This is a genomic window from Streptomyces hirsutus, from assembly GCF_001418415.1.
In the GTDB taxonomy this organism is placed as follows: Bacteria; Actinomycetota; Actinomycetes; order Streptomycetales; family Streptomycetaceae; genus Streptomyces; species Streptomyces hirsutus.
In genome coordinates, this window is sequence record NZ_LIQT01000046.1 from 1 (window position 1) to 47,940 (window position 47,940).

General features: G+C 71.0%; 48 protein-coding genes and 1 pseudogene. 29 read left to right on the top strand and 20 right to left on the bottom strand.

Going from position 1 to position 47,940, the window contains the following annotated elements:
* The 8 genes from AOK11_RS03915 to era all read left to right on the top strand — a co-directional run.
* Positions 1-675 (top strand): carbohydrate kinase family protein (locus AOK11_RS03915; RefSeq protein WP_240497214.1); only part of this gene is annotated, 675 nt, incomplete at its 5' end.
* Positions 676-911: 236 nt separating this feature from the next.
* Positions 912-1,982, top strand: a complete 1,071-nt coding sequence (locus AOK11_RS03920) for a PhoH family protein (RefSeq protein ID WP_055592210.1) — start codon at positions 912-914, stop codon at positions 1,980-1,982.
* A 12-nt stretch (positions 1,983-1,994) separates the two neighbouring features.
* A complete protein-coding gene (gene ybeY / locus AOK11_RS03925) occupies positions 1,995-2,492 on the top strand; it encodes an rRNA maturation RNase YbeY (protein ID WP_055592211.1) in 498 nt (165 codons plus the stop codon).
* Positions 2,489-3,832, top strand: coding sequence for a hemolysin family protein (locus AOK11_RS03930; RefSeq protein ID WP_055592212.1), 1,344 nt, complete (start codon positions 2,489-2,491; stop codon positions 3,830-3,832). Before ybeY ends, AOK11_RS03930 begins: the two co-directional genes overlap by 4 nt.
* On the top strand, positions 3,829-4,188 hold the full coding sequence (locus AOK11_RS03935) for an MmcQ/YjbR family DNA-binding protein (protein ID WP_055592213.1): 360 nt from the start codon (positions 3,829-3,831) through the stop codon (positions 4,186-4,188). Before AOK11_RS03930 ends, AOK11_RS03935 begins: the two co-directional genes overlap by 4 nt.
* Before the next feature lie 120 nt (positions 4,189-4,308).
* Positions 4,309-4,662 carry a hypothetical protein gene (locus tag AOK11_RS03940; protein WP_055592246.1) on the top strand — a complete coding sequence of 118 codons (354 nt, stop codon included), beginning with the start codon at positions 4,309-4,311 and terminating at the stop codon, positions 4,660-4,662.
* A gap of 249 nt (positions 4,663-4,911) precedes the next feature.
* Complete coding sequence (locus AOK11_RS03945) at positions 4,912-5,388, top strand: hypothetical protein (RefSeq protein WP_055592214.1); 477 nt, start codon at positions 4,912-4,914, stop codon at positions 5,386-5,388.
* A gap of 160 nt (positions 5,389-5,548) precedes the next feature.
* Complete coding sequence (gene era / locus AOK11_RS03950) at positions 5,549-6,502, top strand: GTPase Era (RefSeq protein ID WP_055592215.1); 954 nt, start codon at positions 5,549-5,551, stop codon at positions 6,500-6,502.
* A 263-nt stretch (positions 6,503-6,765) separates the two neighbouring features.
* Here era and AOK11_RS03955 read toward each other — a convergent pair whose 3' ends face one another.
* From AOK11_RS03955 to AOK11_RS03965, 3 genes are all read right to left on the bottom strand, one after another.
* Positions 6,766-8,097: a GH1 family beta-glucosidase gene (locus AOK11_RS03955; RefSeq protein ID WP_055592216.1), complete on the bottom strand. Its 1,332-nt coding sequence runs from the start codon at positions 8,095-8,097 to the stop codon at positions 6,766-6,768.
* Between the two features lie 109 nt (positions 8,098-8,206).
* Entirely contained in the window at positions 8,207-8,473 is a 267-nt protein-coding gene (locus AOK11_RS03960; protein ID WP_055592217.1) for a protealysin inhibitor emfourin, read from the bottom strand.
* A gap of 86 nt (positions 8,474-8,559) precedes the next feature.
* A complete protein-coding gene (locus tag AOK11_RS03965) occupies positions 8,560-9,630 on the bottom strand; it encodes a M4 family metallopeptidase (protein WP_055592247.1) in 1,071 nt (356 codons plus the stop codon).
* 352 nt (positions 9,631-9,982) lie between these two features.
* Between AOK11_RS03965 and leuA the strand changes: the two genes are divergently transcribed.
* Both leuA and AOK11_RS03975 read left to right on the top strand, forming a co-directional pair.
* Positions 9,983-11,704 (top strand): 2-isopropylmalate synthase, encoded by a 1,722-nt coding sequence (gene leuA / locus AOK11_RS03970; protein WP_055592218.1) that lies wholly within the window; start codon positions 9,983-9,985, stop codon positions 11,702-11,704.
* 183 nt (positions 11,705-11,887) lie between these two features.
* The gene (locus AOK11_RS03975) at positions 11,888-12,589 is read left to right on the top strand and encodes a TerB family tellurite resistance protein (RefSeq protein WP_055592248.1); all 702 of its coding nucleotides are present in this window, start codon (positions 11,888-11,890) and stop codon (positions 12,587-12,589) included.
* A gap of 31 nt (positions 12,590-12,620) precedes the next feature.
* On the opposite strand, the gene AOK11_RS03980 is transcribed toward AOK11_RS03975, so the two are convergent.
* Positions 12,621-13,169 (bottom strand): GNAT family N-acetyltransferase, encoded by a 549-nt coding sequence (locus AOK11_RS03980; protein ID WP_055592219.1) that lies wholly within the window; start codon positions 13,167-13,169, stop codon positions 12,621-12,623.
* 390 nt (positions 13,170-13,559) lie between these two features.
* On the opposite strand from AOK11_RS03980, the gene AOK11_RS03985 reads away from it, so the two are divergent.
* The 9 genes and pseudogenes from AOK11_RS03985 to AOK11_RS04020 all read left to right on the top strand — a co-directional run bounded on the left by AOK11_RS03985 (position 13,560) and on the right by AOK11_RS04020 (position 21,717).
* Complete coding sequence (locus AOK11_RS03985; RefSeq protein ID WP_055592220.1) at positions 13,560-14,312, top strand: SCO2525 family SAM-dependent methyltransferase; 753 nt, start codon at positions 13,560-13,562, stop codon at positions 14,310-14,312.
* A 55-nt stretch (positions 14,313-14,367) separates the two neighbouring features.
* Complete coding sequence (locus tag AOK11_RS03990; RefSeq protein WP_055592221.1) at positions 14,368-16,209, top strand: SCO2524 family protein; 1,842 nt, start codon at positions 14,368-14,370, stop codon at positions 16,207-16,209.
* 3 nt (positions 16,210-16,212) lie between these two features.
* Positions 16,213-17,130 (top strand): SCO2523 family variant P-loop protein, encoded by a 918-nt coding sequence (locus tag AOK11_RS03995; protein WP_055592222.1) that lies wholly within the window; start codon positions 16,213-16,215, stop codon positions 17,128-17,130.
* Positions 17,127-18,092: an SCO2522 family protein gene (locus AOK11_RS04000; protein WP_055592223.1), complete on the top strand. Its 966-nt coding sequence runs from the start codon at positions 17,127-17,129 to the stop codon at positions 18,090-18,092. The genes AOK11_RS03995 and AOK11_RS04000 overlap by 4 nt, the downstream gene beginning before the upstream one ends.
* A gap of 1 nt (position 18,093) precedes the next feature.
* Complete coding sequence (locus AOK11_RS04005) at positions 18,094-19,128, top strand: SCO2521 family protein (RefSeq protein ID WP_055592224.1); 1,035 nt, start codon at positions 18,094-18,096, stop codon at positions 19,126-19,128.
* Positions 19,129-19,214: 86 nt separating this feature from the next.
* Positions 19,215-20,501 (top strand): hypothetical protein, encoded by a 1,287-nt coding sequence (locus AOK11_RS04010; RefSeq protein ID WP_055592225.1) that lies wholly within the window; start codon positions 19,215-19,217, stop codon positions 20,499-20,501.
* Between the two features lie 68 nt (positions 20,502-20,569).
* Positions 20,570-20,740 carry a hypothetical protein gene (locus AOK11_RS42670; RefSeq protein ID WP_157869279.1) on the top strand — a complete coding sequence of 57 codons (171 nt, stop codon included), beginning with the start codon at positions 20,570-20,572 and terminating at the stop codon, positions 20,738-20,740.
* Positions 20,691-20,978: pseudogene (locus AOK11_RS04015) on the top strand (response regulator transcription factor); the annotation flags it as partial. The gene AOK11_RS42670 and the pseudogene AOK11_RS04015, both read left to right, overlap by 50 nt.
* A gap of 253 nt (positions 20,979-21,231) precedes the next feature.
* Positions 21,232-21,717 (top strand): hypothetical protein, encoded by a 486-nt coding sequence (locus tag AOK11_RS04020; RefSeq protein ID WP_240497215.1) that lies wholly within the window; start codon positions 21,232-21,234, stop codon positions 21,715-21,717.
* Between the two features lie 100 nt (positions 21,718-21,817).
* On the opposite strand, the gene AOK11_RS04025 is transcribed toward AOK11_RS04020, so the two are convergent.
* From AOK11_RS04025 to AOK11_RS04035, 3 genes are all read right to left on the bottom strand, one after another.
* A complete protein-coding gene (locus tag AOK11_RS04025) occupies positions 21,818-22,102 on the bottom strand; it encodes a hypothetical protein (protein WP_055592250.1) in 285 nt (94 codons plus the stop codon).
* 324 nt (positions 22,103-22,426) lie between these two features.
* Entirely contained in the window at positions 22,427-22,720 is a 294-nt protein-coding gene (locus AOK11_RS04030; RefSeq protein WP_055592226.1) for a DUF397 domain-containing protein, read from the bottom strand.
* Positions 22,702-23,535: a helix-turn-helix domain-containing protein gene (locus AOK11_RS04035; RefSeq protein ID WP_055592227.1), complete on the bottom strand. Its 834-nt coding sequence runs from the start codon at positions 23,533-23,535 to the stop codon at positions 22,702-22,704. The genes AOK11_RS04030 and AOK11_RS04035 overlap by 19 nt, the downstream gene beginning before the upstream one ends.
* A gap of 126 nt (positions 23,536-23,661) precedes the next feature.
* Between AOK11_RS04035 and AOK11_RS39085 the strand changes: the two genes are divergently transcribed.
* The 4 genes from AOK11_RS39085 (at position 23,662) to AOK11_RS04050 (ending at position 27,534) form a co-directional block, all read left to right on the top strand.
* The gene (locus AOK11_RS39085) at positions 23,662-23,880 is read left to right on the top strand and encodes a hypothetical protein (protein WP_079034620.1); all 219 of its coding nucleotides are present in this window, start codon (positions 23,662-23,664) and stop codon (positions 23,878-23,880) included.
* Complete coding sequence (locus AOK11_RS04040; RefSeq protein ID WP_055592228.1) at positions 23,877-24,092, top strand: hypothetical protein; 216 nt, start codon at positions 23,877-23,879, stop codon at positions 24,090-24,092. The genes AOK11_RS39085 and AOK11_RS04040 overlap by 4 nt, the downstream gene beginning before the upstream one ends.
* A gap of 268 nt (positions 24,093-24,360) precedes the next feature.
* Positions 24,361-25,365 (top strand): LacI family DNA-binding transcriptional regulator, encoded by a 1,005-nt coding sequence (locus AOK11_RS04045; protein ID WP_055592229.1) that lies wholly within the window; start codon positions 24,361-24,363, stop codon positions 25,363-25,365.
* 96 nt (positions 25,366-25,461) lie between these two features.
* Positions 25,462-27,534: a glycoside hydrolase family 3 protein gene (locus AOK11_RS04050; RefSeq protein WP_055592230.1), complete on the top strand. Its 2,073-nt coding sequence runs from the start codon at positions 25,462-25,464 to the stop codon at positions 27,532-27,534.
* Between the two features lie 106 nt (positions 27,535-27,640).
* On the opposite strand, the gene AOK11_RS04055 is transcribed toward AOK11_RS04050, so the two are convergent.
* The 7 genes from AOK11_RS04055 to AOK11_RS04085 form a co-directional block, all read right to left on the bottom strand.
* Positions 27,641-29,155: an FGGY-family carbohydrate kinase gene (locus AOK11_RS04055; protein WP_055592231.1), complete on the bottom strand. Its 1,515-nt coding sequence runs from the start codon at positions 29,153-29,155 to the stop codon at positions 27,641-27,643.
* Positions 29,152-30,807 (bottom strand): glycerol-3-phosphate dehydrogenase/oxidase, encoded by a 1,656-nt coding sequence (locus AOK11_RS04060; protein ID WP_055592232.1) that lies wholly within the window; start codon positions 30,805-30,807, stop codon positions 29,152-29,154. Before AOK11_RS04060 ends, AOK11_RS04055 begins: the two co-directional genes overlap by 4 nt.
* Positions 30,808-30,871: 64 nt before the next feature.
* On the bottom strand, positions 30,872-31,753 hold the full coding sequence (lsrF, locus tag AOK11_RS04065) for a 3-hydroxy-5-phosphonooxypentane-2,4-dione thiolase (RefSeq protein ID WP_055592233.1): 882 nt from the start codon (positions 31,751-31,753) through the stop codon (positions 30,872-30,874).
* Positions 31,746-32,771: an ABC transporter permease gene (locus AOK11_RS04070; protein WP_055592234.1), complete on the bottom strand. Its 1,026-nt coding sequence runs from the start codon at positions 32,769-32,771 to the stop codon at positions 31,746-31,748. The genes lsrF and AOK11_RS04070 overlap by 8 nt, the downstream gene beginning before the upstream one ends.
* Positions 32,768-33,727 (bottom strand): ABC transporter permease, encoded by a 960-nt coding sequence (locus AOK11_RS04075; RefSeq protein WP_055592235.1) that lies wholly within the window; start codon positions 33,725-33,727, stop codon positions 32,768-32,770. Before AOK11_RS04075 ends, AOK11_RS04070 begins: the two co-directional genes overlap by 4 nt.
* On the bottom strand, positions 33,720-35,366 hold the full coding sequence (locus AOK11_RS04080) for a sugar ABC transporter ATP-binding protein (protein WP_079034618.1): 1,647 nt from the start codon (positions 35,364-35,366) through the stop codon (positions 33,720-33,722). The genes AOK11_RS04075 and AOK11_RS04080 overlap by 8 nt, the downstream gene beginning before the upstream one ends.
* A 29-nt stretch (positions 35,367-35,395) precedes the next feature.
* Positions 35,396-36,508, bottom strand: coding sequence for an ABC transporter substrate-binding protein (locus tag AOK11_RS04085; protein WP_055592236.1), 1,113 nt, complete (start codon positions 36,506-36,508; stop codon positions 35,396-35,398).
* 286 nt (positions 36,509-36,794) lie between these two features.
* Between AOK11_RS04085 and AOK11_RS04090 the strand changes: the two genes are divergently transcribed.
* The 4 genes from AOK11_RS04090 to AOK11_RS04100 all read left to right on the top strand — a co-directional run bounded on the left by AOK11_RS04090 (position 36,795) and on the right by AOK11_RS04100 (position 39,836).
* A complete protein-coding gene (locus AOK11_RS04090; protein WP_055592237.1) occupies positions 36,795-37,532 on the top strand; it encodes a GntR family transcriptional regulator in 738 nt (245 codons plus the stop codon).
* Positions 37,533-37,752: 220 nt separating this feature from the next.
* Positions 37,753-38,271 (top strand): hypothetical protein, encoded by a 519-nt coding sequence (locus tag AOK11_RS42675; RefSeq protein ID WP_157869280.1) that lies wholly within the window; start codon positions 37,753-37,755, stop codon positions 38,269-38,271.
* Positions 38,219-38,965, top strand: coding sequence for a DNA repair protein RecO (recO, locus tag AOK11_RS04095; RefSeq protein ID WP_055592238.1), 747 nt, complete (start codon positions 38,219-38,221; stop codon positions 38,963-38,965). Before AOK11_RS42675 ends, recO begins: the two co-directional genes overlap by 53 nt.
* 34 nt (positions 38,966-38,999) lie before the next feature.
* On the top strand, positions 39,000-39,836 hold the full coding sequence (locus tag AOK11_RS04100) for an isoprenyl transferase (RefSeq protein ID WP_055592239.1): 837 nt from the start codon (positions 39,000-39,002) through the stop codon (positions 39,834-39,836).
* Positions 39,837-39,903: 67 nt separating this feature from the next.
* Here the strand turns inward: AOK11_RS04100 and AOK11_RS04105 are convergent, their stop codons facing one another.
* The 4 genes from AOK11_RS04105 to AOK11_RS04120 all read right to left on the bottom strand — a co-directional run bounded on the left by AOK11_RS04105 (position 39,904) and on the right by AOK11_RS04120 (position 43,148).
* Complete coding sequence (locus tag AOK11_RS04105) at positions 39,904-40,326, bottom strand: Fur family transcriptional regulator (RefSeq protein WP_055592240.1); 423 nt, start codon at positions 40,324-40,326, stop codon at positions 39,904-39,906.
* 64 nt (positions 40,327-40,390) lie between these two features.
* Positions 40,391-41,293 (bottom strand): metal ABC transporter permease, encoded by a 903-nt coding sequence (locus AOK11_RS04110; protein WP_055592251.1) that lies wholly within the window; start codon positions 41,291-41,293, stop codon positions 40,391-40,393.
* 6 nt (positions 41,294-41,299) lie between these two features.
* The gene (locus AOK11_RS04115; protein ID WP_055592241.1) at positions 41,300-42,103 is read right to left on the bottom strand and encodes a metal ABC transporter ATP-binding protein; all 804 of its coding nucleotides are present in this window, start codon (positions 42,101-42,103) and stop codon (positions 41,300-41,302) included.
* A 55-nt stretch (positions 42,104-42,158) separates the two neighbouring features.
* Positions 42,159-43,148, bottom strand: coding sequence for a metal ABC transporter substrate-binding protein (locus AOK11_RS04120; protein WP_055592242.1), 990 nt, complete (start codon positions 43,146-43,148; stop codon positions 42,159-42,161).
* A gap of 184 nt (positions 43,149-43,332) precedes the next feature.
* Here AOK11_RS04120 and AOK11_RS04125 point away from each other — a divergent pair, with 184 nt between their 5' ends.
* Entirely contained in the window at positions 43,333-44,715 is a 1,383-nt protein-coding gene (locus AOK11_RS04125; RefSeq protein ID WP_055592243.1) for a glycine--tRNA ligase, read from the top strand.
* 100 nt (positions 44,716-44,815) lie between these two features.
* Here AOK11_RS04125 and AOK11_RS04130 read toward each other — a convergent pair whose 3' ends face one another.
* Together AOK11_RS04130 and AOK11_RS04135 are read right to left on the bottom strand one after the other, a co-directional pair.
* On the bottom strand, positions 44,816-45,022 hold the full coding sequence (locus AOK11_RS04130; protein ID WP_055592244.1) for a hypothetical protein: 207 nt from the start codon (positions 45,020-45,022) through the stop codon (positions 44,816-44,818).
* 186 nt (positions 45,023-45,208) lie between these two features.
* Positions 45,209-46,654 carry an MFS transporter gene (locus AOK11_RS04135; RefSeq protein WP_055592252.1) on the bottom strand — a complete coding sequence of 482 codons (1,446 nt, stop codon included), beginning with the start codon at positions 46,652-46,654 and terminating at the stop codon, positions 45,209-45,211.
* A 78-nt stretch (positions 46,655-46,732) separates the two neighbouring features.
* Here AOK11_RS04135 and dusB point away from each other — a divergent pair, with 78 nt between their 5' ends.
* Complete coding sequence (dusB, locus tag AOK11_RS04140; protein ID WP_055592245.1) at positions 46,733-47,923, top strand: tRNA dihydrouridine synthase DusB; 1,191 nt, start codon at positions 46,733-46,735, stop codon at positions 47,921-47,923.
* Positions 47,924-47,940 lie beyond the last annotated feature (17 nt).

The following is a 47,940-nucleotide window of genomic DNA, read 5'->3' on the forward strand; positions in this document are numbered from 1 at the left end:
CTGCCGCCCTGCCCGCCGCGCGCGCGTGCCGCCGTCGCCTCCCTCACCCCGGGCCGCAGCGACGCCTGGATCGCCCGCGCCGCCGCACAGGGCACCCGCGTCTTCGGCGACGTCGGCTGGGACGACACCGGCGCCTGGGACCTGACCGCGCTGCCCGACCTGCGGTACTGCGAGGCCTTCCTGCCCAACGCCGAGGAGGCCATGCGCTACACCGGCACCCCCAGCCCCCGCGCCGCCGCGCACGCCCTCACCGAGCATGTGCCCGTCGCCGTCGTCACCCTCGGCGCGGACGGGGCGTACGCCGTGGACCGGCGCACGGGTGAGAGCGCCGAGGTGCCCGCCATCGCCGTCGAGGCGCTCGACCCGACCGGCGCCGGGGACGTCTTCGTCGCCGGCTTCGTCACCGGCAGCCTGGCCGGCTGGCCGCTCGCCGACCGCCTCGCCTTCGCCGGCCTGACCGCGGCCCTCTCCGTCCAGGAGTTCGGCGGCTCCCTGTCGGCACCCGGCTGGTCGGAGATCGCCGCCTGGTGGCGCGAGGTCCAGTCCGTACGGGGCCAGGACCCGGCCGCCCTGAGACGGTACGCGTTCCTGGCGGACCTGGTCCCCGACGACCTGATCCGCCCCTGGCCCCTGCGCCGGGCGGTCCCGACGATCGGCTTCGGCCGGTCGGTCTGACCGGGCGACGGTTCTTCCGCGGCCCTGCCCCCTGCGGCCGTCACCACGGCCGCAGGCCGCCGCCCCCGGCGCCTTTGAAAGCCCCTCCGTCACTCCTCGCGCACCGGCCCGCAACCACCCCGCTGTGAAAAGGCCTACGGGGTTGTCACCCCCGCGTCGTACCCTGGGAGTCGCGAGGCCGCCCCTCAGCTGCGCGGCCCTGACGAGGAGGAATCGCAGGCCTTCAGCGCCGGCCCATGACTCAGACACCCACAGCTCACACCCCCGCGCAGGAACAGGCGAGAGTGCAACTCACCGTTCCGGCCCAGCACCCCATGGTGACCGTGCTGGGTTCCGGCGACTCCCTGCTCCGCGTGATCGAGAAGGCCTTCCCGGGGGCCGACATCCATGTCCGGGGCAATGAGATCAGCGCGGTCGGCGATGCCACGGAAGTCGCCCTCGTCTCGCGGATGTTCGACGAGATGATGCTGGTGCTCCGCACCGGGCAGCCGATGACGGAGGATGCGGTGGAACGTTCGATCGCGATGCTGAAGGCGAGCGAGAACGGGGAGAGCGACGGCCAGGAGACCCCGGCCCAGGTGCTCACCCAGAACATCCTGTCCTCGCGAGGCCGCACGATCCGCCCCAAGACGCTCAACCAGAAGCGCTATGTGGACGCGATCGACAAGCACACCATCGTCTTCGGCATAGGCCCCGCCGGCACCGGCAAGACCTACCTCGCCATGGCCAAGGCGGTGCAGGCCCTGCAGTCCAAGCAGGTCAACCGCATCATCCTGACCCGTCCCGCGGTCGAGGCCGGAGAGCGCCTGGGCTTCCTGCCCGGCACCCTCTACGAGAAGATCGACCCGTACCTGCGTCCGCTCTACGACGCCCTGCACGACATGCTCGACCCCGACTCCATCCCCCGCCTGATGGCGGCCGGGACCATCGAGGTCGCGCCGCTGGCCTACATGCGCGGCCGGACGCTCAACGACGCCTTCATCATCCTGGACGAGGCGCAGAACACCAGCGCCGAGCAGATGAAGATGTTCCTCACCCGGCTCGGATTCGACTCGAAGATCGTCATCACGGGTGACGTCACCCAGGTCGACCTGCCGAGCGGCACCAAGTCCGGTCTGCGGCAGGTGCAGGACATCCTGGAGGGCCTCGAGGACGTCCACTTCTCCCGGCTGTCGTCGCAGGACGTGGTACGCCACCGGCTGGTGGGCCGTATCGTCGACGCGTACGAGCAGTACGACAGCGAGCACGGCACCGATAACGGCACGCACAAGAGCGGCCGGGGCAGGTCCGGGCACAAGGGGAAGTAGACCGAGCAGCAGATGTCGATCGACGTCAACAACGAGTCCGGAACCGAGGTCGACGAGCAGGCGGTCCTCGACATCGCCCGCTACGCGCTCGCGCGGATGCGCATCCACCCGCTCTCCGAGCTCTCGGTGATCGTGGTGGACGCCGCCGCCATGGAAGAGCTCCACATCCAGTGGATGGACCTGCCGGGGCCGACGGACGTCATGTCGTTCCCGATGGACGAGCTGCGGCCGCCCACGAAGGACGAGGCCGAACCCCCGCAGGGGCTGCTCGGCGACATCGTGCTGTGCCCCGAGGTCGCCGCCAGGCAGGGCGCCGAGGCGCAGACGCAGCACACCATGGACGAGGAGCTCCAGCTGCTCACCGTCCACGGTGTGCTGCACCTGCTGGGCTTCGACCACGAGGAGCCCGACGAGAAGGCCGAGATGTTCGGCCTCCAGGCCGCCATCGTCGACGGCTGGCGCGCGGAGAAGGGCATCAGCGGCCCGTCCCCCGCCCCGACCGTGTCATGAGTCCGCACCTCGTCCTCGGCGCGATCGCCCTGGTCGTCGTCGCCTGGCTGTTCGCCTGCGCGGAGGCGGGCATAGCCAGGATCTCCACCTTCCGGGCCGAGGAGGCCGTGCGCTCCGACCGCCGGGGCAGCGCACGGCTGGCCAGGATCGCCGCCGACCCCACCCGCTACCTCAACGTGGCGCTGCTGGTCCGCGTCGGCTGCGAGATGGCCGCCGCCGCGCTGGTCACCTACGCCTGCCTGCGCCAGTTCGACGGCACCGTCGAGGCCCTGCTGATCGCCATCGCGGTCATGGTCCTCGTCTCCTACGTCGCCGTCGGCGTCTCACCGCGCACCATCGGCCGCCAGCACCCCATGAACACGGCCACGGCCGCGGCGTACGTCCTGCTGCCGCTCGCCCGGATCATGGGCCCGATCCCGAGTCTGCTGATCCTCATCGGCAACGCGCTCACCCCCGGCAAGGGCTTCCGGCGCGGCCCCTTCGCCTCGGAGGCGGAACTGCGCGCGCTGGTCGACCTCGCCGAACAGGAGTCCCTGATCGAGGACGAGGAGCGCCGCATGGTGCACTCCGTCTTCGAACTGGGCGACACCCTCGTCCGGGAGGTCATGGTCCCGCGCACGGACCTCGTGGTGATCGAGCGCTACAAGACCATCCGGCAGACCCTCACCCTCGCCCTGCGCTCCGGTTTCTCCCGGATGCCGGTGACCGGCGAGAACGAGGACGACGTGGTCGGCATCGTGTACCTGAAGGACCTGGCCCGCAAGACGCACATCAACCGGGACGCGGAGAGCGAGCTGGTGTCCACGGCGATGCGGCCCGCGTACTTCGTGCCCGACACCAAGAACGTCGGTGACCTGCTGCGCGAGATGCAGAAGGAACACAACCACGTCGCCGTCGTCATCGACGAGTACGGCGGTACCGCCGGCATCGTCACCATCGAGGACATCCTCGAGGAGATCGTCGGCGAGATCACCGACGAGTACGACCGTGAGATCGCGCCGGTGGAGGAACTGGACGAGGACCGCTACCGGGTCACCGCCCGCCTCGACATCACCGACCTCGGCGAGCTGTACGGCCTGGAGGAGTACGACGACGAGGACGTGGAGACCGTCGGTGGACTGCTCGCCAAGCGGCTCGGCCGGGTGCCGATCGCGGGCGCGTCCGCGGTGGTCGACCTTCCCGACGAGCGCCGGCTGCGGCTGACGGCGGAGGCGGCGGCCGGCCGTCGGAACAAGATCGTCACCGTGCTGGTGGAGCCGGTCGGCCCCGAGGACCCGGGGGAGTCGAACGACCCGTCCCGGGACGAGGCGGAGGAGAAAGCGCAGGAGCGGTCGGCATGACCCCGGTGGAGCTGCGCGCCCTCTGCCTCTCCTTCGAGGCGGTTGTGGAGGACTTCCCGTTCAACCCGGAGACCTCGGTCTTCAAGGTCCGGGGCAAGCTCTTCGCCCTGACGAACCTGGACGCACGGCCCCTGAAGGCCAACCTCAAGTGCGATCCGCAGGACGCGGTCCGGCTCCGCGCCGGGCATCCCGGGCTGATCGTCCCCGGCTGGCACATGAACAAACGGCACTGGAACACGGTGACCGTCGACGGCGGCCTCCCGGACCGGCTGGTCCGGGAACTGGTCGAGGACTCCTACGACCTGGTCGTCGCCGGCCTGCCGCGCGCCGAACGCCTCCGTCTCGACCGTCCGTGAGGCGTTGAAGCGCGCTCCCTGGGCACGGCGCCGCGACCCCGGCCCCGGCCCCGGCGTTGCGCGGCGCCGCGAGCGGCCCTGGGGCAGGCTCGCGGGCCCGCGCTCCGTATGCTCGGGGCCATGACCGACAGCAGCGCGCTCGACCCCGAGGACCTCAAGATCGTCACCCTGGCCCGTTCCGCGCGGGCCCGCAACGGTGTGCCCGAGGGGGCCGCCGTACGGGACGAGAACGGCCGGACCTATGTCGCCGGGACCGTGGCCCTGGACTCCCTGAAGCTGACCGCCCTGCAGACGGCGGTGGCGATGGCGGTGGCGTCCGGGGCGAAGTCGCTGGAGGCGGCGGCCGTGGTGACGGACGCCGGTTCGGTGCCGGACACGGACCGCGCGGCGGTACGGGACCTCGGCGGCCCCGGGACCCCGGTGCTCCTGGCCGCCCCGGACGGAACGGTCCTGGAGACGTCGCCCGCGGGGTGACCCCCGAGAGCCCTCCGACAGATCTCTCGAGAACCGCCGGGAACCGTCGAGAGCCGTCGAGAACCCCCGGATGTTACCGAGGGTAAATGGGCCGGAATTCCACCTTGCCGCCCCCTGCCTCCCGCGCATCAATGGAACCGTTGTTCCCGACGGACCGTCAGACGCGGTCCGTCGCTCCCCTGACCCGCGCAGCGTGAGGACCGCTCTCCCTGCCGGGCGTTTCCCCCCACGGAAAGGGAACCGGACTCCATGAGAGGTACACGAATCGGCACCGGCGCGTCCCTGGTCGCCGCCGTGGCGGCCTGCGGGCTCGCCTTCGCCCCCTCCGCCGCCGCCGTCGCCCCCGGGGCGGCGACCGTCAACGCCGACTGCGGAAGCTGGGGCGGTGGCGACGCCACCCTCACGGCCACCCAGAGCGGCACGTCCGCCACCATCACCATCAACACCTCCGCGGTCACCGCGCCCCTCGCGATCAGCAAGGACTCGCTCGTCTCGCAGCTCACCCTGGTCAAGGCCGGCGGCGGCACCACCGTCTTCAAGGGCACCAAGAACCCGGCCATGGCGACCGGGGACGCCCTCGAGGTCGGCCCGCTCTCCGGGACCGTGGCGTCCGGCGACAGCCTGGAGGCGTTCGGCGGCACGCTGAAGGTGACCGCGTTCGGCTTCATCACCATCACATGCACGGCGCAGGGCCCGCAGTCCCCGGGCCCGTTCGTCTTCGACTGATCCAGGCCTCGCCCCCCACTCGAGGCCTGGACGGCCACGGCTCGATCGCTGCTTGATCCTGCTGTCTCCCGGGCCGGGCATCTCACGGGGTGCCCGGCCCTCGGGCCCGGCGCGGGCGGGTGGTACGGCGGGACTCCGGGGATCAGGGAGAATGGGCGGCATGAGTGTTCGTACCCAGTCATCCGAGCAGCCCGCCGAAGCAGTCCACCGGGCCGGCTTCGCCTGCTTCGTGGGCCGCCCCAATGCGGGCAAGTCCACCCTCACGAACGCTCTGGTCGGGCAGAAGGTGGCGATCACCTCCAACCGGCCGCAGACGACCCGGCACACCGTGCGCGGCATCGTCCACCGTCCCGAGGCGCAGCTGATCCTCGTCGACACCCCCGGCCTGCACAAGCCGCGCACGCTGCTCGGCGAGCGGCTGAACGACGTGGTCCGCACCACCTGGGCCGAGGTCGACGCGATCGGCTTCTGCATCCCCGCGGACCAGAAGATCGGCCCCGGCGACCGCTTCATCGCCAAGGAACTGGCCGGGATCAAGAAGACCCCGAAGGTCGCCATCGTCACCAAGACCGACCTGGTGGACGGCAAGGCGCTCGCCGAGCAGCTGATCGCCGTCGATCTGCTGGGCAAGGAGCTCGGGATCACCTGGGCGGAGATCGTCCCGGTGTCGGCGACCGCGAACCAGCAGGTCGACCTGCTGGCCGACCTCCTCGTCCCGCTGATGCCCGAGGGCCCCGCCCTCTACCCCGAGGGCGACCTGACCGACGAGCCCGAGCTGGTCATGGTGGCCGAGCTGATCCGCGAGGCCGCCCTGGAGGGTGTCCGCGACGAACTGCCGCACTCCATCGCCGTGGTCGTGGAGGAGATGCTCCCCCGCGAGGACCGCCCCGCCGACAAGCCTCTCCTCGACATCCACGCCAACCTCTACATCGAGCGCACCAGCCAGAAGGGCATCGTCATCGGCCCCAAGGGCAAGCGCCTGAAGGACGTCGGCATCAAGTCGCGCAAGCAGATCGAGGCCCTGCTCGGCACCCCCGTCTTCCTCGACCTCCACGTCAAGGTCGCCAAGGACTGGCAGCGGGACCCGAAGCAGCTGCGGAAGCTGGGGTTCTGACGCGCGGCGGTAGCCGCATGTCGATGCGGCCTCGGCCTCCGCGTCAAGGCCTCCGCGTCAAGGTCGCCAAGGACTGGCAGCGGGACCCGAAGCAGCTGCGGAAGCTGGGGTTCTGACGCGCGGCGGTAGCCGCATGTCGATGCGGCCTCGGCCTCCGCGTCAAGGCCTCCGCGTCAAGGCCGCCGAGGACTGGCAGCGGGACCCGAAGCAGCTGCGCCGCCCGGGCCCCTGAAGCCGTCCCGGGTGCGGGGACCGGGGCGGCTTCAGGTGCCGGACGGGTTCCGGCGCCGGTGCTGCTCGGCCAGCACCTCGCGCAGCCAGCCGTAGGACGACTTCGGTGTGCGCCGCCGGGTCTCGAAGTCCACGTGGACCAGGCCGAAGCGGCGGGCGTACCCCTCCGCCCACTCGAAGTTGTCCATCAGGGACCACACGAAGTAGCCGCGTACGTCCACGCCCGCCTCCATCGCCCGGTGCAGGGCCCGGATGTGGCCGTCGAGGTAGGTGATGCGGGCCCGGTCGTCGACGCCCTCGTAGGAGCAGCCGTTCTCGGTGATGACGACCGGGGGGAGCCGGTCGCCGTAGCGGGCGTGGAAGGCGGTGAGGAGTTCGGTCAGGGCCCCGGGGACCACCGGCCAGCCGAAGTCCGTCACCGGGTACCCCTCGATCTCCCTTACTGAGAAGGGGAGTTCGGCCGGCATCCGGACACCGCCGAAGTCGATCTCCGTACCCTGGGGGGCGCCCACCCGGGTCGGCGCGTAGTAGTTGACGCCGTACCAGTCGACCGGTTCCGCGATGATCCTCAGGTCCGCCTCGACATCGCCCGGCATCAGGTCGCCGAGGCCGTCCGGGTAGCGGCCGAGCAGCACGGGGTCGGCGAACAGGCGGTTCAGGAGCGTGTCGTAGAAGTCCGCCGCCGCCACGTCCGCCGGGTCGGGGGAGGCCGGCCAGGTCGGACCGTGGGAGTTGGCGATCCCGATGCCACCGGCACCGGCCGCGCGCAGGGCGCGTACCGCCAGCCCGTGCGCGAGGAGCTGGTGGTGCGCCACCGGCAACGCGTCGAAGAGCAGCCGCCGGCCGGGGGCGTGGACGCCCAGCGCGTGGCCCAGCAGGGTGTGCTCGGCGGGTTCGTTGAGGGTGATCCAACGCTCCACGCGGTCGCCGAGCCGGCCGGCGACCTCACCGACGTACTCCGCGAACCGCTCCGCGGTGCCGCGTTCCAGCCAGTCCAGACCGGCCGGCAGATCCCAGTGGAACAGCGTCGGCACCGGCCGTACGCCCGCCGCGCACAGCTCGTCGACCAAACGGTCGTAGAAGTCCAGCCCGCCCCGCGCGCGCACCCGGGGCCAGGAGACGGAGAAGCGGTACGCGTCCACGCCCAGTCCGGCCAGGAGTGCCACGTCCTCGCGGTACCGGTGCACGTGGTCGCAGGCCACCGCCGCCGTCGAACCGTCCCGCACCCGGCCCGGTTCGGCCGTGAACACGTCCCACACGGACGGTTCGCGTGCGTCCACCGCGCCCTCGATCTGGTGCGCCGAGGTCGACACGCCCCACAGGAAGCCGTCCGGGAAGCGGGGGATCGGGTTCGTCGTCGCCATGGGGTGGATCATCCGCACCGGCGGCGAGGGAAGTCAACGCCCGCGCGGGGCCGGGACCGCCGGTGCCCGTGCGGGCACCGGCGGCCAACAGCCCTACGGGAAAGGGAGGTTACGCCCCCTCCTTGAGCACTCTGCTGATCAGCGCGCGCTGTTCCTCGGTCAGCCGGGGGTCGGCGCAGTACACCGACCTCCCGTCCACCGTGATCCGGTAACTGAAGCCGTCCGGGACCCCGGCGGGCGGTGTGCCCCGGCCGGCGGTGACGGCCCGTTCGGCCAGGGCGTGCCACTCGCCGGCGTCGGCCCGGCCCGAGGTGTCCACCTCGGCCTGCCGCTCGATCCCCGCGAAGCCGCCCGTACGCCGCACCTGAATTCGCATGGTTCCTGTCTAGTACGGGAACGGGCCCGCAGCCCACCCCGGCGCTGCCGCGGGCCGCCCCGGCGCTCCTCCGGTCCCTGCCGGCGTCACAGGGTCGGCACCCCCACCCGCTCCCACGCCTTCGACACCGCCAGCAGCTCCTCGCCCTCGCCGAACCGCTCCCGCGCCGCCTTCACCGTCAGCGTCGCGAAGTCCGTGAACTGCGCGTCCTCCACCAGTCCGCCGCCGGTCAGCACGTCGTACCAGACCTGCCCCGCCCGCTCCCAGGCGTTTCCGCCGAGGGCGGTGGCCGCCAGGTAGAAGGCGTGGTTGGGGATGCCGGAGTTGATGTGGACGCCGCCGTTGTCCCGGCCGGTGTGGACGTAGTCGTCCATCGTGGCGGGCTGCGGGTCCTTGCCCAGGACGTCGTCGTCGTACGCGGTGCCCGGCTCCTTCATCGAGCGCAGCGCCACCCCCGTCACCCGCGGGGCGAGCAGCCCGGCGCCGATCAGCCAGTCGGCGTCGGCGGCGGTCTGGCCCAGCGTGTACTGCTTGATGAGGGAGCCGAAGACGTCCGACACCGACTCGTTGAGCGCGCCGGACTGGCCGAAGTAGGCCAGGTTGGCGGTGTACTGCGTGACACCGTGCGCGAGTTCGTGGCCGATGACGTCGACGGGGATCGTGAAGTCGAGGAAGATCTCGCCGTCCCCGTCGCCGAACACCATCTGCTCGCCGTTCCAGAAGGCGTTGTTGTAGTCGCGGTCGTAGTGCACGGTCGCGATCAGCGGCAGGCCCGAGCCGTCGATCGAGTCGCGGGAGAAGGCCTCGAGGAACAGCTCGAAGGTGGCGCCGAGGCCCGCGTAGGCGCGGTTGACGGTGGCGTCCTTGCCGGGCTCCTGGCCCTCCCCGCGGACCTTCGCCCCCGGCAGCGCGGTGCGGTGCCGGGCGTCGTGGATCGTCCGGTGCGGCTTGCCGGACTCGGCCCCGGCGAGGGGCGCGACGGGCGCGGCGCCGACCACCGTGGTCAGGCGGCGCTGGGTGCGCTCGTAGGCGTCGCGCTGGAGGGTCCGGCGGGCGGGGCCGGCGAGCGCGGGGTCGTCGGCCTGCGCGAGCCGGTCCAGGACGTGCGGCGGGACGATGGTGCAGAAGACGGGCTCGAAGCCCCCGTTGGTCGTCATGCCCCGCACCATCGCACTGCGTCACGCGAATGTCACTATCAGCGACCGGATCCCCGGTCGCGACGGGTGAAATGTGCCACCAATCCCCGCGTAGGGACGCCTCCGAGTGGTATACGGCACTTTTTGTCCTCTTTCTCCCTCTGGTCCCGCATACTGATACGGACCCTCCCGCGAGAGTGCGTCTCGGTTAAGCTGCGCAGCATCATGCGTTTCGGGCTGCTTCTCCTTAGCTGCCGCGGCGAGGGCCTGTAGTCGAGGCCGACCCCCTCCCCGCGGAGTTTGGCGCTGCGCCGTCGGCCGTCCCTTCCGGATCCCACCGGATGACCGCGGACCATCGAGGAGCCCACGCATCATGGCGAACCGCCAGCAGCCCAGCCCCATGCCGATCCACAAGTACGGCCGCTACGAGCAGGTCGACATCCCCGACCGCACCTGGCCGGAAAAGCGGATCACCACCGCTCCCCGCTGGCTCTCCACCGATCTGCGCGACGGCAACCAGTCCCTGATCGACCCCATGTCGCCCGCCCGCAAGCGCGCGATGTTCGACCTGCTGGTCACGATGGGCTACAAGGAGATCGAGGTCGGCTTCCCGGCCTCCGGCCAGACCGACTTCGACTTCGTGCGCTCGATCATCGAGGAAGAGGGCGCGATCCCCGAGGACGTCACGATCTCCGTACTGACCCAGGCCCGCGAGGACCTGATCGAGCGGACCGTCGAGTCCCTGAAGGGCGCCCACCGCGCCACCGTCCACCTGTACAACGCGACCGCGCCGGTCTTCCGCCGGGTCGTCTTCCGCGGTTCCAGGGACGACATCAAGCAGATCGCCGTCGACGGCACCCGCCTGGTCGTGGAGTACGCGGAGAAGCTGCTGGGCCCCGAGACGCACTTCGGCTACCAGTACAGCCCCGAGATCTTCACCGACACCGAGCTGGACTTCGCGCTGGAGGTCTGCGAGGCGGTGATGGACGTCTACCAGCCGGGCCCGGGCCGCGAGATCATCCTGAACCTGCCGGCCACGGTGGAGCGCTCCACGCCGTCCACGCACGCCGACCGCTTCGAGTGGATGGGCCGCAACCTGTCCCGCCGCGAGCACGTCTGCCTGTCCATCCACCCGCACAACGACCGCGGTACGGCCGTGGCCGCCGCCGAGCTGTCCCTGATGGCCGGCGCCGACCGCGTCGAGGGCTGCCTGTTCGGGCAGGGCGAACGCACCGGCAACGTCGACCTGGTCACCCTGGGCATGAACCTGTTCTCCCAGGGCGTCGACCCGCAGATCGACTTCTCCGACATCGACGAGATCCGTCGTACGTGGGAGTACTGCAACCAGATGGACGTCCACCCGCGCCACCCGTACGTGGGCGACCTGGTCTACACGTCCTTCTCCGGCTCCCACCAGGACGCCATCAAGAAGGGCTTCGACGCCATGGAGGCCGACGCGAAGGCCAAGGGCGTCACCGTCGACGACATCGAGTGGGCGGTGCCGTACCTGCCCATCGACCCCAAGGACGTCGGCCGCTCCTACGAGGCCGTCATCCGGGTCAACTCGCAGTCCGGCAAGGGCGGCATCGCCTACGTCCTGAAGAACGACCACAAGCTGGACCTGCCCCGCCGGATGCAGATCGAGTTCTCGAAGATCATCCAGGCCAAGACGGACGCCGAGGGCGGCGAGGTCACCCCGGCCGACATCTGGTCGGTGTTCCAGGACGAGTACCTGCCCAACCCGGGCAACCCCTGGGGCCGCATCCAGGTCAAGAACGGCCAGTCCACCACCGACCGGGACGGCGTCGACACGCTCACCGTCGAGGCCGCCGTGGACGGCGTCGACACCGTGCTGACCGGCAGTGGCAACGGACCGATCTCCGCGTTCTTCGACGCCCTGCAGTCCATCGGCATCGACGTACGCCTGCTCGACTACCAGGAGCACACGATGAGCGAGGGCGCCTCCGCGCAGGCCGCCTCGTACATCGAGTGCGCCATCGGCGACAAGGTTCTGTGGGGCATCGGAATCGACGCGAACACCACGCGCGCCTCGCTGAAGGCGGTCGTCTCGGCCGTCAACCGGGCGGCCCGCTGAACAGCCGCTTCGAGGGGTTCGACGGCCCCGCCCGCCACTTCCGGCGGGCGGGGCCCCGTCGTTTACCGGCCACATCGGGTGGAGATCACGGAAAGGTCTCGTCCGAGGTGCTGACTCAACCTCACCCATGTGGCTAACATCACGGGGCACGGCGATGAGGCCGGGGCGATGCGGAGGTGCGACGTGCTGCCAGGACGGGGACCCGACGGCCGTGCCGCCGTCACCAGACTTTCGCGCCTGCTGGGCACCCGGACCGCGTGGACGGCCGTCGGCGACGGCGAGTTCTTCTGCCCCGGCTGCGGCGGCGACCGCAACTACCAGCGGCTGACCGGACAGCGCCGTTTCGCCCTCCTGGGCGTACCCCTGCTGCCCCGCGGCGCGACCGGCCCGGTCGTCGAATGCGCCGCCTGCCGCTGCCACTTCGGCACCGACGTCCTGGACCACCCCACCACCACCCGCTTCTCCGCGATGCTCCGCGACGCCGTGCACACCGTCGCCCTCGCGGTGCTGGCCGCGGGCGGCACCTGCGCGCGCGGTCCCCTGGAGACCGCCGTGACCGCCGTCCGCGCGGCCGGCTTCGACGACTGCACCCAGGACCAGCTGGCGGCCCTCGTCGAGGCGCTGGCCGCCGACACCGGCCGCTTCACCGGCGAGCCCTGCGCGGCGGGCCTCGCCATCGAACTGCACGAGGCCCTGGACCCGCTGGCCCCGCACCTCGCCGCCGCGGGCCGCGAATCGATCTTCCTCCAGGGTGCCCGCATCGCCCTCGCCGACGGCCCCTACACCCCCGCCGAACGCGACACGCTGTCCACCATCGGCACCGCCCTCACCATCTGCGCGACCGACGTGACCCGCCTGCTGACGGCGGCACGGACACCGTCCTGACCCTCCCCCGGGGGCCGGACCGGCTCCCGGCTCAGTGGAATCCGGTGAGTCCGAGGTGCATGATCAGGCGGTCCTGACCGGGACCGAAGTAGTCCCGGCGCAGCCCCCCGCCGGGCTGCTCGGGACGAAAGCCCAGGGACCGGTAGAGCAGGACGGCCGCGCGGTTGGCGGGTTCCACCGTCAGACGGACCTGTTCGATGCCGCTGTCGCGCAGCCGTGCCAGGACCGCCACCATCAGCTCCCGGCCCAGTCCGTGGCGGCGGCGCTCCTCGGCCACGCACAGGCCGAGGATCCAGCTCTCCCGGCTGAGCGCGGTGGTCGCGGCCAGGACGTAGCCGCGCAGGTGTCCCTCGCCGTCGTCGAGGACCAGGAGGTGCTCGGCGTACATGTCGTAGAGCTGACGGAACAGGAACGCGGGGTACGCGACCTCCTGGAAGACCGCCTCGTCGAGCCGCCGGAGCTCGGGCAGGTCGGATTCCTGTGCCGTCCGCAGGACCAGGGGCCGCGGGTCGGGGAACGGGTCCGGTTCCCTGAGGTACCCACGGCGGTCCAGGGCGTGCTCCAGCGGTTCGGCGGTCATGCAACCCCCAGTCGGGACGTGCGGAACGTTCGGATGCGCGGACATGCGGACGGCATGCGAACACGCAGCCGTCAATACCGGCAGCCCTGCGGATGCTCACCCGTGAGGATGAGGGACCCGGTGGCGGCCGGTTACTCCAACTCGCTACAGTGAGCGTCCAACTCACTGCGAGCAAGGGCGAGTTAAGGTTTGCCTGCGAAGTGCTGACGTGCGCCCGTCGTGCGCCTCTTCGTCCACGGCTGGCCGGTTCCCGGCTCTCCAGGTGTTCTGTACCGGTTTACCGTGCGAATACCGGCAGACTCTGCTCCACCTGCCGATGTCCGCGAGGACAGGCATACAGAGCGCAGGGTTTTGTCCGGTATTGACGGGAACAGGGAACACGACAGGGTGATGATGGATCGCAACGCCGACGCGCCGTGGGCGCAGTTCGATCCCGAGGTCTACGTCGACCTCAACTACCGCGTCCCGCTCGAAGTCGACCTGCTGATCGTGCGGTTGATGCGCGACTACTTCGGCAAGTGCTTCGCCGGAGGCGTCCCGGACCCGATGCGAGGTGTCGACGTCGGAGCCGGCGCGAACCTCTATCCGGGCCTGTCCATGCTCCCGTGGTGCGAGAAGATCGTCCTGCTCGAGTACGCGCAGCCGAACGTCGAGTACCTGGAGCGGCAGACGTCCCCCCAGGGCTACGACGAGGCCTGGGACGCGTTCTGGAACGAGCTGGGCGAGGCCCCCGCCTACGCCGCCGTCGAACCGAGGACCCGGTTCAGCGAGATCGTCCGCGTGGAGCGGGCCAACCTGCTCGACCTCGACGGACAGCGCCGCTGGGACATCGGGACGATGTTCTTCGTCGCGGACTCGATGTCCGAGTGCCCCGACGAATTCCGGCGGGGCGTACGGTGCTTCATGGACGCGCTGACCGAAGGAGCCCCCTTCGCCGCCGCGTTCATGAAGGAGTCGGTCGGCTACCAGGTCGGTGAACACCGGTATCCGGCCTACCGGGTGAACGAGGACCGGGTCCGGGAGAGCCTGGAGCCCTTCACCTCCGAGCTGGAAATCCACGATCTGCACCACATGGTGCGGCCGGGACACGAGGGAATCATCCTTGCCCTGGGACGGCGCAATTCGGAGATTGCGGTTCCCTAGGAACGGGGACCATGTCTGAACACAGGGCAACCAGATCTGTACGAGGGGTGCGGGGATGCAGATCAAGCCACGGCAGCATCTGCTGGACATCTGGCGGGCCGCGGCCCGCCATTCGTTCGACGACGGAAAGCTCGTCTGGGGGGACACCGACGGGCTGAGTTCCGTCGCGGACGCGGAGCGGCTGCTCTGCCTGCTGTACCCCGCCACCGAGGTCCCCGCGTTCCGTCTCGACCAACCGGACACCACCGAGCGGGACGTCCTGCGCGCGCTGGAGCGGGTCGGCAGCCGGCTCGAGATCCCGCCCAACCTGATCACCGTCCTGTCCCAGTTCATGCGCACCCACACCGGGCCGGACGACAGCCCCACCTTCTCCGGCGGGCACTACTTCAGGCCGACCGACCCGAAGCAGAAACTCACCCACGAACAAACCCAGTTGGGCGTCGTCGACGCCTACTCCATGTCCGTCACGCTGTGCCTGGCCACCCTGGGGTTCCTCAAGGTCTACGAGGAGAACACCACCCGGCCCGAGGTGCGCAGGTCGCTCGGCGAACTGAGAGAGGCCACCAACACCCGGCTCACCGCCGCGATGGTCAGCCTGCTGCGCTCCTTCACCGTCAACGTCTTCGACGCCGAGTCCGAACAGGGCCGGCGGCTGATCCAGGTCATCGGGCAGAACAAGCAGTCCGACCGGGCCGTGCTCCAGCAGTTCTCCCGCAAATTCCGCCCGCTGCGCGCCACGATCATCGAAAGCCTCAGCCGCGGCATCGAGGTCGACGAGAGCATCCGGGACGAGAGCCAGCTCTTCGAGTGCGGCTGGGCCTGGGGCGTGGTGAAGGACGCGCCGACCGTCGTCGACCTGGACGTCCCGGTCCCGGGCCAGCCCGACGGCATCGCCGACCGGCTGCCCTACGTGTACTTCACCGTCGTCGCCCTGGACGGCATCCAGGACCTGTTCTCCGAGCGCACCCTCACCCTGGGACTGCTCGACGAGGACCAGCAGAAGCTCGCCGAGGCGTTACGTCTGCGCTGGGAACTCAGCCAGCAGTACTGGTCGGCCATCGCCCGCTTCGGCACCGAGCGCTGGCCCCTGGAGGACCTCCCCTGGCAGACCACCGGTCTGCGGCTGGAGTCGGAGTACTTCTCCCTCACCGTGGCGGCCATCCTCGTCCACGACCTGATCCGCCGGAAGGCGACCGACGACGACCTCACCCGCACCGTCGCCATCATGGAACGCCTCGCCGACCGAGGCCGCGTCACCAGCCGGATGACCAGGAACGACCCCACCGTCCGGCTGCACCACCCGGGGGTCACCATGCCGCTCGCCGGGTCCGAGCGGTCCGGCGCGCCGCTGGAGTGGCGGATGACCGACTTCTCCGCCCAGCTGCTCAAGCGGATCATCCAGCTCGCGGCGCTCTCCCGGAACATCGAGGCGCAGGACCGCCTGATCCGCCTGGGCGAGCAGGCTTTCGAGCACCTGTGGAACCGGCGGATCGAGGGCGGCGAGGGAGCCGGCCTCTGGGACAACGCGGCGGCCGTCTTCCCGGACGCGGCCCTCGGCCGGCGCCTCTCCTGGAGCATCACCGAGCGCATCACCGAGTGCCTGGTCGCCGCCCGCAGCCTGTACGAGCAGCAGCCCATCCGCAGCCCCGAACTCGCCGAGCTGGCCCGCGAACTGCTCAGCGAGGCCGCCCACCTGTTCGGCAAGGAACAGCTGGAGGCCTCCGTCACCGCCGACGGCAGCCGGGGCCGGGCCATGCGCAGCATCGAGAGCCGCCTGGACCGCGCCCGCGACCTGGTCGACGAGCGGCCCGCCACCGCGTTCGCCCTCGCCCTGCCCGTGCTCCAGGAGCTCGACACCCTGGCCCAGGCCCGCGGCGCCGCCGCAGAGGAGATGTGAGCCGTGCTCGTCTTCGCCGCCTCCGACAAGGGAGGCACGGGCCGTTCGGTCACCAGCGCCAACCTGGCCTATCAGCGCGCCCTCACCGGTGACCACGTGGCCTACGTGGACTTCGACTTCGGCTCGCCCACGGCCGCCGCCGTCTTCGACGTACCGGGCGCGATGCGCGGCATCGCGGAACGGGGCCTGCACTCCTACCTGGAGGGCGAGGTCCCGGAACCGGCCAGGATCGACATCTGGCGGCAGACCGAGCACCCCCTGCTGCACGCCCGGCCGAACCAGTCCGGCCGCCTCGCCCTGCTCCCCGGCGACGCCGGCGGCGGCGAGTTCGTCACCGGCGAGGAGACCCTCGACCGGTGCGTCGACCTCCTGCTCAGGCTGAACGGCGAGTTCGACCTGACCATCGTGGACCTCAGCGCCGGGCGCAGCTACGCCGTGGACATGGTCCTGGCGGCGACCGCCCACCCCCGGATGCGCTACGTCCCCTTCCGCTGGCTCGTCTTCCACCGCTGGACCCGGCAGCACGTGATCGCCGCCGCCGGGCTGGTCCACAAGGAACACGGCATCATCAGGGGCGGCGTCGACCGCGGGCACGACGAGGAGGCCCTGCGCGGCGCCATCCGGTTCGTACGGGCCGCCGTGCCCGACCCCGACTCGCCGCTGTGGGCCCAGGGTTCGCCCGCCCAGGCCGCCTGGATGCAGGCCTGCGACGACGCCCTGCGCCGGCTCGCCGCGGAGCACCGCATCGGCGACAGCGTGGTGCTCGGCGCCGTACCGCTGGAACCCGTCCTGCAGTGGCGCGAGCAGCTGATCACCGAAGAGGACGTGCTCTCCACCCAGATCGCCAACAAGGAGACGCTCGAGGCGTTGGAGGAGATCGCGCGACGCCTGACCGACGACTCCTGCTGGGGGCGGCCATGACGGACGCAGTGTTCCGCGAGACCACCGCCGAACCGCGCACCCAGGCGGTGCCGCTGTCCCACCTCTCCCTGGAGCTGGGCCACCTCTACATGGAGGACTTCGAGGCCGGTCCGGAGCACCTGCGGCGGCACTTCGCGCAGGTACGGCCCTGGGCGGACGCGGCACGGGCCGCGGCGGCCGACCGGACGGGCGGCAAACGCCCCCGGATCAGCACCTGCTTCCTGATCGACGACTACTTCACCCGCTTCTCCAGCCCCGCCGAACTCGTCCCGCTACTGCTGGCGGAGGCGGACCGGGCCGGGCTGGCCGTCGACTACCTGGCACGCGAGTCCGGCTGCGCGGTCGCCGGCAAGGTGCCGGTCGCGGAAGCGGTGGCCGGCCGGCTCGTCGAGGAACCCCCGCCCGGCAGCTACGGCCTGCGCCCGCCGGCCGCGCAGACCGGCTGGCTGGCCAACGGGGAGCGCAGCCCCGTCGCGCGCGCCCCGCAGGCGATGAGGGAGGCCGCCGTCTGGCAGCCGCCCAAGGAGACCGCGTCCCGCCGCCACTCCGTCTTCCTGGACGTCGAACTCTGGAGCGACGCACCCGACGGGCAGCGCACCTGGTCCTGCCCCTTCCTCGCCGCGGTGTGGCAGCTCGCCCGCCTCGGGCTGCTGCGCACCGAGGGCGAGGCCGTCCTCGAACCCCAGCCGCACACCGCCGACGGCTTCCCCGAGGACTGGGACGAACTGCCCCCGCTGCTCCGGCTCAACCCCCGGGCGGACCCGTTCGCCGCGTACCGCACCTGCTCGGTGGTGCCCAACCGGTTCCTGCCCGTCGAGCACGCCGTCCGCGTCATCCTCGACCAGACCGAGGTGGACCCCGAGGCGCTGGGCCAGGCCGCCCGCCGGTCCGCCGGCGAGAAGGTGGCCGTCCCCGACTCGGTCGCCGACCGCGTCTCCTACGTCTTCTACGCGGGGCCGTGACATGGGGCCGGCGAAGACCGCACCGCGCGTCGTGCTCGCCTGCGGCGAGGTCCGCACCTCGCTGCTGCCGGCCCTCCAGGCCCTCGACAGCCGGGCCGCCGCCCAACTCCTCGGACTGCGCGCCGACGAACGCGTCCTGCTCTCCGAGCGCCCCAACCTCTACGGGCGCTCGCCCGACACCCTCACCGGCGTCGACTGCCCCCTGCCCAGCGCCAACGGCGCCCGGGTCCGCGTCGTCGGCACGGTCGCCGCACGGGCCGCGCTCACCGAGGGACGCCTGCTCCAGGCCTCCGCCTACTTCATGGTGCCCGCCACCGGCCCCGACCACCGGCGGCCGTGGGGCCACTACCTGGTACGGCCCGGCGTGGTCGAGCCGCTCGGGAAGCTGCCCCACGAGGCGGTGGCCGAGGGCGTGCTGAACGGCGGACGGCACGGCGATCTCGACGTCGGCCTGATCGCGGACGGACTGCACACCAGGCTGCTGCGCCACCCTCTGCTCGACCACCGGCCGCCCCTCAGGTCCCGCCCCACCCGGCTCCGCTGGGTGGCCCTGCCCGCGGAACCGGGCGCCGGCCCGTCGATCGAGCGTTTCACCCTCGCCGAGGACGAGCTGCGCACGGTACGGCTCCGGGTGCCCGAGGGCACCCCCGGCGAGGGGCTCGCCGGGCTCTGCGACGACCTCGCCCTGCACGACTGGCTGCTCACCACCGTGGTCCGCATCCTCGACGGCATCCGGCTGGGGGCCGGCGCCGGGGCGGCCGGAGCACCGCCGGCCCGGCAGCGGCCGAGGCAGCGTCCGGGGGCGGGCGAGGAGCTTCCCGCCGTGGTCAGGGCGCTGCGGCCCGCCGTCGACCATCTGCTGCACCTGTGGATGCCGCGGGCCCGGGTGACACAGGAGCTGGCACCGCTCTGGGACGCGCTGGAGGAACGGCCCGGCTTCACCCGGCAGTGGCAGACCCTCGTGCAGCGCATCCGCGACCAGCTCACCCTGCACGCGATCCCGTCCCCCCACCGGGAGACGGACATGGGTCCCTGACCGGACACCGGGCAACCGCCGGACCCGGCCCCAAGCACATTTCCGCACCCCGAACCGACGCGTATCCCAACGGGGGGAAGAGCGAGATGAGCACGGCACCATCACCTGAGTCCGAGGGCACCCAGCCCGAACCCGGCACGGCGGTTCCCGCGCAGGCGGGACCGCCGGACGACCCGGGCAGCACGGCGTTACCCCCTTCGGCGGCCGCACGCGACACGCCTGACGCGCCCGGCAAACCGGGCGGGCGGCCGGGCCCGGCCCCGTTCGCATGGCAGCGCCCGCTGCTGGCCGCCCTGGTCCTCGGCCTCCTCGCCTGGGGAGTCGTCGCGCTGCTGGCCCCGGACGCCGGTACGGGGCGGCAGCTCGCCGCCGCCGCGCTCTGCGCCGGTGCCGTCGTGGCCGTCCAGTACGTCCTCGGCCCGGACCGCGAGGCGCGGGAGTGGCGGACGCGGGAGAGGCAGGACAGGCACCGGCGGGAACGGGAGAGGCGGGCGGAGGGCGTCCTGACCGGGACCGCGACCGAGGTGGAGAACACCGTGCGGGACGGTCTCCAGCGGTACGACGACACCCTGAAGACCGGTCTCGCCCGGCACACCGAGGAGATGCGGACCGACCTGGGCCGGCACGCCGAGGACATGAAGCAGCTGGTCGAGAGCCGCTTCGCCCAGCTGGACCGGTCCCCGCAGCCCTACCCGCCGCTGGACCGGGTCCGCATGGACGGCGTACCCGAACTGGCCCAGCGTTTCGCCGACGTCCTGGCGCCCGGATCCCCGCTCCTCTACTCCTTCATCCGGCTGGAGATGCAGCGGGTGATCGAGCACATGTCGGCGCTCACCCGGCTGAGCGTGGAGAGCCACGGGGAGAACCACGACTGGATGCTCAGCCTCACCCACGTCGCGGAGCAGTCGATCTGCGCCATCAGTACGTCCGTCGACCGGGAGTTCTGGAACAGCGAGCCCGCCGGCCGCTACCTCGACGCGCAGAAGCAGGCGATCGAGGAGCACGGGGTGCCCGTACGGCGGCTGTTCCTGCTGGAGAGCGCCCGCGAACTCGACGACCGGCTGCTGCGGCTGTGCGACGAGCAGGAGGCGCTGCGCATCGAGGTGCGGGTGGCGGTCCTGCCCGAACTGCCGCCGCACATCCAGCGCGGCACCGCCAACGACTTCATCGTCTACGACGAGGAGGTCTCCTTCGAGATCGAGCAGGACCTGCGCGACGTCAACGTCCGAACCCGGCTCATCGCACGTCAGGACCATGTCCAGGACCAGATGAAGCGCTTCTGGAAACTCTGGGAGGCGGGGATGAGCATCCGCGAACTGGAGGTGCGGGTCGACGACGAGGAGGACGGCACCTGGATGGTCGACCGCACCTGAGCGGCCGCCCCGCCCCGCCCCTGATACTCCCCGGGGAGTAGGGACACGTGCGGGGCGGGAGCGGGGCGGTGCCCTGGGTGGCGGTCGGGCTGTGGCCGGCCGCGCTGGTGCTGGCCGGGCCGCTGGCGGGGAAGTTCGGCGAGGTGCGGCAGAACCGGGCCGTCGACTATCCGCCCGACAGCGCCGAGCACCCGGCCCGCCGAACTCCTCGACGCGATCCGCACCGTGGCCGCCGGTGAGGCACTGCTGTCACCCGGGCTCACGGCACGGCTGATCGCGCGGTTCCTGCGCAGTCCGAGGATGCCGGTGACGGCCGGTCCCGAGTGCCTGTCCGACCGTGAGCGGGAGGTGCTCGCGCTGGTCGCGCGCGGGCTCAACAACACTGAGATCGCCGAGGCGTTGGGGCTGAGCCCGCTCACGGCCAAGACCCACGTCAGCCGGATCATGGGCAAGCTCGCGGCCCACGGCCGGGCCTAACTGGTCATCGTGGCCTACGAGTCGGGACTGGTCGAGCCGGGGACACCGTGACGGACCGCTGAGCCGCAGGGGCGGGCGGCAGGAGTGGTCCGGCCGGGTGACGGGCGCGAAGTGGCTCCCGGTGACCGGCTGCCGAGGCGCCCATGCTGGTCACCGCGGCAGCGGACCGGAGACGCGCGCCGTCGGTCCCCTAACGGTGACCCGTGCCCCGGGACCTTCCGGTGGGAGCCGAGTGACCGAGGACTCGCGACCGGTGCCGTCACCCGAGACGATGGCGGACCGCCTCAAGGAACGCATCTACGCGACGATCACGATGATCTCCGTGGTCGTCGGACTCGCCGCGACCGATCCCGGAGCTCCCGGCGCCCTGGTCACGGTACTGACGACCGCTGTGGGCCTGTGGGCGGCCGCGTTCGTCGCGGACACTCAGGCGCACCGCGTGCTGCACGGCCGGTTCGCCCGGGGCAGGGAGCTGCGCCGGACGCTGTACGTCAGCAGCCCGCTCCTGTCCTGCGCCGTCGGGCCCGCCGTGATGATCGCCCTGGCCGCGCTGGGGGTCATGTCGTTGCCGGCCGCGTTGCAGACGGCGGCGGGCGTGGCGGTCGCAAGCCTGTTCCTGTGGGGGTGCGTCGGTGGCCTGCGGATGGGCGGCGGAACCGTCGTGGCGCTGCTGGCCGGTCTGGTCGACGCGGGGATCGGTGTGGCCGTCGCGGTGGTGAAGGCGACCGCCGGGCACTGAGGCCGTCCGGCCCGTTGCTTGGCCCGACATGGCCCGTGTCGGCGACGGCCTGAGAGCGCGCGGCGCGTTGCTCAGGCCGTCCCGTACGGCGGCGTCGCGCTCACAGCGCGTGCTGCAGCCAGCGCTGGATCGTGTCGTTGATGTTGCCGGGTAGGGCGCTGAGCCTGTCGATGGCCTCACGGTCCTCGGGGAGCGGCGGGATCCCGGCGGCGGTCAGGGCCGCGTGGAGTTCCAGCCGGCGCCGGTCCTGCGGGTCGATGGCGATGTCCAGCCGCTCCGGCGGGTGCGGCGGCGCGATCGGGAAGTCGCCGTAGGCGCTCCCGTCGAAGGCGTACGGGTCGACGTAGGTGTGGTGGGGGCCGTACTCGTACGAGGTGGCGGTCACGTCGGTCTCCAAAGAATTGCGGTTCTACCTCACAGGAGACCGCCTTGGAGCCTGCCACGGGAACAGCCCCGCCGAAACGTCACGCCAACGGCGTCATAGCCAGGTCATCCTCCGGTCGGACCAACCGCTCAGCGTAAAAGCGGGAGTTGGGAGGAGTTGGGGTGGCTGCGGGAGCACCCCGCAGCATGAACGGCTGCCCCATATTCGTACGCTTCCCTCCATATACCCACCAAGGCGTGAAACACTCCGCAACCGCACAACCGCGCAGCATCATCGCAGGTTGTACACCCGGACCGCACGCACCGGACGTGTTCCTGCGAGCGGTTACCCCCGGTCGGCGCACCCGCGGCCGACGGCACCTATGAACTCCGTCCAGGCCGCCGCGCCGACCACCAGCACGGGACCGGCGGTCATTTTGCTGTCCCGGACGGGGACGATGCCGGGGACTCCGTCGGCGACCGTGACGCATGCCTCTCCGCCGTCGCCGCCGCTGTACGTGCTCTTGCGCCAGCGGGCGGCGTCGGGGAAGTCGTACGCGACCTCGACGCAGTCTCCGCCGTTGCCGTCGCTGTGGCTGCTCTTGCGCCAGCGTGCCTTGCTCAGGTCGTACTCGCGCATCGTCTGAGGTCCTCCGCCGCGGATTCGATGAGGGTCAGGGAAGCCTCCGGTGGCAGTGCATCCGCCCTCAGCAGATCGTATGCCGATTGGGCTCGTAGTACCACGGCCGGATCGTCCAACAGGTTCCCCGAATACACGGCTTCTGTATAGGCGGTTGGTGGAGCGTCCTCGAACTCCATGAGCTTGAGTGAGCCGGTCATGACGGCGTACGGCCCAGCTGTGTACGGCAGCACCTGCACCAACACCGACCGCTCGCGCGCGAGCTCCGCGACGTGCTCCAGTTGCTCCGCCATGACCCCCGGTCCCCCCACCGGGATGCGCAGCACGTTCTCGTGCAGGATCGCCCAGTAGACCGGCCGTGTGGCGTCCTTGAGGAGCCGTCCTCGTTCGATGCGTCCCGATACCTTTTCGTCGACCGACTCCTCCGGCGCGAAGGGGTTCATGGCCAGCGTGACCGCCCGCGCATAGGCCGGTGTCTGCAGCAGTCCGGGAATCAGCGCCGGAGCGAACTCGCAGATCTTCGTTGCCAGCGTCTCCAGCTCCGCCGCCTTGGCGAAATAATCCGCATACCGGCGGTCGTCGATCAGCTTCCTGCACAGTCGCTCGAAAATACCGTCGGTTTGGAGTGTCTCGTCGATCCGCTGGGCCACGTCCAATTGAGGTTTCCGAATAGCCTGTTCGAATTGGCCGATGTAGCCCCCCGACACGAACACCCGCGCCCCCAGCTCCACCTGCGTGAACCCCGACTCCTCCCGGCGTCGCCTCAGTTCCGTGCCGAAGAACTCCCATGCCGCTTGGCGTGAACCGTTGGCCATTGCCGGCCCCTTTCCCAACCGCTTTGTGCAGCACGTTACTTGTAGAGTGCAAAACTCTTCCGAGTGTAGGTTCCGGAGGGCACCTTAAGGACGGGAAGCGTGAAAGCCGAAGAGAAGGGGACCAGGGTGAAGGAACGGCACTCGACGCTCTGCGTCGAAGAAGCGGAGGACGTGGTGAAAGAATTGCGGGCGTTACTCGCGAAGACCGGAATTGCTCTGCCGTCACTGGGGCTGGACCCGGTGAGTCTTGCGCGGGAGGCGCCCTGTCCGCTCGTCGACCTGGGGCGATGTTCCGTGGAGACCGCACGGCGGCTCGCGGCCGTGATGGCCGTGGCAGCGCGATGAAGCCGCCGGTCGGCGTGTACGTCGTGGACACCCGGACCGAGAGGATCGGCATCGTGATGGGGCATGAGGGGCCCTACATCCAGCTGAGGCCGTACGGCGGCGGCCGGGAGTGGGACGCCGAGCCGGTCGAGGTGCGCCGGGCGACGCCCGCCGAGCGGCTGCGCGCGGCGACCGCGTACGCCAACGCGCGCAGTCGGGGGGAGCTGCCTTGACGTAGGCAGGGCCTGCCGGCGCATGTCCGTCCGTGGGGTCCGGTGTGCGTCGGACCCCGCCCCCGCGGGTGTGCGCCGGGCGATGAAACAAATGAAACATGATGAAAAGCTTTTCATCGCTTCGGAGTTGGCCTGACCGGTTCAATGAGAACGCGTTGACCTGGGGAAACTCGCAGCGCTGCACAGTTGTATGAAATTTCTACGGCACATGTGTTGACCCGGATCCACAAAGGATTTCAGACTCCTCCCACGCAGATCGGAGGGTCAAGTGCCAACAACGATCCGGGACGTGGCGAAGGCCGCGGGGGTCTCGCCGGCCACCGTGTCCCGTGCGCTGGGCATGTCGGAGCTGGTCACGCCGGCGACGCGGGAGCGTGTGCGCGCCGTGGCCGCCCGCCTGGGCTACGCCCCCAACCGGGCCGCACGCGGCCTGATCACGGGCCGTACGGGCAACGTGGGGCTGGTCGTGCCCGACCTGCTCAACCCGATCTTCCCCAGCGTGATCAAGGCGATCCAGGCACGGGGCCGCGAGACGGACTACGCGGTGTTCATCGCCGACACCGACGAGAACGCCGCGGCGGAACGGGACCTGGTCCGCGCGCTGGCCCAGCAGGTCGACGGCGTCATCCTGTGCGCACCCCGGGCGGACGAGGCGCAGTTGTCGCAACTGGCCGCCGGGACCGAACTGGTCACGGTGTTCCGCAGGGTGGAGGGGATCCCCGCGGTCACCGTGGACGACGCGGACGGCACGCGGCAGATCGTCGAGCATCTGGCGGCGCTCGGGCACCGCCGGCTCGTCTGGGTCGGCGGCCCGGCCGCGTCGTGGTCGAACCGTCGGCGCGCGGCGGGCCTGCGCGCCGCGACGGAGCGGCTGGGGCTGGAACTCGCGGAGGTGGGGTGGTTCCCGCCGTACTACGACGGCGGCGTGGCGGCGGCCGACCTGGTCCTCGCCTCCGGGGCCACCGCCGCGGTCGCGTACAACGACACCATGGCCCTGGGCCTGTTGGCGCGGCTGCACGCCCGGGGCGTCCGCATCCCCGGGGAGCTGAGCGTCGTCGGCATCGACGGCATCCCGATGGCGGGCATGGCCCACCCCGCCCTGACCACGGTCCAGGTCCCGGCGCAGGCGGTGGGACGGGCCGCGGTCGACCTGATGCTCGACCGCCTGCGGGGCCCGGAGCAGCCGGCGGCCCACCGCCGCGAGCTGCCCGTCCACCTCGTCGTACGCGACTCCACCGGCAGCGCCCCCGGCAGCACGCCCGAGAAGAAGTAGGCCCCGCAAGAAGCAGGCCCCCGCCCCGACCGCGTACGAGCAGCCGCCGCGGTCGTGACCGGCAGCACTCATCACCCCATGGCAAGGAGTTCAACGATGCGTTCGTCGCCGCATGCCCGGAATGTCGGAACCGCCCGGAGGCTGGGGCTGGCCCTGGCCGCCGTCCTCCCACTGGCGGTCGTCCCGCACGGCACCGCCGCCGCCGGGAACGCCGGAAGCCACGGAGGGGCGGGGAAGGGCGGGAAGCCGTCCGTCGAATCCCGGGTCAAGGACCTCCTCACCCGGGGCGGCGACCGGTTCCGGGACCTCAACGACAACGGCCGCCTGGACCCGTACGAGAACTGGCGCCTGCCCTCGAAGCTGCGCGCCCACGATCTCGTCGGGCGGATGACCACCGAGGAGAAGGCGGGGACGATGCTCATCTCCACCTTCGACGACACCACGAGCCGCACCGGGCTCGACGAGGACCACCTGCGCTACTTCATCGTGCGCGACGATCCCGAGCCGAAGGACCTCGCGCGGCGCAACAACGAGTTCCAGGAGCTCGCAGAAGCCTCACGGCTCGGCATCCCGGTCGTGATGACGTCCAACCCCCGCAACCATGTGAACCCCAGCCGCACCATCGGTCACGCCGAGGCCGGCGGGCAGCTCTCCACCTGGCCCGGCGAACTGGGTCTGGCCGCCACCCGCGACCCGCGGATCGTCCGGGACTTCGCTCGGACCGCCGCCAGGGAATGGCGCGCCGTCGGCATCCAGAAGGGCTACATGTACATGGCCGACATCGCCACCGAGCCGCGCTGGACGCGGACCGACGGCACGTTCGGCGAGAACCCGCGGCTCGCGGCGGACATGATCAGCGCGGTGGTGAAGGGCTTCCAGGGCAAGGAGCTCGGCCCGCACAGCGTCGCGCAGACCACCAAGCACGCCCCCGGCGGCGGCCCCCGGGTCGAGGGCAAGGACCCGCACCACCCCTGGGGCCAGACCAACGAGTACCCGACCGCGGGCAGCCTGGCGAAGTACCACCTGCCGCCCATGCAAGCCGCGATCGACGCCGGCTCGACGTCGGTCATGCCGTACTACGCCCGCCCGGAGAACGACGGCAGCGCGCCCCAGCTGCCGAAGAAGCTCTGGTACACCGAGAAACAGCAGTTCGAGGAGGTCGGCTTCGCCTTCAACAAGCCGATCCTCCAGGACCTGGTGCGCGACGGGATGGGCTTCGACGGCTACATCAACTCCGACACCGGCGTCATCGGCAACCGGGCCTGGGGCGTCGAGCACCTCACCGAGGCCGAGCAGTACGCCAAGGCGATCCACGCCGGCACGAACCTCTTCTCCGGCGGATCCGACGTGGCCCCGCTGATCGAGGCGATCGAGACCCGGCTCGTGACGAAGAAGCAGATCGACCGCTCCGTGACCTACCTGCTCACCGAGATGTTCGACCTCGGCCTGTTCGAGGACCCCTACACCGACCCGGACCGCGCGCAGCGCATCGCCGACGACCCCGCCTCGCAGGCCAGGGCGGACGAGGCGCACCGCAAGTCCGTCGTGCTGCTGCGCAACGACGAGCGGCGTGGCGGCCGGTCCGTGCTCCCCCTCACCGACCGGCAGGCCGGTGCCGTCAAGCTCTACGTCGAGGTCTTCCAGGAGCGGGACTCCGACACGCAGACCACGGCACTGCGCAAGCTGATCAGCGAGTACGACCCGGCCCTCACGCTGGTCGACGACCCGGCGGACGCCACCCACGCCTACCTCCACGTGGCGCCCAGCCTGGCCTGGAGCGAGGACGACACGGAGGACGACGGGCCGTCCATCGAACTGCGGAAGGACTCCGACACCGGCATCGACTCCGAGCGCATCCTGGCCCTCCAGAAGCAGATCGACACCGTCGTCCTCAACGTCAACATGGTCAACCCGTGGCTGATCCACGAGATCGAGCCGGGCGCCGACGCGGTCCTGGCCACCTTCCACACCACGCACGAGGCCGCCCTCGACGTGATCCGGGGACGCTTCGACCCGTCCGGCAAGCTGCCGTTCGGCATCCCGGCCGACCTGGCGGCGGTGGAGCGCAACGCCTCGGACGTGCCCAGCTACGACGAGGGCTACGACTACGCGTACGAGAACGCGGCGGGCGACACCTACGCCTACGGCTTCGGCCTGAGCTACGAGTGATTGCCCGACGGGTTGCCGGAGTGCCACCGCTCCGGCAACCCGTCTCCCCTGGCGTCCGGTCGGTGGCTCCCTCCTCCGCCGGCCGGCGGAGGAGGGAGCCAGGGCGCTACCCGGTGGTGGTCCGGTACTGCTCGACATCCGTCCAGGCGGTCGCCACGGAGGCGAGGCACCGGTTGAAGAGCTCGGCCTGGCGGAGGTAGACCGCGCGGTCGGGCCCGGGGCTGACGCAGAGGTCGTCGGTATCGTCCACCGACCACGGCGCGATGTCGTGGCCCACGGCGGCGGGCAGCAGGGAGGCGACGCCGCGGGCGCCCAGCTCGCTGGTCAGTTGGCGGCGGACCGGGTGGCCCAGCACATCGGCAAAGACCTGCGCCCAGAGTTCGGAGCGCGCGCCGCCTCCGGCGATACGCCACGGGCGGTGGCCGATCTCGGCGCCGCTCACCAGGACTCGTTCGACCTGGACGCGATGGTACTGGGCGATGCCCTCGATGACAGCGCGGCCGAGGTGGCCGCGGCGGTGCATGCCGGAGATGCCGAGGAAGGTGCCCGAGGCCGCGGGGTGCTCAGGCGCGCCGTTGACGAACGGCAGGAAGACCAGGCCGTCCGCGCCCGGCGGGACCGTGGCGGCTTCCCGCAGCAGGTCCGCCGGCGGTACTCCGCCAGGCGCACCGTGGGGGACTGCGGCGGAGGCGAGCCAGTCCAGATTGGCGGCCGATGTCGGGGCGACCTCCATGGCGAGCATCCTGGTGGGATCCGGCATCAGGGCGCTGAGGGTCACCTTGGGCGCAGGGGTGCCTGCGGGGACGATGACGCCGTTGATCGCCCAGGTGCCCACGATGACGGTGACGTCGCCGAGGTCGCAGCCGCCGGCACCCAGCGTCCCGGCCACGCAGTCCATGGCTCCTGCGATGACCGGCAGCCCCTCGGGCAGGCCGGTGCGGGCGGCGGCCTGTGGCGTCAGCCCGGCGACCACCTCGCCGGAGGGCCGCAAGGGGGGGAAGCGGCGCAGGTCGTCGGCGGGCAGGCCGACCAGCTCCAGAGTGGTGGCGGTGTAACGACGGCTGTCGAGAGCGACCATGCCGAAGGCGCTCGCGTCACTGTAGTCAGCGCTGGCGATGCCGGTGAGCTGGGAGGTCACCCAGTCCTTGCAGGACAGCACCCACCGGGTGGCCCGGTATGCCTCCGGCTCGTGATCGTGCAGCCAGCGGAGCAGAACGGCGGGTTGGGCGGCCCAGGGGATGGACCCGGTCTCCGCGGCCAGCCGGGCGGAGTCCTCGGGAGCGAGGGCGTCCACGATCCGCTGGGCCCTGCTGTCGGAGGAGGCGATGGCGGGGCCGACGGGCCGCAGGCCGACGTCGACGGGGTAGAGACCGTTGCCGTGCGCGGCCACGCCGATACCGGCGGGGGTCCGACCGTCGGCTGCGAGCTTCGCCGCGAGCTCGCCCAGAAGTGAGAGCACAGTGTCCGCGAGGGCTTCCATGTCCACATCGTGGCGGTGGGGGGTGACGCAGGTGCGTGGTGTCCTGGCGGTGACGACGTGGAGTTCGCGGCCCTCCGTGTCGAACGCGGCGGCCTTCGAGGCGGTGAGTCCGACGTCGACGCCTATGTAGCAGGTACTCACAACATGCTCCTCTCCTGGGACTCGGGGGCTGCCGGGGTCCGCAGGGAGCGGGGGCGGAAGGGCCGCAGCTCCTCGTCGTAGGCGGCGATCTCCTCCTGGATGCGGTGCTCGTCCCAGCCCAGGTGGGGGGCGGCGATGCGGGCGCAGCGAGGGGCCGCGCCACGCCCCATGTCGCTTCCCAGTCCGATGAGGGTACGCCGGAGCAGGATGTCGCCCAGGGTGGCGGCTCCCTCCTCGTTGACGGCGAGAACCACCTCGGCGGCGACAGCGCCGGACTCCTCGTCGACGACGTCGAGGAGGGCGGGATCCTCCTCGGCGAGGGCGAGCACGCGCCGGGCCCGCACGCCGTAGATGTCGAGCAGCCGGCCGCGCTGCGCGGCGGAGAGAGGAGAGCCGTGCACGAACTCCTCGCGGAACGCCGCGTAGTCGGAGGTGTCGGCGCCGGGCAGCGGGCGGGTGCGGGTGGTGCAGCGGCGAGGCGCGCGGCCGAGGGCCTTCAGAGCGGCATCGGTGACATCCTCGGCAAGTGCCCGGTGGGTTGTGAGCTTCCCGCCGATGATGGAGAGCAGGCCGGGGTGGGCGGGACCGTGGTCGAGGACGGTGTGGCCCCGGCTGATCTTGGCGTTGTCCGTGACGTCGGCGGCGTAGGGCAGCGGACGGACGCCGGCCACGGTGTAGACCACGTCGTCAGGGGTGAGGCCGGCGCCGGGGAAGATCCGGTTGGTCTCGGCGAGCAGGTAGTCGATCTCCGACTGATCGGTGACGACCTCGTCGAGGTCACCCTCATAGGTCAGGTCCGTGCTGCCCAGCATGTAGCGGCCTTCCCAGGGGAAGACGAAGATCGGGCGCCGGTCGGCGGCGGCCTCGAAGAAGATGCAGGTGCTGGGGGCTCCGGGGAACGGGTCGACGATGAGATGGCTGCCCTTGGTGCCACCGTTGAGCCGCTTGGAGACGATCTGGCCGTCGAGGACGCGGTCGATCCACGGGCCGGCGGCGTTCACGGTGAGGTGGGCGCGGATCTCCCGCTCGTGGCCGGAGCGGTTCTCGCGGGTCCTGATGCCGGTGACGCGGTCCCCGGAGCGGAGGAGCCCGGTGACGGTGGTGTGGGTGAGGATCCGGGCGCCGAGGTGGCGGGCATCGAGGAGTAGTTCGATACAGAGCCGCTCGGCCCAGGGAACCTGGGCGTCGTTGAAGAGTACGCCGCCGCGCAGGCCCTTCTGCTCCAGATGCGGCCAGCGCATGGCTATCCGGCGGTTGGAGACGCCGCGACCGCGACCACGGCCTCGGCCGGCGGCCATGGCGTCGAAGACGGCGACACCGAGCCGGAGGAGGGGGCCCGGCCTGCTGTTCCCGGCGTAGAACGGGATGAGCATGGGGTAGTCACGGACGAGGTGCGGGGCGTTGCGGAAGAGCAGATGCCGTTCCCGGACGGATTCGTGGACCAGTGTGAAGTCGTAGCGTTCGAGGTACTTGAGGCCGCCGTGGATGAGCCTGCTGGAGGTGGCCGAGGTGCCGGATCCGGCGTCGGCACGGTCCACGACGACGACGCGCAGGCCGCGGGCGGCGGCGTCGCGGGCGATGGCCAGCCCGTTGATTCCGGCTCCGACGACGGCGAGGTCGACGACATCCTCGCCGGACTGGTGGTGCGACATGGGGGCTCCCGGAGGTGGGGCGCCGGTCCCGGTAGGCGGAGCCGGGACCGGCGCTCGTGCAGGGTCAGGCGGACGCGGCGGCGCGGTCCCGGAACAGCTCGTAGGCCTCCTCGGGCTTGGCATCGTCGTGCACGACGGCCCGGACGGCGGCGAGCATGGCGGCAGGGTGCTCGCTCTGGAAGATGTTCCGGCCCATGTCGACGCCGGCGGCACCCTCCTGGATGGAGCGGTGGGCCATGGTGAGGGCGTCCAGTTCGGGCAGCTTCTTGCCGCCGGCCACGATGATCGGCACCGGGCAGCTGGCCGTGACGGTCTCGAAACCCTCCTCGACGTAGTAGGTCTTGACGACGTGCGCGCCCATCTCGGCGCTGATGCGAGTGGCGAGGCGGAAGTACCTGGCGTCCCGGACCATGTCCTTGCCGACCGCGGTGACACCGAGGACGGCGACGCCGTGACGCTGGCCGGCGTCCACCAGGGCGGCGAGGTTGCGCACCGAGCGGGACTCGTTCTCGGAGCCGATGAAGACCTGGATGGCGAGGGCGGCTGCGTTGAGCCGGACCGCGTCCTCGATGTCCAGGGCGATGTGCTCGTCGGAGAGGTCGCGCAGGACGCTGGGTCCGCCGCTGGCGCGCAGGACGATGCCCGCGTCGGTGTGCGGGGGGATGCTGGTGCGCAGCGCGCCGCGGGTCATCATGATCGCGTCCGCGTCGGGGACGAGCGGGGCGATGCCGGTGTCGAGGCGTTCCAGGCCGGCCATCGGGCCGAGGAAGTAGCCGTGGTCGAAGGCCAGCATCACGGTGCGGCCGGTGTCGCGGCGGAAGATGCGGGAGAGCCGGTTCTGCAAGCCCCAGTCCTGGGCCTGCGCGCCCTTGACGTGGAAGGCGCCGGCGGTGGCGGCGGGCCCGGTGAAGTCGCGGGCCTCGAGCAGGCCGTCGGTGTCAGCCATGGGTGGTTCCTCCTGTATTGGCGGGAGTGGGGAGTGCGGCCGTGGTGGACGGCCGACGTGTGGGGCGGACGGGTGCAGCGCCGGGTCGGCGGCTTCCGCCGCCCGCGAGGAAAAGGACGAAGAGGACGAGGCAGCCCTTGAGGAGGTTCTGTGCGGCGGTGCTCCAGCCGACGAGGTTGACCAGGCCGTCCAGCAGGATGAAGAAGAGCGCTCCGCCCCAGACGCCGGCGGGTACCGCGCGGCCGCCGGAGATGAGCGTGCCGCCGATGACGACCACCGCGATCGAGTCGAGCAGGTAGCGGGTGCCGAGGTCGGGCGTGGGGGCGATGTAGGTGGCGAGCAGGGAGCCGGCCAGTCCGGCCAGGGCGCCGCTCGCCAGGTAGGTGAGGGCGGTGATCCGGACGACGGGAAGGCCGGCACGCTCGGCGGCGCGCGTGTTCTGGCCGATCGCGGTGAGGGACCGACCGTAGGTGGTGCCGCGCAGAAGCAGGACCGCCAGGACGGTCAGGGCTGCGACAACGATGGCCAGCAGCGGGACACCCAGTGGGCGCAGGTTGAGCAGGTTGCGCAGGCCGGGGTCGGGCAGGGCGGTGAAGCCGTCGGCGATGACCAGGGTGGCGGAGGAGGCCACCAGTCCGGACGCCAGGGTGGCGATGATCGGGGGGACGGAGAGTCCGAGAATCGCGACCGAGCTGACGGCTGCGACGACGAGGCCGGCGGCGAGGCCGGCGAGAATGCCGAGGACGACCGAGCCGGTGGCGGAGGAGGTGCCGACGGAGACGAATCCGGCGAGCGAGATGACCGGTCCGACGGATACGTCTATGTTGCCGGGGCCGGCGGTGACGACGAGCATCTGGCCGAGGCCGACGAGGACGAGGTAGGGGGCGAGGGAGAGTGCCAGGGAGACCGTTTGGCCGCCGCCCTGGCCGGAGACCGCCATGATGACGGCCCAGACGAGCAGGGCTGCCACGAACCCCCAGATCCAGGGGCGCGAGAGCAGGTTACGGGGAGTGTTCATCGCAGCACCCTTCCGATCAGGGCCCGGCCGGCGAGGACGGCCAGGACGATGCCGCCCTGGACAGCCGACTGGAGGTTCGTCGCCACGTCGAGGAGGCTGAGGGTCACGCTGACCAGGCCGAGGGCCATCCCGCCGATGGCGACGCCCCACGGCACGGCGCTGCCGCCGCGGAACGAACCGCCACCGAGGATCACCGCCGCGACGGTGATCAGGGTGTAGCTGGAGGCCGAGGAGACGTCTCCGCCGCCTGTCTGGGAAGAGAGGAGAAGGCCGGACAGCACGCCGAGGGCGCCGGCGGCCGTGTAGGCGGCGACCCGGGAGGACAGCGGGCTCAGCCCGGCGCGTTCGAGAGCCGTGGGGTTGCTGCCCAGGGCGCGGATGCGGACGCCCAGGGTGCTGCGGGCGCTCATGAGGTACACGAGCAGGGCGACGGCGAGGATCGGCAGCAGGGGGGCGGGGAAGCTCGTGGGCTGCCAGGCGCCGAAGGAGGCCAGCCACTCCGGGGTGGTGCCGCCGGGGGTGGGCAGGACGAACAGTCCGAGGCCCAGCCAGACGAAGGAAGCACCCAGTGTCGCAATGAGTGCGGGGACCCGGCGCAGGTGGATGAGCGCGCCCAGGACGGCGTAGCCGGCGATGAGGGCGAACAGGATCAGCGTGCCGAGCAGCGGGGAGGAAACCAGTTCGGTCGCGGCGATGACGGTGACCAGGCCGACGAAGGAGCCTATGCCAAGGTCGATGTCCCCGATGGACATGAGGATCATCTGGGCCTGGGCCGCGAAGATCAGGGGGACGGCCACGGACAGGACGAGGGAGAAGCCGGGGACGGTCAGGACGTCCGGCTGGAGGGACGCGCAGAGGACGACCATGGCGGCCAGGGCGATGGTGCTGACAGCTGCCGGTGCGCTCCTGCGCACTCCGGCTCTGGTCGGCAGCGCCGACGTGAGGGCATCAGTCATGACGGTGTTCTCCAGCGGAGTTCCCGGCCGCTGCGGGGGCGGCCACAGAGCGGGTGGAGGTCGGCTCGGTGGGCACGGACGCGAGGGCGGCGGCCGGGGGCGGCTGGTCTCCTTCGGCGAAGGAGACGGCGATGATCCGCTCCTCGGAAATCTCCGGGCCGACCAGTTCGGCGACGACCTTTCCGGCCCGGAAGACGTAGACCCGGTCGCAGTGCGCCATCTCCGCGTTCTCACTGGAGTACCAGACGACGCTGCGGCCCTGGGCCGCCTCGGCGCGGATGAGTCCGTACAGGTCGGTCTTGGTGTGGATGTCCACGCCCCTGAAGGGATCGTCGAGCAGCACCATGTCCGCCGCGGAGGCAAAGGCCCGGGCCACGATTACCTTCTGCTGGTTGCCGCCGCTGAGGTCGGCCATTGCGGCGTCGGCGCCGCCGCGGATCGACAGCCGCCGGACCCAGTCCCCGGCCACGGCGGTTTCGTGCACGGGGCGGCGGATTCCGTGGCGGGCGATGGTGCGCATGGCCGAGATCGTGAGGTTCTCCGCCACCGTCCACAGGGGGAGGACCCCGGAACGCTGCCGGTCGCCCGGGACGTAGGCCCGGGTTCCGTGGACCACGGTGTCCCGGCGTACCGGGCGCCACAGGCGTTCGAGTACCTGCTGCTGGCCCTGGCCCGCCAGGCCGGCCAGGCCGACGACCTCACCCTTCCCGATCCGCAGGCCGACGCCGTTCAGTCCGGCGCCGGTGGCCCCGCGCAGTTCGGCCACTACGGGGGTGTCGGCGCGGGGAGCGTTCCGCGGCGCGGCCGGCGGGTTCGCCCCGGTCGCGCCGCGCACCGCGGTCTCGGCGCCCATGAGGAGCAGCACGTCGTCCTCGCCGAGGCCGTGCGCCGGGAGGTCCTCGACGACGGAGCCATCGCGCATCACGGCCACCCGGTCGGCTACGGAGAGGACCTCGCGAATGCGGTGCGAGATGAGCAGGACCGAGCCACCCCGGGCGGTGACCGTGCGGACGTAGGCGTAGAGGGACTGGGCCGCGTCCGGGCCGAGGGACTCGGTGGGCTCGTCGAGGATGAGCAGGTTCAGCGGCGAGGCCAGGCTGGCGCGGGCGATCTCTGCCATCTGCCGCTGGGCGATCGAGAGATCCTCGACGCGGTCGCGGGGCGAGATGCCGTGGCCGGGGAAGATCTCGTCGAGCCGCAGCCGCACCGCCTCGGCGGCGGCCCGCCGCCACCGCAGCCGGGGGAGGCCGCGGCGCGAGGAGAGCCAGATGTTCTCCGCGACCGTGAGGTCGGGGCAGAGCGAGGTCTCCTGGTACGCCATGCGGACGCCGCGGAAGTCCTGCTCCCGGGGGCGTGTTCCGGCGGGGACCTCGCGGCCCAGCACGGTGACCGCGCCCTCGTCGCAGCCCTCGAGACCGGCGAGGACCCGCATGAGGGTGCTCTTGCCCGCGCCGTTGTGGCCGACCAGGCCGAGCACTTCGCCTGCGTGGACCGTGAGGTTCGTGCCGGCGAGGGCGTGGGTGCGGCCGTACGTCTTGCTCACGTTCGTGGCGACGATCACGGGCACTGCGGTGGAGGGGGATCGGCCCTCCCCCGGCGGGACCGCGTGCGGTCCCGCCGGCAACTTGTCGACGTCCATGCCTGCCTCGCTCCTGATGTGTCGTCCGGTCAGTCAGCAGCCGTCGGGACGGGCGGCTGGACCGGCTCGCCGCCGTTCTCGGCCGCTTCCACCTGCTGACGGAAGAGGTCGCGCGTCCACGGCCAGGCCGCGTACTGGTCGGGCTTGAGCACGGAGGCCCAGGCGTCGCGGTCCTTCTGCTCCACCAGGACGATGGGCAGGGTCATGTGCTTGGGGACCTTCTTGCCGTCGAGCAGGTCGAGTGCCGCCCACATGGCGGCCACCGACTGACCGGGGTCGGACATGACGGCGACCGACCCGTTGTCGATCTTCTTGTCCTTCCAGTAATTCAGCGCGCGGCCGTTGGTCTCGAAGGTGACGGCCGGGACGTCCTTGCCCGCAGAGGTGAAGGCCTGGGCGACGCCGTAACCGTCGCCGCAGCCGATGACGCCGTCGACCTTCGGCACGCTGGAGAGCACTCCGAGGACGGCCTTCTGCGCGGTGGCGCCGTCGCACATACCGGTGACCGTCGCGGCGGTCTTCACCGACGGGTAGTCGGTGAGGATCTTCTGCGTGGTCTTGTGCATCTCGGCCTCGGGCTGGGAACCCACCACGCCGCGGCTGACGATGACGTTGCCCTTGCCGCCGATGCCTTCGAGGAGAGGCTTGGCCGCGTGGGTGGCCCAGTCGGTGAAGCTGTTCTGGATGACGTGGGCGCAGGGCGCGTCGATCGCGGAATCGAAGACGACCACCTTGACGCCGGCGTTGCACGCCTGCTGGATGACCGGTTTGAGGGCAGTGGGCGAGGAGGGGTCGATGAGCAGCGCGTCGGGCTTCTGCAGCAGCAGGCTCTTGATCTGGGCGATCTGCTCCGTCGCCGAATTGTCGCCGGGGGCGTTGATGGCCTTGTACTTGCCGATCAGGCCGTCTGCCTGGGCCTGCTTCGCGGCGTCTTCGAACGCGGCGACCATGGTCTGGCGCCATCCGTTGCCGATGAAGCCGTTGCTCAGGGCGATGAACGGCTTGTCGCCGCCCTTGGCGGCGGACCCGGCAGCATCGCCGTTCGATCCGGTGCCTGTACCGCACGCCGAGGTCAGGAAGGTCACCGTAGCGAGTGAGGCAGCGGCCGCGATGCGGCGCCACGAGGTCGAGGGGATGCGCATGATGCCTCCTGGGAGCGAGCCTGACGGTGAAGGTGAGGATGAGGATGCGGCGGTTCGAGGGTCCGTCCCCGGCCGCGGCTCGATGAGTGATGTCATTACAGGTCTGTGATGACAGGTTGGCCAGAGCGGAGTAGGTAATGTGATCTAGATCACTTATAGAGTGAGTGTCAGCAGGTGAGGTGCGTGGCGGGGCATCATGTCGATTGCCCATCTGTCATGACAGGTTGATTTGTTGGCACGCTTGGAAAGACATGCCCTCACCACTGCCGAGGAGGCAGATCTGACGATGACGCACGAGACCTTGAGCCGCGACGCCGGCGAACCGCTGTGGATGCAACTGATGACGGTGCTGCGGGCCCAGATCGAGAGTGGGCGGCTCGGGCCGGACCAGCCGCTGCCCTCCGAGGCTGAGCTCACCGACCTCTACGGCGTCTCACGGACCGTGGTCAGGGAAGCGCTGCGTGAACTGGTGCAGCAGCGGCTGATCTACAAGGTCAAAGGACGCGGAGCCTTCGTGTCCCCCCGCAAGACCGAGCTGCGGTTCGTCGGGTCGGTCTCCGGATCCGCCGACGATCTGCGCGAGTCCGGGCGCCGTGTCACCACACAGACGCTCTGCCAGGAGCTGGGCGAGGCGGACGAGCGGGAGGCCTCGCTCCTGCGCATCCCCCCCGGGGAGCAGGTCGTGCGGGTGCGCAGGCTGAGGCGGGTCGACGGTCAGCCCTGGCTGCTCGTGGATGCTGCCATCCCCGCGCGCCTGGCACTCGGCCTGGAGAAGGCTGTCCTGGAGAACCAGTCGCTCTACGACGTACTGCGTCGGCGCTACGGTCTCGAACCCTCCGGCGCAGACCGGTGGATCGAGGCGGTCTTCCCCGACGAGCAGGACGCCGCTCTGTTGGAGGTCTCCACCTCCACCCCGCTCCTCGGTATCGAGTCCGTGGCATGGCTGTCCGACCGGACCCGCTTCGAGGCCTATCGTGCGCTGCATCGCAGCGACCAAACCCGTTTCTACGTCGGCATTCGCTGACCGCCCCGGGGTCGGTCGCGGAGGAGACGGCGTGCCTCCTCACGGTCGTGCGCGACCAGTACGGCATCGAGTCCATCGGTTCACGTCTCATGACGGACAGCCGACTTCCGAGGAAGGCGGACGGCTGGGTGGAGGAGGTGGCGGTGTATGTCGTGACGACGTACCAGGGCTGGAGCACGTCCCTCATGTCGGACACCGTTGCGATCGGGACGCGCAGCACATGCCCGGCAAGACCGAGGCGCACGGCGGCCACGACCTGCAGATCCTGGTCCACTCCACCGCGAACGACGCAGGCCGACAGGCGGCCCGGGACAGGCGCCCGGCCGGGGCGGCCGCGGATCTCGACAAACTCACCGCGGTGGCCGGCGGACGTCGCTGCGTGATCCGCGAGAAGACCGTCACGCGGATCGGCGTGACCGCCACCAAGCGCCGCATCATGTCTGCCTGCGCCGGACCACCACCGGGAACGAACAGGGCCCCCACCCTGGCCCGGCATCTCGGCCGGGACGTGCTGGACGCCGAGGCCGCTGTCGGCAGCTGGTACACGCTGCTGACCGGCGTCCCCGCCCTGACCGCGACACTGGCATCGAGTAAACCCGTCGGCCACAGAACCGAAACGGTGACCCGCGGAGTCCAGGTCCCGACCGCGTGGCAGGGGAGCCCCACGGGTACGCGAGAATGGACGCATGAGTCTGTTCCGCGACGACGGCGTAGTGCTGCGCACCCAGAAGCTGGGTGAAGCGGACCGGATCATCACTCTGCTCACGCGCGGTCACGGGCGCGTACGTGCCGTGGCGAGGGGCGTGCGCCGGACGAAGTCCAAGTTCGGCGCACGCCTCGAACCGTTCTCCCACGTGGACGTGCAGTTCTTCTCCAAGGGCAGCGAACTGATCGGGCGCGGCCTCCCGCTGTGCACGCAGAGCGAGACCATCGCGCCGTACGGCGGCGGGATCGTCACCGACTACGCCCGCTACACCGCCGGAACGGCCATGCTGGAGACCGCCGAGCGGTTCACCGACCACGAGGGCGAGCCGGCCGTCCAGCAGTATCTGCTGCTCGTCGGCGCCCTGCGGACCCTCGCCCGCGGCGAGCACGCACCGCATCTCGTCCTCGACGCGTTCCTGCTGCGCTCCCTCGCCGTCAACGGCTACGCCCCGACCTTCGGCGACTGCGCGAAGTGCGGGCTGCCCGGACCGAACCGGTTCTTCTCGGTCGCCTCCGGCGGTTCCGTCTGCGCCGACTGCCGGGTGCCCGGCAGCGTCGTGCCCTCGCCGCAGGCCCTGGAACTGCTCGGCGCGCTGCTCGCGGGAGACTGGGAGACGGCGGACGCGTCCGAGGCGCGGTACGTCCGGGAGGGGAGCGGGCTGGTGTCCGCGTACCTCCACTGGCACCTGGAGCGCGGGTTGCGCTCCCTGCGGTACGTCGAAAAATAATCACGACACGTCAGCACGAGGAGACGAGAAGCACATGGCCGTACGCGGGTTCCTGGGGCGTCAGCGCAGGGAGTACAAGACGCCGGTACCGCACCCCTCCGGCGCGCGGCCTCCGAAGTTTCCCAGTGAGCTGGTCCCCAAGCACGTGGCGATCGTGATGGACGGCAACGGCCGCTGGGCCAAGGAGCGGGGCCTGCCGCGCACCGAGGGCCACAAGGTCGGCGCCGAGCGCGTGCTGGACGTGCTCCAGGGCGGGATCGAGATGGGCGTCGGCGCCATCTCGCTGTACGCCTTCTCCACCGAGAACTGGAAGCGCTCGCCGGACGAGGTGCGCTTCCTGATGAACTTCAACCGCGACTTCATCAGCAAGTCCCGCGACGAGCTCGACGAGCTGGGCGTGCGGGTGCGCTGGGTGGGGCGGATGCCCAAGCTGTGGAAGTCGGTCGCCAAGGAACTCCAGGTCGCGCAGGAGCAGACCAAGGACAACGACCGGCTCACCCTGTACTTCTGCATGAACTACGGCGGCCGCGCCGAGATCGCCGACGCGGCGCAGGCGCTGGCCGAGGACGTGAAGGCGGGGCGTCTCGACCCGGCGAAGGTCAACGAGAAGACGCTGCAGAACTACATGTACTACCCGGACATGCCGGACGTGGACCTGTTCCTGCGGCCGAGCGGTGAGCAGCGCACGTCCAACTACCTGCTGTGGCAGAGCGCCTACGCGGAGATGGTCTTCCAGGACGTCCTGTGGCCGGACTTCGACCGCCGGGACCTGTGGCGCGCGTGCCTCGAATTCGCCTCCCGCGACCGCCGCTTCGGCGGCGCGATCCCGAACGAGGAACTGCTCGCCATGGAGGGCAGGCAGGAACAGTGAGGGAGCGGGCGTGAACACGGAGAGGGGCGCGGAGATCACCTCCGCGCCCCTCTCCGTGTCCGGGGTCTCAGCTGCCGCTCGCCGCCGCCGCGCACTCCGCGCAGGTCCCGAAGATCTCCACGGTGTGGGCCACGTTGACGTAGCCGTGCTCGGCGGCGATGGCCTCCGCCCAGGTCTCCACGGCCGGGCCCTCGACCTCGACCGCCTTGCCGCAGTTGCGGCAGACCAGGTGGTGGTGATGGTCGCCGGTGGAGCAGCGGCGGTAGACGGACTCGCCGTCGGCCGTGCGCAGCACGTCCACCTCGCCGGCGTCGGCGAGGGACTGCAAGGTGCGGTAGACCGTGGTGAGCCCCACCGAGTCGCCCTTGTGCTTGAGCACGTCGTGCAGCTCCTGCGCGCTGCGGAACTCGTCGACGTCCTGGAGCGCAGCCGCCACAGCGGCCCGCTGCCTGGTGGCGCGGCCCTTCACGGGCGGTCCAGCGGTGGTCACCGGTTTCCTCCTCGGTCTGCCTCTGCTCTGCCGCGGCCATTGTGCCAGGCCGGACAGGAGGCGGTCAGACGCCGGCCTCGCCGGTCGGCTTCCGGCCGGCCGGTACGGCGCACTCGGCCGGGTCCGGCACGGGTTGCGCGGCGGCCAGCGCGCGGGCGCGGCGGCGGGCCAGCGGGGTGGCCAGGACGGTCAGCGCGATGAACGCGGCGATCGTCAGCAGCACGATCGTCGCCCCGGGCGGCACGTCCTGGTAGTACGAGGTGACCGTGCCGCCGATGGTCACGCTCACGCCGATCGCGACGGCGATGGCGAAGGTGGCGGCGAAACTGCGGCTGAGCGCCTGGGCGGCGGCCACGGGCACGACCATGAGCGCGCTCACCAGCAGCAGGCCCACCACGCGCATCGCGACGGTGACGGTGACCGCCGCCGTGACCGCGGTGAGCAGGTTCAGGAACCGCACCGGCAGGCCCGTGACCCGCGCGAACTCCTCGTCCTGGCTGACCGCGAACAGCTGGCGGCGCAGACCGACGGTGACCAGCACCACGAACGCGGCCAGCAGGCAGATGGCCGTCACGTCGGACTCGGAGACCGTCGACAGGGAGCCGAACAGGTACGAGGTGAGGTTCGCGTTGGAGCCGGTCGGGGCGAGGTTGATGAACATCACGCCGCCCGCCATACCGCCGTAGAACAGCATCGCGAGGGCGATGTCACCGCGGGCCTTGCCGTACCAGCGGATCAGTTCCATCAGGACGGCGCCGAGGACGGAGACCAGGGTCGCCATCCACACCGGCGACCAGGAGAGCAGGAAGCCGAGGCCGACGCCGGTCATCGCGACGTGCCCGATGCCGTCGCCCATGAGGGCCTGGCGGCGCTGGACGAGGTAGATGCCGACCGCGGGGGCGGTGATGCCGACCAGGACGGCCGCCAGCAGGGCCCGCTGCATGAAGGCGTAGTTCAGGAGGTCCATCAGCAATCAGCTCAGCAGTCCCGTGCGGATCGGTTCGGCGCCCGCCGGTGCGTGCGGGTGTACGTGGTCGTGGCCGGGCAGCGCGTGCTGGCCGACGGCCTTGGGGGGCGGGCCGTCGTGCATCACGCAGCCGTCGCGCAGGACGACCGCCCGGTCGATCAGGGGCTCCAGCGGGCCCAGCTCGTGCAGCACGAGCAGGACGGTGGTGCCCCGGTCGACCTGCTGGCGCAGTATCCGCGCGAGCACCTCCTGGCTGGCCAGGTCGACGCCCGCCATCGGCTCGTCCAGGATCAGCAGCTCGGGTTCGGCGGCGAGCGCGCGGGCGATCAGCACCCGCTGGTGCTGGCCGCCGGAGAGCGCGTCCACGGAGTCCTTCGCCCGGTCCGCCATGCCGACGAGGTCCAGCGCGCGGCGTACGGCCTCGCGGTCGGCCTTGCGGAACATACCGAAGCGGGTGCGGGAGAGACGGCCGGAGGCGACCACCTCGGTCAGGGTGGCGGGCACGCCGCCCGCGGCCGTGGTGCGCTGCGGGACGTATCCCACGCGCGCCCAGTCACGGAAGCGGCGCTGCGGGGTGCCGAACAGCTCGATCTCGCCGGTGCCGGCCGGCACCTGGCCGATGACGCTGCGCACGGTCGTCGACTTGCCGGAGCCGTTGGCGCCGAGCAGGGCGACGACCTCGCCGCGGCGCACGGTGAGGTCGATGCCGCGCAGCACGGGGCGCGAGCCCAGCTCGGCGTGGACGCCGCGCAGGGATATGACGGGCTCGGTCCTCGGCGTCGATATGGCGGGCTCGGTGTTCGTCGTCATGCTGCCGCCTTCCGGTGGGTCGGTCGGCCGGCCGGGCGGCCGGTCGTGCGGCCGGTCATGCGGATCCCAGAGCCGTCTGCAGGGCCTTCAGGTTGGACTCCATGACCTCGAAGTAGTCGGCGCCGCGGGAGCTGTCGGTGATGCCCTCGAGCGGGTCGAGGACGTCCGTCTTCAGTCCGGCGTCCTTGGCGACCGTCTTCGCGGTGTCGTCGCTCACCAGTGTCTCGTAGAAGACGGTGGTCACGCCGTCGGCCCCGGCCGTCTCGGTGAGCTCCTTCACGCGGGCCGCGCTGGGCTCGGACTCGGGGTCGAGGCCGTTGATGGCCTCCTCGGTCAGGCCGTAGCGCTCGGCGAAGTAGCCGAAGGAGGCGTGGGTGGTGATGAAGACGTCGGTCTTCCGGTCCTTCAGGCCCGCCTCGAGCGTGGTGTCCAGCTCGTTCAGCTTGCCGACGAGGGTGTCGGTGTTCTTCCGGTAGTCGGCGGCGTGGTCGGGGTCGGCCTTCTCGAAGGCCTTGCCGACGCCCTCGGCGACCTCGGCGTACTTGACCGGGTCGAGCCAGACGTGGGGGTCCTTGCCGCCCTCGGTATCGTGGCTGTGGCCCTCGTGCCCGCCCTCGTCCTCGTGGGCGTGGTCCTCGTCCCCGTGACCGTGCCCGTCCTCGGCGCCGTGCGTCTCCAGGGTGGTCAGGGTGGCCGCGTCGATCTTCGTCTTCACCCCGGACTGGCCGATGGCCTCGTCGACGTTGGGCTGCAGGCCCTTGAGGTAGAGCGCCGCGTCGGTCTCCTCGAGCTGCGCGGTCTGTTTGGCGCTGATCTCCAGGTCGTGCGGCTCCTGGCCGGGCTGGGTCAGGCTGGTGACGTTCACGTGGTCGCCGCCGATCTGCTCGGCCAGGAACGCCATCGGGTAGAAGGAGGCGACGACGTCGAACTTCCCGGTGTTGCCCGCGGCGGCGCTGTCGGAGGAGCAGGCGGACAGGGTGCCCAGGGCGAGCGCGGTGACCGCGGTCACCGCGCTCGCGGGTATGAGGCGTCGTCGTACGTTCATGACTCCCATTTTCAACTAATATGGAAACCGTTGTCAACAAGGGGGGTGGAGGGCCCGCGCCGGAGAACCCCGGGCCCTTGGTGAGGGCCCCGAATTGGTCGGGGGGCGGGGCCCGCCGGTAGCCTGAGTGCTTCGCTGGAAGCAATCTCGCTTCGTCGCCCGTCGTCGTAATGAAGAGAGCACCGTGGCCGCCGACAAGATCGACACCATCGTCAGCCTGAGCAAGCGCCGAGGCTTCGTATTCCCCTGCAGTGAGATCTACGGCGGCCAGCGTGCCGCCTGGGACTACGGGCCGTTGGGTGTCGAGCTCAAGGAGAACCTCAAGCGTCAGTGGTGGCGCTACATGGTGACGTCGCGTGAGGACGTCGTGGGGATCGACTCGTCGGTGATCCTGGCCCCCGAGGTGTGGGTCGCCTCCGGTCACGTCGCCACCTTCTCGGACCCGCTCACCGAATGCACCGCCTGTCACAAGCGGTTCCGCGCGGACCACCTGGAAGAGGCGTACGAGGAGAAGAAGGGCCGCGCCCCGGAGAACGGCCTCGCCGACATCAACTGCCCCAACTGCGGCAACAAGGGCCAGTTCACCGAGCCCAAGCAGTTCTCGGGCCTGCTCTCCACCCACCTCGGCCCGACGCAGGACTCCGGCTCCGTCGCCTACCTGCGCCCCGAGACCGCCCAGGGCATCTTCACCAACTTCGCCCAGGTGCAGACCACCTCGCGCCGCAAGCCGCCGTTCGGCATCGCCCAGATCGGCAAGTCCTTCCGCAACGAGATCACGCCCGGCAACTTCATCTTCCGCACCCGCGAGTTCGAGCAGATGGAGATGGAGTTCTTCGTCAAGCCGGGCGAGGACGAGCAGTGGCAGGAGTACTGGATGGAGCAGCGCTGGAACTGGTACACCGGCCTCGGCATGCGCGAGGAGAACATGCGGTGGTACGACCACCCGAAGGAGAAGCTCTCCCACTACTCCAAGCGCACCGCTGACATCGAGTACCGCTTCCAGTTCGGCGGCAGCGAGTGGGGCGAGCTCGAGGGCGTCGCCAACCGCACCGACTACGACCTCGGCGCCCACTCCAAGGCCTCCGGCCAGGACCTCTCCTACTTCGACCAGGAGGCCGGCGAGCGCTGGACGCCGTACGTCATCGAGCCGGCGGCCGGTCTCGGCCGGGCGATGCTCGCCTTCCTGATCGACGCCTACGTCGAGGACGAGGCGCCCAACGCCAAGGGCAAGCTGGAGAAGCGCACGGTGCTGCGTCTCGACCCGCGCCTGGCCCCGGTGAAGGTCGCGGTGCTCCCGCTCTCCCGCAACCCGGAGCTGTCGCCGAAGGCCAAGGGCCTCGCCCAGGCGCTGCGGCAGAACTGGAACATCGAGTTCGACGACGCCGGCGCCATCGGCCGCCGCTACCGCCGCCAGGACGAGATCGGTACGCCGTTCTGCGTCACGGTCGACTTCGACACGCTCGAGGACAACGCGGTGACCGTGCGCGAGCGCGACACCATGAAGCAGGAGCGGGTCTCCCTCGACCAGATCGAGGGCTACCTGGCGAGCCGCCTGGTCGGCTGCTGACGCCGTAGGCCCGGTCCGGCGTGATCCGCCGGACGGACCCTGACACCGTCGACTTCGTCGAGCCGCCCCGGACAGCGCTTCCCGCGCCGTCCGGGGCGGCTCATCTCTCCGTGGGGTCCACCGTCGCCTGGTGGGCCTCCACCAGATGTTCCTGCGCCTTCAGCCAGGGCAGGAACTGGGCGCGTCGGCGCCAGTCGCAGGTCTCGCAGCTGATCGTGCGCTGCACACCGGTGCGCCGGACCCGTACGACGTGTTCCCGGCCGTGCTGGTCCCAGCGGCTGACCTTGCTCGTGTCGATCTGGGGCATGAGGCCTCCGGCATCCGTGGTCGTCGTCGCGGTACCTGTCGCCCCCGATCGGGGACGACAAGGAGTCTGCGGCAAGAACAACATCAACGGGGGCTCTCCGCGGGCGAATTCGGTGGAGACCCGGCCCGTACGGGAGGGGGCGCCCGGTGACGCGCGAGCGCGCGCCTCCACACGGGGGCCGTGTGCTCAGGCGTCCGCTCCGGCCACCTCGCGGATCTCCGCCGACTCCAGCCGCTCGGCCGTCCGCCGCGCGGTCGCGCGGGCCCAGCGGCCCGAGGTCGCCGCGCCCACCACCAGCACCGCGAGTCCGCACGCGGTGAGGATCCACCAGCCGGGCCGCGAGGCCTCCGTGAAGCTCTCCGCGTACGACGAGGAGTCCACCCCGGCCGCCAGCACCGCGCCGATCACCGCGACGCCGAGCGCCTGGCCCAGCTGCCGGCTGGTGGAGGCCACCGCCGAGGCCACCCCGGCCTGGGCGCGGGGCATGCCGGAGACGGCGGTGTTGGTGATGGGCGCGTTGACGAAGCCGAAGCCGACGCCGAACAGGACGTACCCGACGGCCAGTGTGGCGTTGGACGTCTCGGCCTCGAAGAGGGCGAAGAGGAGCCCGGCCGCCGTCATCGCGCCGCCCGCGATCAGCAGCGGAAGCCGGGGTCCCCGGTTGCCGACCAGCCGGCCGGAGAGCGGGGCGCACAGGAACGTCGGGAGGGCCATGGGGAGCATCCACAGCCCGGCCTCCAGGGCGCTCAGGCCCCGTACGTTCTGCAGGTAGAGCGTCGACAGGAACAGGAACCCGCCGAGCGAGGCGAACGCGCTCACCGCGATCACGGTGGCCCCGCTGAACGGCGCCGAGCGGAAGAAGCGCAGGTCGATGAGGGGTTCGTGACGCCGGGACTCGTAGCGGAGCAGGGCGACCAGCGACGCGAGCGCGACGGCGCCGAAGGGGACCGTGGTGGAGAGCGACGCGTGCGGTGCCTCGATGATCGCGTACGTCAGCGAGCCGAACAGGGCGATGACCAGCAACTGGCCCACCGGGTCGGCGCGGCGGGCCTTCGGCGCCCGGGACTCCGGGACGAAGCGCAGGGTGAGGACGAGGGCGGCGAGGCCCACCGGCAGGTTGATCCAGAAGATGGAGCGCCACCCGACGGAGTCCACCAGCAGGCCCCCGACCAGGGGTCCCGCCGCCATCGACAGGCCGACGACCGCGCCCCACGCGCCGATCGCGCGGGCGCGCTCGCGCGGGTCGGTGAAGGTGTTGGTGATGATCGACATGGCGACCGGGTTGAGCATCGAACCGCCCACCGCCTGCACCATGCGGAAGGCGACCAGCGCCTCCAGGTTCGGCGCGAGCGAGCACAGCAGCGAACCGAGGGTGAAGACGACCAGGCCCGCCGTGAAGACCCGTCTGCGGCCGATCCGGTCGGCCGTGGAGCCGGCGAGCATGAGCAGCGACGCCAGGACGAGGGTGTACGCGTCGATGGTCCACTGCAGGCCCGAGGTGCTCGCGTCCAGATCCCTCTGGAGCGACGGCAGGGCGACGTTCAGGACCGTGTTGTCCAGGCTCACGAGGAGCAGGCTCATGCAGCAGATCGCGAGTACGAGGAGACGTCGGCGCGGGCTGAGCTCGGACATGCACGCCATCGTACGCGCGGTTCAATAGTGCGGCTAACTAATGACCTGTGCGTGCTCGGTATGCGCGACAATGGGGGAATGTCCACGCCCCCCTCCACCCCGAACCCGGCCACGGCTCCGGACCCCGCCCCGGCACCGGCCCCGTCGGACCTGACGATCGGCCCGTACGCGGTCCGGCCGCCCGTCGTGCTGGCCCCCATGGCCGGGATCACCAACGCCCCCTTCCGCACGCTCTGCAGGGAGTTCAGCGGCGGCAAGGGGCTGTTCGTCAGCGAGATGATCACCACCCGGGCGCTGGTCGAACGCAACGAGAAGACCATGCAGTTGATCCACTTCGACGCGAGCGAGACGCCGCGCTCGATCCAGCTGTACGGCGTCGACCCGGTGACCGTGGGCAAGGCGGTCCGCATGATCGTCGAGGAGGACCTCGCCGACCACATCGACCTCAACTTCGGCTGCCCGGTACCGAAGGTGACCCGCAAGGGCGGCGGCTCGGCCCTGCCCTACAAGCGGAACCTGCTGCGCTCCATCCTGCGCGAGGCGGTCGCCGGAGCCGGGGACCTGCCGGTCACGATCAAGATGCGCAAGGGCATCGACGACGACCACCTGACCTACCTGGACGCCGGCCGCATCGCCGTGGAAGAGGGGGTGAGCGCCGTCGCCCTGCACGGCCGCACCACCGCCCAGCACTACGGCGGCACCGCCGACTGGGACGCCATCGCCCGGCTCAAGGAGCACGTGCCGGAGATCCCCGTGCTCGGCAACGGCGACATCTGGTCCGCCGACGACGCGCTGCGGATGGTGCGCGAGACCGGCTGCGACGGGGTCGTGGTGGGGCGCGGCTGCCTGGGCCGGCCGTGGCTGTTCGCCGACCTGGTCGCCTCCTTCGAGGGCCGGGACGACTTCCTCCGGCCCACGCTGCGCGAGGTCGCCGACGTCATGGTCCGGCACGCCACCCTGCTCGGCGAGTGGATCGGCGACGAGGCCCGCGGAGTGATCGACTTCCGCAAGCACGTCGCCTGGTACCTGAAGGGCTTCGCGGTCGGCTCCGAGATGCGCAAGCGGCTCGCGATCACCTCGTCCCTCGAGACGCTGCGGGCCGGGCTGGACGAACTGGACCTGGACCAGCCCTGGCCGACCGGCGCCGACGGCCCCCGCGGCCGTACGTCCGGCAACAACCGGGTGGCGCTGCCGGACGGTTGGCTGAAGGACCCGTACGAGTGCGCGGGCGTCGGCGAGGACGCCGAACTCGACACGTCCGGCGGCTGAGCCGGTCCGGTCCGGGG

Excerpts from the sequence above, each read along its gene's own strand:
- AOK11_RS04135 (WP_055592252.1), bottom strand. The coding sequence starts at position 46,654 with ATGTCCGAGCTCAGCCCGCGCCGACGTCTCCTCGTACTCGCGATCTGC.
- lsrF (WP_055592233.1), bottom strand. The coding sequence starts at position 31,753 with ATGGCTGACACCGACGGCCTGCTCGAGGCCCGCGACTTCACCGGGCCC.
- AOK11_RS03945 (WP_055592214.1), top strand. The coding sequence starts at position 4,912 with ATGAGAGGTACACGAATCGGCACCGGCGCGTCCCTGGTCGCCGCCGTG.
- dusB (WP_055592245.1), top strand. The coding sequence starts at position 46,733 with ATGTCCACGCCCCCCTCCACCCCGAACCCGGCCACGGCTCCGGACCCC.
- AOK11_RS03980 (WP_055592219.1), bottom strand. The coding sequence starts at position 13,169 with ATGACCGCCGAACCGCTGGAGCACGCCCTGGACCGCCGTGGGTACCTC.
- AOK11_RS04040 (WP_055592228.1), top strand. The coding sequence starts at position 23,877 with ATGAAGCCGCCGGTCGGCGTGTACGTCGTGGACACCCGGACCGAGAGG.
- AOK11_RS03965 (WP_055592247.1), bottom strand. The coding sequence starts at position 9,630 with ATGACGACCAACGGGGGCTTCGAGCCCGTCTTCTGCACCATCGTCCCG.
- AOK11_RS04115 (WP_055592241.1), bottom strand. The coding sequence starts at position 42,103 with ATGACGACGAACACCGAGCCCGCCATATCGACGCCGAGGACCGAGCCC.
- AOK11_RS03920 (WP_055592210.1), top strand. The coding sequence starts at position 912 with ATGACTCAGACACCCACAGCTCACACCCCCGCGCAGGAACAGGCGAGA.
- leuA (WP_055592218.1), top strand. The coding sequence starts at position 9,983 with ATGGCGAACCGCCAGCAGCCCAGCCCCATGCCGATCCACAAGTACGGC.
- AOK11_RS04050 (WP_055592230.1), top strand. The coding sequence starts at position 25,462 with ATGCGTTCGTCGCCGCATGCCCGGAATGTCGGAACCGCCCGGAGGCTG.
- AOK11_RS03930 (WP_055592212.1), top strand. The coding sequence starts at position 2,489 with ATGAGTCCGCACCTCGTCCTCGGCGCGATCGCCCTGGTCGTCGTCGCC.
- AOK11_RS04035 (WP_055592227.1), bottom strand. The coding sequence starts at position 23,535 with ATGGCCAACGGTTCACGCCAAGCGGCATGGGAGTTCTTCGGCACGGAA.
- AOK11_RS04130 (WP_055592244.1), bottom strand. The coding sequence starts at position 45,022 with ATGCCCCAGATCGACACGAGCAAGGTCAGCCGCTGGGACCAGCACGGC.
- ybeY (WP_055592211.1), top strand. The coding sequence starts at position 1,995 with ATGTCGATCGACGTCAACAACGAGTCCGGAACCGAGGTCGACGAGCAG.
- AOK11_RS04110 (WP_055592251.1), bottom strand. The coding sequence starts at position 41,293 with ATGGACCTCCTGAACTACGCCTTCATGCAGCGGGCCCTGCTGGCGGCC.
- AOK11_RS04070 (WP_055592234.1), bottom strand. The coding sequence starts at position 32,771 with ATGAACACTCCCCGTAACCTGCTCTCGCGCCCCTGGATCTGGGGGTTC.
- AOK11_RS03955 (WP_055592216.1), bottom strand. The coding sequence starts at position 8,097 with ATGGCGACGACGAACCCGATCCCCCGCTTCCCGGACGGCTTCCTGTGG.
- recO (WP_055592238.1), top strand. The coding sequence starts at position 38,219 with ATGAGTCTGTTCCGCGACGACGGCGTAGTGCTGCGCACCCAGAAGCTG.
- AOK11_RS04060 (WP_055592232.1), bottom strand. The coding sequence starts at position 30,807 with ATGTCGCACCACCAGTCCGGCGAGGATGTCGTCGACCTCGCCGTCGTC.
- AOK11_RS04120 (WP_055592242.1), bottom strand. The coding sequence starts at position 43,148 with ATGAACGTACGACGACGCCTCATACCCGCGAGCGCGGTGACCGCGGTC.
- AOK11_RS03935 (WP_055592213.1), top strand. The coding sequence starts at position 3,829 with ATGACCCCGGTGGAGCTGCGCGCCCTCTGCCTCTCCTTCGAGGCGGTT.
- era (WP_055592215.1), top strand. The coding sequence starts at position 5,549 with ATGAGTGTTCGTACCCAGTCATCCGAGCAGCCCGCCGAAGCAGTCCAC.
- AOK11_RS03985 (WP_055592220.1), top strand. The coding sequence starts at position 13,560 with ATGATGGATCGCAACGCCGACGCGCCGTGGGCGCAGTTCGATCCCGAG.
- AOK11_RS04075 (WP_055592235.1), bottom strand. The coding sequence starts at position 33,727 with ATGACTGATGCCCTCACGTCGGCGCTGCCGACCAGAGCCGGAGTGCGC.
- AOK11_RS03940 (WP_055592246.1), top strand. The coding sequence starts at position 4,309 with ATGACCGACAGCAGCGCGCTCGACCCCGAGGACCTCAAGATCGTCACC.
- AOK11_RS42675 (WP_157869280.1), top strand. The coding sequence starts at position 37,753 with ATGCCCGGCAAGACCGAGGCGCACGGCGGCCACGACCTGCAGATCCTG.
- AOK11_RS04000 (WP_055592223.1), top strand. The coding sequence starts at position 17,127 with ATGACGGACGCAGTGTTCCGCGAGACCACCGCCGAACCGCGCACCCAG.
- AOK11_RS04010 (WP_055592225.1), top strand. The coding sequence starts at position 19,215 with ATGAGCACGGCACCATCACCTGAGTCCGAGGGCACCCAGCCCGAACCC.
- AOK11_RS04085 (WP_055592236.1), bottom strand. The coding sequence starts at position 36,508 with ATGCGCATCCCCTCGACCTCGTGGCGCCGCATCGCGGCCGCTGCCTCA.
- AOK11_RS04005 (WP_055592224.1), top strand. The coding sequence starts at position 18,094 with ATGGGGCCGGCGAAGACCGCACCGCGCGTCGTGCTCGCCTGCGGCGAG.
- AOK11_RS04100 (WP_055592239.1), top strand. The coding sequence starts at position 39,000 with ATGGCCGTACGCGGGTTCCTGGGGCGTCAGCGCAGGGAGTACAAGACG.
- AOK11_RS04030 (WP_055592226.1), bottom strand. The coding sequence starts at position 22,720 with ATGCGCGAGTACGACCTGAGCAAGGCACGCTGGCGCAAGAGCAGCCAC.
- AOK11_RS03990 (WP_055592221.1), top strand. The coding sequence starts at position 14,368 with ATGCAGATCAAGCCACGGCAGCATCTGCTGGACATCTGGCGGGCCGCG.
- AOK11_RS04080 (WP_079034618.1), bottom strand. The coding sequence starts at position 35,366 with ATGGACGTCGACAAGTTGCCGGCGGGACCGCACGCGGTCCCGCCGGGG.
- AOK11_RS03960 (WP_055592217.1), bottom strand. The coding sequence starts at position 8,473 with ATGCGAATTCAGGTGCGGCGTACGGGCGGCTTCGCGGGGATCGAGCGG.
- AOK11_RS04090 (WP_055592237.1), top strand. The coding sequence starts at position 36,795 with ATGACGCACGAGACCTTGAGCCGCGACGCCGGCGAACCGCTGTGGATG.